The organism is Flavobacterium pectinovorum, from assembly GCF_006438875.1.
GTDB lineage: Bacteria > Bacteroidota > Bacteroidia > Flavobacteriales > Flavobacteriaceae > Flavobacterium > Flavobacterium pectinovorum_A.
Window position 1 is genome coordinate 1 of sequence record NZ_RCZH01000001.1, and the last position, 57,671, is coordinate 57,671.

General features: G+C 33.3%; 53 protein-coding genes (1 of these 53 running past the window's edge). 35 read left to right on the plus strand and 18 right to left on the minus strand.

Annotated elements, in window-relative coordinates; all coding sequences use genetic code 11:
- The 5 genes from EAH81_RS00005 to EAH81_RS00025 form a co-directional block, all read left to right on the plus strand.
- Positions 1–6,160, plus strand: a 6,160-nt coding sequence (locus tag EAH81_RS00005) for a gliding motility-associated C-terminal domain-containing protein (RefSeq protein WP_140502179.1), incomplete at its 5' end; no start/stop codon positions are given.
- 45 nt (positions 6,161–6,205) lie between these two features.
- Complete coding sequence (locus tag EAH81_RS00010; RefSeq protein ID WP_140502180.1) at positions 6,206–7,138, plus strand: type IX secretion system membrane protein PorP/SprF; 933 nt, start codon at positions 6,206–6,208, stop codon at positions 7,136–7,138.
- A gap of 11 nt (positions 7,139–7,149) precedes the next feature.
- On the plus strand, positions 7,150–9,084 hold the full coding sequence (locus EAH81_RS00015; RefSeq protein ID WP_140502181.1) for an OmpA family protein: 1,935 nt from the start codon (positions 7,150–7,152) through the stop codon (positions 9,082–9,084).
- Between the two features lie 246 nt (positions 9,085–9,330).
- A complete protein-coding gene (gene ligA / locus EAH81_RS00020) occupies positions 9,331–11,337 on the plus strand; it encodes an NAD-dependent DNA ligase LigA (RefSeq protein ID WP_140502182.1) in 2,007 nt (668 codons plus the stop codon).
- Positions 11,324–12,019, plus strand: coding sequence for a lysoplasmalogenase family protein (locus EAH81_RS00025; RefSeq protein WP_140502183.1), 696 nt, complete (start codon positions 11,324–11,326; stop codon positions 12,017–12,019). Before ligA ends, EAH81_RS00025 begins: the two co-directional genes overlap by 14 nt.
- Here the strand turns inward: EAH81_RS00025 and EAH81_RS00030 are convergent.
- Positions 12,005–12,916, minus strand: a complete 912-nt coding sequence (locus tag EAH81_RS00030; protein WP_140502184.1) for a bifunctional metallophosphatase/5'-nucleotidase — start codon at positions 12,914–12,916, stop codon at positions 12,005–12,007. The genes EAH81_RS00025 and EAH81_RS00030 overlap by 15 nt on opposite strands.
- A gap of 110 nt (positions 12,917–13,026) precedes the next feature.
- Complete coding sequence (locus tag EAH81_RS00035) at positions 13,027–13,806, minus strand: 5'-nucleotidase C-terminal domain-containing protein (protein WP_140502185.1); 780 nt, start codon at positions 13,804–13,806, stop codon at positions 13,027–13,029.
- A 47-nt stretch (positions 13,807–13,853) separates the two neighbouring features.
- Here EAH81_RS00035 and EAH81_RS00040 point away from each other — a divergent pair, with 47 nt between their 5' ends.
- The 16 genes from EAH81_RS00040 (at position 13,854) to EAH81_RS00115 (ending at position 29,867) form a co-directional block, all read left to right on the plus strand.
- Positions 13,854–14,366 carry a DUF6913 domain-containing protein gene (locus tag EAH81_RS00040; RefSeq protein WP_140502186.1) on the plus strand — a complete coding sequence of 171 codons (513 nt, stop codon included), beginning with the start codon at positions 13,854–13,856 and terminating at the stop codon, positions 14,364–14,366.
- Positions 14,367–14,381: 15 nt separating this feature from the next.
- The gene (gene dapA / locus EAH81_RS00045) at positions 14,382–15,269 is read left to right on the plus strand and encodes a 4-hydroxy-tetrahydrodipicolinate synthase (protein WP_140502187.1); all 888 of its coding nucleotides are present in this window, start codon (positions 14,382–14,384) and stop codon (positions 15,267–15,269) included.
- A gap of 130 nt (positions 15,270–15,399) precedes the next feature.
- Positions 15,400–16,200: an outer membrane protein assembly factor BamD gene (locus EAH81_RS00050; RefSeq protein ID WP_140502188.1), complete on the plus strand. Its 801-nt coding sequence runs from the start codon at positions 15,400–15,402 to the stop codon at positions 16,198–16,200.
- 4 nt (positions 16,201–16,204) lie between these two features.
- On the plus strand, positions 16,205–16,522 hold the full coding sequence (locus tag EAH81_RS00055; RefSeq protein WP_008463064.1) for a DNA-directed RNA polymerase subunit omega: 318 nt from the start codon (positions 16,205–16,207) through the stop codon (positions 16,520–16,522).
- Positions 16,523–16,539: 17 nt separating this feature from the next.
- A complete protein-coding gene (gene coaBC, locus EAH81_RS00060) occupies positions 16,540–17,754 on the plus strand; it encodes a bifunctional phosphopantothenoylcysteine decarboxylase/phosphopantothenate--cysteine ligase CoaBC (RefSeq protein ID WP_140502189.1) in 1,215 nt (404 codons plus the stop codon).
- 65 nt (positions 17,755–17,819) lie between these two features.
- Positions 17,820–18,704, plus strand: a complete 885-nt coding sequence (locus EAH81_RS00065; protein WP_140502190.1) for a DUF4835 family protein — start codon at positions 17,820–17,822, stop codon at positions 18,702–18,704.
- A 49-nt stretch (positions 18,705–18,753) separates the two neighbouring features.
- Complete coding sequence (recN, locus tag EAH81_RS00070) at positions 18,754–20,406, plus strand: DNA repair protein RecN (RefSeq protein WP_140502191.1); 1,653 nt, start codon at positions 18,754–18,756, stop codon at positions 20,404–20,406.
- Positions 20,407–20,512: 106 nt separating this feature from the next.
- Positions 20,513–21,703 (plus strand): enoyl-ACP reductase FabV, encoded by a 1,191-nt coding sequence (gene fabV, locus EAH81_RS00075; RefSeq protein ID WP_140502192.1) that lies wholly within the window; start codon positions 20,513–20,515, stop codon positions 21,701–21,703.
- Positions 21,704–21,830: 127 nt separating this feature from the next.
- The gene (locus tag EAH81_RS00080; RefSeq protein WP_140502193.1) at positions 21,831–22,829 is read left to right on the plus strand and encodes a glycosyltransferase; all 999 of its coding nucleotides are present in this window, start codon (positions 21,831–21,833) and stop codon (positions 22,827–22,829) included.
- Position 22,830: 1 nt separating this feature from the next.
- Positions 22,831–23,427, plus strand: coding sequence for a dephospho-CoA kinase (gene coaE / locus EAH81_RS00085; RefSeq protein ID WP_140502194.1), 597 nt, complete (start codon positions 22,831–22,833; stop codon positions 23,425–23,427).
- Positions 23,428–23,486: 59 nt separating this feature from the next.
- Entirely contained in the window at positions 23,487–25,073 is a 1,587-nt protein-coding gene (locus tag EAH81_RS00090; protein WP_140502195.1) for a sensor histidine kinase, read from the plus strand.
- Positions 25,074–25,076: 3 nt separating this feature from the next.
- Positions 25,077–25,793 carry a response regulator transcription factor gene (locus tag EAH81_RS00095; protein WP_026985497.1) on the plus strand — a complete coding sequence of 239 codons (717 nt, stop codon included), beginning with the start codon at positions 25,077–25,079 and terminating at the stop codon, positions 25,791–25,793.
- Between the two features lie 708 nt (positions 25,794–26,501).
- Positions 26,502–27,248 carry a hypothetical protein gene (locus tag EAH81_RS00100; RefSeq protein WP_140502196.1) on the plus strand — a complete coding sequence of 249 codons (747 nt, stop codon included), beginning with the start codon at positions 26,502–26,504 and terminating at the stop codon, positions 27,246–27,248.
- Positions 27,249–27,251: 3 nt separating this feature from the next.
- Positions 27,252–28,643 carry an RtcB family protein gene (locus EAH81_RS00105; RefSeq protein ID WP_140502197.1) on the plus strand — a complete coding sequence of 464 codons (1,392 nt, stop codon included), beginning with the start codon at positions 27,252–27,254 and terminating at the stop codon, positions 28,641–28,643.
- Positions 28,644–28,654: 11 nt separating this feature from the next.
- Positions 28,655–29,344 carry a peptide chain release factor H gene (prfH, locus tag EAH81_RS00110; RefSeq protein WP_140502198.1) on the plus strand — a complete coding sequence of 230 codons (690 nt, stop codon included), beginning with the start codon at positions 28,655–28,657 and terminating at the stop codon, positions 29,342–29,344.
- The gene (locus tag EAH81_RS00115) at positions 29,331–29,867 is read left to right on the plus strand and encodes a hypothetical protein (protein ID WP_140502199.1); all 537 of its coding nucleotides are present in this window, start codon (positions 29,331–29,333) and stop codon (positions 29,865–29,867) included. The genes prfH and EAH81_RS00115 overlap by 14 nt, the downstream gene beginning before the upstream one ends.
- A gap of 133 nt (positions 29,868–30,000) precedes the next feature.
- On the opposite strand, the gene EAH81_RS00120 is transcribed toward EAH81_RS00115, so the two are convergent.
- The 10 genes from EAH81_RS00120 to EAH81_RS00165 form a co-directional block, all read right to left on the minus strand.
- The gene (locus EAH81_RS00120; protein ID WP_140502200.1) at positions 30,001–30,747 is read right to left on the minus strand and encodes an acyl-[acyl-carrier-protein] thioesterase; all 747 of its coding nucleotides are present in this window, start codon (positions 30,745–30,747) and stop codon (positions 30,001–30,003) included.
- A gap of 29 nt (positions 30,748–30,776) precedes the next feature.
- The gene (gene miaA, locus EAH81_RS00125; protein ID WP_140502201.1) at positions 30,777–31,694 is read right to left on the minus strand and encodes a tRNA (adenosine(37)-N6)-dimethylallyltransferase MiaA; all 918 of its coding nucleotides are present in this window, start codon (positions 31,692–31,694) and stop codon (positions 30,777–30,779) included.
- A 155-nt stretch (positions 31,695–31,849) separates the two neighbouring features.
- Positions 31,850–32,686, minus strand: a complete 837-nt coding sequence (locus EAH81_RS00130; RefSeq protein WP_140502202.1) for an ion transporter — start codon at positions 32,684–32,686, stop codon at positions 31,850–31,852.
- 30 nt (positions 32,687–32,716) lie between these two features.
- Entirely contained in the window at positions 32,717–34,078 is a 1,362-nt protein-coding gene (locus tag EAH81_RS00135) for an exonuclease domain-containing protein (RefSeq protein WP_140502203.1), read from the minus strand.
- Between the two features lie 101 nt (positions 34,079–34,179).
- Positions 34,180–34,527, minus strand: a complete 348-nt coding sequence (locus EAH81_RS00140; protein ID WP_140502204.1) for a four helix bundle protein — start codon at positions 34,525–34,527, stop codon at positions 34,180–34,182.
- A gap of 66 nt (positions 34,528–34,593) precedes the next feature.
- The gene (locus EAH81_RS00145) at positions 34,594–35,271 is read right to left on the minus strand and encodes a YggS family pyridoxal phosphate-dependent enzyme (RefSeq protein ID WP_140502205.1); all 678 of its coding nucleotides are present in this window, start codon (positions 35,269–35,271) and stop codon (positions 34,594–34,596) included.
- Complete coding sequence (locus EAH81_RS00150; RefSeq protein WP_161595765.1) at positions 35,262–35,723, minus strand: hypothetical protein; 462 nt, start codon at positions 35,721–35,723, stop codon at positions 35,262–35,264. The genes EAH81_RS00145 and EAH81_RS00150 overlap by 10 nt, the downstream gene beginning before the upstream one ends.
- 72 nt (positions 35,724–35,795) lie before the next feature.
- Entirely contained in the window at positions 35,796–36,683 is an 888-nt protein-coding gene (locus EAH81_RS00155) for a 3-hydroxyacyl-CoA dehydrogenase family protein (protein ID WP_140502207.1), read from the minus strand.
- A 92-nt stretch (positions 36,684–36,775) separates the two neighbouring features.
- The gene (locus EAH81_RS00160) at positions 36,776–37,741 is read right to left on the minus strand and encodes a Gfo/Idh/MocA family protein (RefSeq protein WP_140502208.1); all 966 of its coding nucleotides are present in this window, start codon (positions 37,739–37,741) and stop codon (positions 36,776–36,778) included.
- A gap of 79 nt (positions 37,742–37,820) precedes the next feature.
- Positions 37,821–38,834 (minus strand): RDD family protein, encoded by a 1,014-nt coding sequence (locus tag EAH81_RS00165; protein ID WP_140502209.1) that lies wholly within the window; start codon positions 38,832–38,834, stop codon positions 37,821–37,823.
- Positions 38,835–38,953: 119 nt separating this feature from the next.
- On the opposite strand from EAH81_RS00165, the gene EAH81_RS00170 reads away from it, so the two are divergent.
- The gene (locus tag EAH81_RS00170; RefSeq protein WP_041518722.1) at positions 38,954–39,595 is read left to right on the plus strand and encodes a protein-L-isoaspartate(D-aspartate) O-methyltransferase; all 642 of its coding nucleotides are present in this window, start codon (positions 38,954–38,956) and stop codon (positions 39,593–39,595) included.
- Between the two features lie 36 nt (positions 39,596–39,631).
- Here the strand turns inward: EAH81_RS00170 and EAH81_RS00175 are convergent, their stop codons facing one another.
- The 3 genes from EAH81_RS00175 to smpB form a co-directional block, all read right to left on the minus strand.
- Positions 39,632–40,681 (minus strand): Fic family protein, encoded by a 1,050-nt coding sequence (locus EAH81_RS00175; protein WP_140502210.1) that lies wholly within the window; start codon positions 40,679–40,681, stop codon positions 39,632–39,634.
- Positions 40,682–40,771: 90 nt separating this feature from the next.
- Positions 40,772–41,413, minus strand: coding sequence for a DUF4136 domain-containing protein (locus EAH81_RS00180; RefSeq protein WP_140502211.1), 642 nt, complete (start codon positions 41,411–41,413; stop codon positions 40,772–40,774).
- Between the two features lie 73 nt (positions 41,414–41,486).
- On the minus strand, positions 41,487–41,942 hold the full coding sequence (smpB, locus tag EAH81_RS00185; RefSeq protein ID WP_140502212.1) for an SsrA-binding protein SmpB: 456 nt from the start codon (positions 41,940–41,942) through the stop codon (positions 41,487–41,489).
- Positions 41,943–42,082: 140 nt separating this feature from the next.
- Between smpB and EAH81_RS00190 the strand changes: the two genes are divergently transcribed.
- Together EAH81_RS00190 and EAH81_RS00195 are read left to right on the plus strand one after the other, a co-directional pair.
- On the plus strand, positions 42,083–42,712 hold the full coding sequence (locus EAH81_RS00190) for an outer membrane beta-barrel protein (RefSeq protein ID WP_140502213.1): 630 nt from the start codon (positions 42,083–42,085) through the stop codon (positions 42,710–42,712).
- Positions 42,713–42,816: 104 nt separating this feature from the next.
- The gene (locus tag EAH81_RS00195; RefSeq protein WP_140502214.1) at positions 42,817–43,044 is read left to right on the plus strand and encodes a VF530 family DNA-binding protein; all 228 of its coding nucleotides are present in this window, start codon (positions 42,817–42,819) and stop codon (positions 43,042–43,044) included.
- Here the strand turns inward: EAH81_RS00195 and EAH81_RS00200 are convergent, their stop codons facing one another.
- The 3 genes from EAH81_RS00200 to EAH81_RS00210 form a co-directional block, all read right to left on the minus strand.
- Positions 43,045–43,599 carry a DUF3575 domain-containing protein gene (locus tag EAH81_RS00200; RefSeq protein ID WP_140502215.1) on the minus strand — a complete coding sequence of 185 codons (555 nt, stop codon included), beginning with the start codon at positions 43,597–43,599 and terminating at the stop codon, positions 43,045–43,047.
- A gap of 128 nt (positions 43,600–43,727) precedes the next feature.
- A complete protein-coding gene (locus EAH81_RS00205; RefSeq protein ID WP_140502216.1) occupies positions 43,728–44,276 on the minus strand; it encodes a GNAT family N-acetyltransferase in 549 nt (182 codons plus the stop codon).
- Positions 44,277–44,287: 11 nt separating this feature from the next.
- Positions 44,288–45,139, minus strand: coding sequence for an aldose 1-epimerase family protein (locus EAH81_RS00210; RefSeq protein WP_140502217.1), 852 nt, complete (start codon positions 45,137–45,139; stop codon positions 44,288–44,290).
- A gap of 185 nt (positions 45,140–45,324) precedes the next feature.
- On the opposite strand from EAH81_RS00210, the gene EAH81_RS00215 reads away from it, so the two are divergent.
- The 11 genes from EAH81_RS00215 to EAH81_RS00265 form a co-directional block, all read left to right on the plus strand.
- The gene (locus tag EAH81_RS00215) at positions 45,325–47,595 is read left to right on the plus strand and encodes a M1 family metallopeptidase (protein WP_140502218.1); all 2,271 of its coding nucleotides are present in this window, start codon (positions 45,325–45,327) and stop codon (positions 47,593–47,595) included.
- Between the two features lie 533 nt (positions 47,596–48,128).
- Positions 48,129–48,770 (plus strand): GNAT family N-acetyltransferase, encoded by a 642-nt coding sequence (locus tag EAH81_RS00220; RefSeq protein ID WP_089350989.1) that lies wholly within the window; start codon positions 48,129–48,131, stop codon positions 48,768–48,770.
- A gap of 64 nt (positions 48,771–48,834) precedes the next feature.
- Complete coding sequence (locus EAH81_RS00225; RefSeq protein WP_140502219.1) at positions 48,835–50,028, plus strand: argininosuccinate synthase; 1,194 nt, start codon at positions 48,835–48,837, stop codon at positions 50,026–50,028.
- Positions 50,021–50,998, plus strand: a complete 978-nt coding sequence (gene argC / locus EAH81_RS00230; RefSeq protein WP_140502220.1) for an N-acetyl-gamma-glutamyl-phosphate reductase — start codon at positions 50,021–50,023, stop codon at positions 50,996–50,998. Before EAH81_RS00225 ends, argC begins: the two co-directional genes overlap by 8 nt.
- Before the next feature lie 85 nt (positions 50,999–51,083).
- Entirely contained in the window at positions 51,084–52,223 is a 1,140-nt protein-coding gene (locus EAH81_RS00235; protein ID WP_140502221.1) for an aspartate aminotransferase family protein, read from the plus strand.
- A gap of 133 nt (positions 52,224–52,356) precedes the next feature.
- Complete coding sequence (locus EAH81_RS00240; RefSeq protein WP_140502222.1) at positions 52,357–53,550, plus strand: glutamate-5-semialdehyde dehydrogenase; 1,194 nt, start codon at positions 52,357–52,359, stop codon at positions 53,548–53,550.
- Between the two features lie 217 nt (positions 53,551–53,767).
- Positions 53,768–54,529 carry a glutamate 5-kinase gene (proB, locus tag EAH81_RS00245; RefSeq protein ID WP_140502223.1) on the plus strand — a complete coding sequence of 254 codons (762 nt, stop codon included), beginning with the start codon at positions 53,768–53,770 and terminating at the stop codon, positions 54,527–54,529.
- A 104-nt stretch (positions 54,530–54,633) separates the two neighbouring features.
- Positions 54,634–55,023: a GxxExxY protein gene (locus EAH81_RS00250; protein ID WP_140502224.1), complete on the plus strand. Its 390-nt coding sequence runs from the start codon at positions 54,634–54,636 to the stop codon at positions 55,021–55,023.
- A gap of 81 nt (positions 55,024–55,104) precedes the next feature.
- Complete coding sequence (locus EAH81_RS00255) at positions 55,105–56,052, plus strand: N-acetylornithine carbamoyltransferase (RefSeq protein ID WP_140502225.1); 948 nt, start codon at positions 55,105–55,107, stop codon at positions 56,050–56,052.
- Positions 56,053–56,151: 99 nt separating this feature from the next.
- Entirely contained in the window at positions 56,152–56,922 is a 771-nt protein-coding gene (argB, locus tag EAH81_RS00260) for an acetylglutamate kinase (RefSeq protein ID WP_140502226.1), read from the plus strand.
- Between the two features lie 201 nt (positions 56,923–57,123).
- Positions 57,124–57,671 carry the 5' portion of a M20 family metallo-hydrolase gene (locus tag EAH81_RS00265; protein WP_140502227.1) on the plus strand. 523 nt of this gene lie beyond the right edge of the window, so 548 of the gene's 1,071 nt are visible here — the first part of the coding sequence; the start codon lies at positions 57,124–57,126; its stop codon lies off the right edge, out of view.

Here is a 57,671-nt window from a genome sequence, read left to right on the forward strand (position 1 = left end):
AGTTGCAGCAAACATTGTTTGGTACGATGCTTTAACCGGAGGAAACTTAATTCCAAAAACAACAGCATTAACAACAGGCACTTATTATGCCGCGATTAAAGATCCGACAACAACTTGTGAGAGTAAAGTTAGATTGGCGATTACCATTAATGTGACTGATCCTGGAACACCGGTAATCACTAAAACAACTCAGGCTTTCTGTCTGATTGATGCACCAACATTTGCAACAATCGACGTAAGTCCAGCCGTTGCCGCAAATATTGTTTGGTATGATGCTTTAACCGGAGGAAACTTAATTCCGAAAACAACAGCGTTAACAACAGGAACTTATTATGCAGCGATTAAAGATCCAGCAACAACTTGCGAAAGCAAAGTTAGATTGGCAATCAATATCAGCGTAACGGATCCTGGAACACCGGTAATAACTAAAACAACTCAGGCTTTCTGTTTGATTAATGCGCCAACATTTGCATCAATCGACGTAGCTCCAGCCGTTGCCGCAAACATTGTTTGGTACGATGCTTTAACCGGAGGAAACTTAATTCCAAAAACAACAGCATTGACAACAGGCACTTATTATGCAGCGATTAAAGATCCAACAACAACTTGCGAAAGCAAAGTTAGATTGGCGATCAATATCAGCGTAACAGATCCTGGAACACCGGTAATAACCAAAACAACTCAGGCTTTCTGTTTGATTAATGCTCCAACATTTGCAACAATCGACGTAAGTCCAGCAGTTGCAGCAAATATTGTTTGGTACGATGCTTTAACCGGAGGAAATTTAATTCCAAAAACAACAGCATTAACAACAGGCACTTATTATGCCGCGATTAAAGATCCGACAACAACCTGCGAAAGTAAAGTTAGATTGGCGATTACCATTAATGTGACTGATCCTGGAACACCGGTAATAACCAAAACAACTCAGGCTTTCTGTTTGATTAATGCACCAACATTTGCAACAATCGACGTAAGTCCAGCAGTTGCCGCAAATATTGTTTGGTACGATGCTTTAACCGGAGGAAACTTAATTCCAAAAACAACAGCATTAACAACAGGAACTTATTACGTAGCGATTAAAGATCCAACAACAACTTGCGAAAGCAAAGTTAGATTGGCAATCAATATCAGCGTAACCGATCCTGGAACACCGGTAATTACCAAAACAGCTCAGACTTTCTGTTTGATTAATGCTCCAACATTTGCAACAATCGACGTAAGTCCGGCAGTTGCCGCAAACATTGTTTGGTACGATGCTTTAACCGGAGGAAACTTAATTCCAAAAACAACAGCATTAACAACAGGCACTTATTATGCCGCGATTAAAGATCCGACAACAACTTGTGAAAGCAAAGTTAGATTGGCGATCAATATCAGCGTAACAGATCCTGGAACACCAGTAATTACCAAAACAACTCAGACTTTCTGTTTGATTAATGCGCCAACATTTGCAACAATCGACGTAAGTCCAGCAGTTGCTGCAAACATTGTTTGGTACGATGCTTTAATTGGAGGGAATTTAATTCCAAAAACAACAGCGTTAACAACAGGAACTTATTATGCAGCGATTAAAGATCCAACAACAACTTGCGAAAGCAAAGTTAGATTGGCGATTACCATTAATGTGACTGATCCTGGAACACCGGTAATAACCAAAACAACTCAGGCTTTCTGTTTGGTTGATGCACCAACATTTGCAACAATCGACGTAAGTCCGGCAACAAACATTGTTTGGTACGATGCTTTAATTGGAGGGAATTTAATTCCAAAAACAACAGCGTTAACAACAGGAACTTATTATGCAGCGATTAAAGATCCAACAACAACTTGCGAAAGCAAAGTTAGATTGGCAATCAATATCAGTGTAACGGATCCTGGAACACCGGTAATAACTAAAACAACTCAGGCTTTCTGTTTGGTTGATGCACCAACATTTGCAACAATCGACGTAAGTCCGGCAACAAACATTGTTTGGTACGATGCTTTAACCGGAGGGAATTTAATTCCAAAAACAACAGCATTAACAACAGGCACTTATTACGCAGCGATTAAAGATCCGACAACAACTTGCGAAAGCAAAGTTAGATTGGCGATCAACATCAGCGTAACAGATCCTGGAACACCGGTAATAACTAAAACAACACAGGCTTTCTGTTTGATTAATGCGCCAACATTTGCAACAATCGACGTAAGTCCAGCAGTTGCCGCAAATATTGTTTGGTACGATGCTTTAACCGGAGGAAACTTAATTCCAAAAACAACAGCATTGACAACAGGCACTTATTATGCAGCAATCAAAAACCCAGCAACTACTTGTGAGAGTAAAGTTAGATTGGCGATTACCATTAATGTGACTGATCCTGGAACACCAGTAATTACCAAAACAGCTCAGGCTTTCTGTTTGATTAATAGTCCAACATTTGCAACAATAGATGTAGCTCCAGCAGTTGCCGCAAATATTGTTTGGTATGATGCTTTAACCGGAGGAAACTTAATTCCATCCACAACAGCGTTAACAACCGGCACTTATTACGCCGCGATTAAAGATCCAACAACTACTTGTGAGAGTAAAGTTAGATTAGCGATTAATATCAGTGTAACAGATCCTGGAACACCGGTAATAACTAAAACAACTCAGGCTTTCTGTTTGGTTGATGCACCAACATTTGCAACAATAGATGTAGCTCCAGCCGTTGCCGCAAATATTGTTTGGTACGATGCTTTAACCGGAGGAAACTTAATTCCGAAAACAACAGCATTAACAACAGGCACTTATTATGCAGCGATTAAAGATCCAACAACAACTTGCGAGAGTAAAGTTAGATTGGCAATCAATATCAGTGTGACTGATCCTGGAACACCGGTAATAACTAAAACAACTCAGGCTTTCTGTCTGATTGATGCACCGACATTTGCAACAATCGACGTAAGTCCAGCAGTTGCCGCAAATATTGTTTGGTATGATGCTTTAACCGGAGGAAATTTAATTCCAAAAACAACAGCGTTAACAACAGGCACTTATTATGCCGCGATAAAAGATCCAGCAACAACTTGCGAAAGCAAAGTTAGATTGGCGATCAATATCAGCGTAACAGATCCTGGAACACCGGTAATAACTAAAACAACTCAGGCTTTCTGTTTGATTAATGCGCCAACATTTGCAACAATCGACGTAAGTCCGGCAGTTGCTGCAAACATTGTTTGGTACGATGCTTTAACCGGAGGAAATTTAATTCCAAAAACAACAGCATTAACAACAGGCACTTATTATGCCGCGATTAAAGATCCAACAACTACTTGTGAGAGTAAAGTTAGATTAGCGATTAATATCAGCGTAACGGATCCTGGAACACCAATAATTACCAAAACAACACAGGCTTTCTGTTTGGTTGATGCGCCAACATTTGCAACAATCGACGTAAGTCCGGCAACAAACATTGTTTGGTATGATGCTTTAACCGGAGGAAATTTAATTCCATCCACAACAGCATTAACAACAGGCACTTATTACGCAGCGATTAAAGATCCGACAACAACTTGTGAAAGCAAAGTTAGATTGGCGATCAATATCAGCGTAACAGATCCTGGAACACCGGTAATTACCAAAACAGCTCAGGCTTTCTGTTTGATTAATGTACCAACATTTGCAACAATCGACGTAAGTCCAGCAGTTGCAGCAAACATTGTTTGGTACGATGCTTTAACCGGAGGGAATTTAATTCCAAAAACAACAGCATTAACATCAGGTACTTATTATGCAGCAATCAAAAATCCAGCAACTACTTGTGAGAGTAAAGTTAGATTGGCGATTACCATTAATGTGACTGATCCTGGAACGCCAATTACAACAGATGCTACACAAGATTTCTGTTTAGTAAACGCTCCAACTGTAGCCAATATCCAAGTTAATGCACCAACAACAGGAAGTATAGTTTGGTATGCAACAGCAACAGGAGGAACAGCAATTGCACCAACAACGGCTTTAGTAACAGGAGATTATTTCGCATCGATTTTAAATCCATCAACTACCTGTCAAAGTGCAATAAGATTGAAAGTTGCAGTAAGTGTGACAAATCCTGCTACACCAACAACAACAGATACTACACAAGATTTCTGTTTAGTAAATGCGCCAACAGTAGCAAATATTCAGGTAAACCAAAGTAATGTCATTTGGTACAATGCAGCAACAGGCGGAACAGCAATTGCTCCAACAACAGCATTGGCAAATGGTAATTATTACGCCACATTGAAAGATGCAACTACAGGCTGTGAAAGCTCAGTTCGTTTACTGGTAACAATTAGTATAAAAGATCCGGGAACACCTACAACAACAGCAACAACTCAGGTTTTCTGTTCAGGTGATTTACCTAAGGTTTCTAATATTAAGGTAAATGAAACTAATGTAGTTTGGTATGCCACAGCAACAGGCGGTACAGCAATTGCTCCAACAACAGCATTAGTAAGTGGGGATTACTTTGGAGCCATAAAAGATCCAGCAACGGGTTGTGAAAGTAAAACAAGATTGAAAGTTACAATCACTATTGGAAACACAGTTAATCCAACAACAACAGATACAACACAAGATTTCTGTTCAGTAAGTGCACCAACAATTGCGAGCATTCAGGTAAACGAAAGTAATGTAAGCTGGTATAGTGTTTTAACAGGAGGAACTGCTCTTGCATCAACAACAGCATTAACTTCAGGTGTTTATTACGGAAACATAACAGATCCGGTAACAGGATGTCAAAGTTCAACACGTTTGAAAGTTACTGTTACAGTTTCAAGTCCTAGTCCGACGCCAACAACGACGGATGCTTCACAAGACTTTTGTTCAACAAATGCACCAAAAGTTTCTAACATTCAGGTAAATGAAGCAAACGTAATTTGGTATAGTACCGCAACTGGCGGAACAGCAATTCCTGCAACAACAGCTTTAGCTTCGGGAACATACTACGGAGTTGTTTCAAGCACTTTGGGTTGTGAAAATCCAATTAGATTAGCAGTTGTCGTAAAAGTAAATACACCAGGTATTGTTACTACACCAAGAACAACACAAACATTCTGTTTATCAGCATTGCCAACATTAGCAAATATACTGGTAAATGAACCTGATGTTGTTTGGTACACATCTGCAACAGGCGGAACACCATTACCAGTAAACACACCATTAATTGCAGCGACATACTATGCAAGTGCTTTAAATAATACAACAAATGGTTGTGAGAGCGCTACGAGATTAGGTGTAACAGTTAATTTTGAAAACGATGCTTTAGTACAATTAACAACAACTGATGATACACCATGTGTTTTCAAAGGAGTTACTTATTCTATAGCAAATGGAAAATCAAATTATGTATGGTCAATTACTAACGGAACAATAGTTTCAGGCGGAGGAACCGCAGATGGATCTGTAACAGTTTCATGGTCAGATATTGGACCGGGTAAAGTGGAGGTAACTTATACAAATAACTGCGGTGATACAACAACAAAATCATTAAACGTTACAGTTGCCACATGTTCAGATTTAACTATTACCAACACAGTTAGCAATCCAACACCAAATTTTGGTGATGAGGTAACATTTACCATCACGGTAAACAATGTTGGAGAAGGTAGTTTTATCAATACTATAGTTAGTGATTTATTACCAAGCGGATATAATTTAGTAAGTTCTAGTGCGACAGTAGGCACATATGATCCGAAAACGCAACTTTGGACAATTCCAACGTTGAACTCCGGACAAAGTGTTGTACTAACAGTTACTGCCGAAGTATTATCAAGCGGTAATTATACAAATGTTGCCAGTATCGAAATTTCAACTCCATTGGATGTTGATGCATCAAATAATTCGGCTTCCGCTACGGTAGTGCCAATTTGTTTGACAGTTTATAACGAGTTCACGCCAAATAATGATGGAACAAATGACCTCTTTAGAATTGATTGTATCGAAACATATCCAAATAACGAGTTGAAAGTATTTAACAGATACGGTTCATTAGTATTTAGTAGACAGCATTATGAAAATGATTGGGACGGAACTGCCAATGTATCAGGAGTTGTTAATAGAGGAGATATGTTGCCAACAGGTACTTATTTTTATGTGATAACCATTGGAGATGGAACGGTTAAAAAAGGATGGTTATCTATAATGAGATAAGCATGCTGTTAATCATCTAATTAATTAAACTAAATAAGTATCGTTATGAAACTATATATAAAATCATTAGAAACATATGTTATTTTAATATGTTCTTTTATTACAGTTTGTGCCAGTGCACAACAGGATCCGGAATATACACAGTATATGTATAACACTATGGCGGTAAATCCAGCGTATGCTGGGTCTACCGGTAGTTTAGAAGCAACACTTTTGCATCGTTCACAATGGGTTGGAATTTCTGGAGCACCAGAAACACAATCATTTTCTATTCAGGCACCGCTTCGCAATGAGAAAATTGGTTTAGGACTAAGCGTTGTTAACGATAAAATTGGTCCATCAAACGAATTGTATCTGGACGGAAACTTCTCTTATTCAATACCACTTGGTTACGAAAAAAGATTAGCATTCGGGTTAAAAGCAGGTATGAGAATGTTAGATATAGATTGGTCAAAAGGGAGATATTATGATAATAATGATGTTTTGCTAAATCAGAATATTAATAATCAGGCAAAACTAGCCATTGGAGCAGGAATTTATTACTATACCGATAAATGGTATTTAGGATTTTCAATTCCCAGCTTTATTCAAAGTAACTACTACAATGACGTTCAGGAATCTGTAGATTACGATCGGTTACATTATTATTTAATGGGAGGTTATGTTTTTGATTTGAATCCGAATTTGAAATTTAAACCGGCATTTTTAGTAAAAGCAGTGAGTGGAGCGCCACTTACTGCTGATGTATCGGCGAATTTTATGATTGCAGAAAAATTTGTAATTGGAGCTTCTTACAGAACAGATGATTCTGTAAGTATCCTGGCAGGTTTTCAAATATCCAAAAGTTTTTATCTAGGATATGCTTTTGATTATACTGTAAGTCAATTGAACAAATACAATGATGGAACACATGAGTTCATCTTGAAATATCAGTTCAATAAGGGTGAAAGCAAAATTAAATCTCCTCGATTCTTCTAAAAAAACAACCTATGAAAAAATTATATATCCTAAGTTTAGTATTGAGTTTTACATTAGGTTTTGCTCAGACGAATTTAAAAAAAGCGGATGCCTTGTTTAGAGATTATTCCTATGCAGATGCTTCAAAAGCATACGAGGAAATTTTACAAAACATAAAAAATCCAACCGCTCAAACGTTAAAGAATGCCGCCGATTCGTATTATTTTATTTCCGATGCCAGAAATGCATTAAAGTGGTATCAAAAACTATATGAAGTACAAGGCAACAATTTAACAGACATTTACTATTTGCGTTACATCCAGACCATGAAAGCAGTTATGGACTACGATGATGCCGATAAAATAACAAAAGAGTATCTAAACAAAAAAGGAGATAAAAATGAGATCAATCACTATGTTGCTCAAAAAGCACAAATGGATAGTCTCGCCAAAGCAAAATCTCTTTACGCCATAAAAAATTTAGATATTAATACCAGTAAATCTGATTTTGGAACCGCTTTTTTTCAGGACAAAATAGTCTTTGCATCTGCCAGAGATACGACGAAATTCAGCGAAAAGCTATACACCTGGAACAATCAGCCTTTTCTAAGTTTGTATGTTGCCGAAAGAAATCCTGCAGATGGAAGCTTGTTTAATGAAACCGTATTTCTTCCAAATGTAATGACCAAGTATCACGAAGCAACGGCGAGTTTTGATGCAAGCGGAAAAACAATGTATTATTCGACCAATATTGTAAAGAAGAATAAATTGGTTATTGATCAGGAAAAAGTCAATAATTTTCAAATCATTAAAGGAGATGTGACCGATGGGAAACTAGAAAATCCGCAAAAGGTATTTTTTGATAGTAATGATTATTCCGTAGGTCATCCTTCTTTGAGTGACGATGGACAATATCTTTTCTTTGCGTCAGACATGCCCGGAGGTTTTGGTGAAAGCGATCTGTATTATGTGAAAATTGCCAATGATGGCACGATGGGTTCTCCAATAAATCTGGGACCAAAGATTAATACCATCGGAAATGACGTTTTTCCTTTTTATCGAAACGGAGTACTCTATTTTTCTTCAGACGGACATTATGGCTGGGGAGATTTAGATGTCTATGAAAGCAACTTTTTAGCAGATGGAACTTTTACAACCCCAAAAAATTTGGGAGCTCCAATAAATAGCAACAAAGACGATTTTGCTTTTATAATTGATAAAGCAGACAGTTATGGTTATGTTTCTTCAAACAGAGCCGAAGGTAAGGGAGATGATGATATTTACTCTTTTATAAAAGGAAAACCTGTTTGTAATCAAAGCATTTCGGGAATCGCGACAGACAGAAAAACAAAATTACCGCTTACAGATGTTTCTGTTATGGCATACAATTCGTATAGCGAGATTCTGGGAGAAACAAAAACAAATTTTGACGGTAAATATGCAATCGTCGTTCCCTGCGGAAAAGTAGTTAAGATGATTGCGGCTAAGCCAAATTACAGCAGCGACGAAAAAACCGTCGAAACTACTATGGAAAACGAAGGCGAAATTAAAGATGTTAACTTCGAGCTTAGTAATTACGATGATCTGGTAGTTAAGAAAAAAGGAGTTGAAAAAGTGGACGTTAACCCAATTTACTTTGATTATGATAAGTTTGATATAACGCCGTTGGCAATTGAAGAATTGTCTAAAGTAGTTTTTATTATGAGAAAATTTCCAAATATCAGAATCAAAATAGAATCACATACAGATTCTCGCGGGAAAGACGCTTACAACATGAAACTTTCTGATAACAGAGCCAAGTCAACACGTGATTATATCGTTTCGCAGGATATAGATCCTTCAAGAATAGAAAGCGCGATTGGTTACGGAGAAAGCCGAATAATTAATAAATGTAAAAACGGTGTAAAATGTACCGAAGCCGAACATTTAGTTAACAGACGCTCAGACTTCATTATTATCCAGAAATAGTTTTATATTTACACTCTAATAATTTGATTATCAGTGGTAAAGTATAAAACGAAGAAACCATTTGGAAGTTGGTTTTTCTTAATTCTTTTTTAAGAATGATGGACAAGAAGAAAATCAGGCTGCATTATTTTGCAGCTTGATTTTTGATTTTATAAAACTTTTGGTTTTTACTGTTTTTGAACAAAAAAATCCTAATTTTGATATTCAATTATTCCAAAATTAGAACCAGTATCATTTTATTATCATATGAATATTCAAGAAACAATCCAGGCATTACGCAACGAACTTAACCAACACAATTACAACTATTACGTACTAGATAATGCCACAATTTCTGATTATGATTTTGATATAAAATTAAAAGAGCTACAAGATTTAGAAGATAAAAATCCTGAATTTTTTGATGAGCATTCGCCAACACAACGAGTAGGAGGGACAGTTACCAAGAATTTTAAAACCATCGCACATCAATCAAGAATGTATTCGCTGGACAATTCTTATTCTAAAGAAGATTTATTAGACTGGGAAATCCGAATTCAAAAAGTATTAGGAAACGTCAATTTGCAATATACATGTGAGTTAAAATACGATGGAGCCTCAATAAGCATTACCTACGAAAACGGAAAACTAACGCAAGCCCTAACACGCGGAGATGGTTTTCAGGGAGATGAAGTAACTAATAATATCAAAACCATAAAATCAATTCCTTTGCAATTAAAAGGAAATTATCCGGAGAAATTTGATATCCGTGGAGAAATTATTCTGCCCTTTGCAGGTTTCGAAAAAATGAACCAGGATTTAATTGAAATAGGAGAAACGCCTTATTCAAATCCTAGAAATACCGCATCAGGAAGTCTAAAATTACAAGATAGTGCTGAGGTTGCAAAACGACCATTAGAATGTTTGCTGTATTTTGTAACCGGAAATAATTTGCCGTTTTCTTCTCAATTTGAAGGATTAGAATCAGCCAGAAAATGGGGATTTAAAGTGCCAAACGAAGCAAAATTGGTCAATAATATGCAAGAAGTTTTCGACTTCATTGATTATTGGGATGTACACCGTCATAATTTGCCTTATGAAACAGATGGAGTTGTTGTAAAAGTAAATAGTATTCAACATCAGGAAGAATTAGGTTATACAGCAAAATCTCCACGTTGGGCAATTGCGTATAAATTCAAATCAGAGCAAGTTTCTACAAAGTTAAAATCAATATCTTATCAAGTTGGTCGTACCGGAGCAATAACTCCAGTAGCAAATTTAGAACCGGTACAATTGGCAGGAACTATTGTAAAAAGAGCTTCTTTGCACAATGCAGATCAAATTGAGAAATTAGATATAAGAATAAATGATACCGTTTTTGTAGAAAAAGGAGGAGAAATTATTCCTAAGATTATTGCAGTAGATTTATCACAACGTCCGGAAAATTCAGAAGTAACACAATATATCACACATTGTCCGGTGTGCGAAACAAAGTTGGAAAGAAATGAAGGAGAAGCAAACCATTATTGCCCTAATTTTTATGGTTGTCCTCCGCAGATTATCGGAAGAATTCAGCATTATATTTCAAGAAAAGCAATGGATATTGAAGGACTTGGTGGCGAAACGGTGGCTTTACTTTTCAAAAATGGTTTAGTTCACAATTATGCCGATTTGTATGAACTGAAAGTTGAAGATATTTTGCACTTAGAAAGAATGGCGCAAAAATCAGCTGAAAATCTGGTAAAAGGCGTTGAAAAATCAAAAGAAATTCCTTTCGAAAGTGTTTTGTTCGCGCTCGGAATCCGTTTTGTTGGAGAAACCGTAGCTAAAAAATTAGCCAAACATTACAAAAATATAGAGGCATTAAGCAAAGCTTCTTTAATGGATTTGATCCTTGTGGATGAAATTGGTGAACGAATTGCTAAAAGCGTAATTGAGTTTTTTGAAAATGAAGAAAACAAAATAATAATTGAACGTCTGAAAAATCATGGTGTTCAATTTGAAATAGTTGAAAAAATTAATCCAAATGCTACCGAGAAATTCATCGGAAAGACATTTGTAGTTTCTGGAGTCTTTGCTCAATTCTCAAGAGATGAATTAAAGAAAACCATCGAAGATAATGGTGGGAAAGTAGGAAGTTCAATTTCTGCTAAAACTGATTTTGTAGTCGCAGGTGATAATATGGGACCGGCAAAATTAGAAAAAGCCAGCAAATTGAATATACCTATATTGTCAGAGCAAGACTTTATAACCAAATTAAATGAAAGCGAATAAACCATCGTTGATTTTATTCTTTCTAGCATTACTGTTTACAATCATTTTTGATTGGACAGGAGAAGAATTCTTGGGGGTTTATGCCAAAGCCATTGTACTTCCGTCAATCTTTATTTATTTCTTAATTAGCAGCGAATTTAAAATAGGAAAAACAGAAGGTTTAATCTTTCTGTTTTGCTTTGTCGGTCAGGTATTTAATTTAATGGATATCGAGGTCTCAGAAATTGGCGGAGTATTAAGTTTCTTAGCAGTTTATCTACTAATAGTAAAACTTTTTATGGGCGAACACGAACGGATAAAATTGGCAAAAAAGGATATTTTGCCAATATCTATCGTCGTTATTTTTATTGTTTATTTGCTTGTTTCAGTATTGAGTCTGCAATTAGACAGCATGAAAAAATTCAATATAATTTATACTTTTTACGGAATAGTTCTCAGTGTTTTAAGCTGTTTCTCCTTTATAAGTTATATAACTAAAGGCACACATCTCGCATTATTAATGTCGTTAATGGCCATTAGTTATATATTTTCAGACATCTTCTATATCTTCAATGAATACTTTTCTTATTCCGTAGTTTTGGTTTTAATTCGGGATATAACCCAAATTTTAGGATACTTTTTTATGGTCGAATATTTCCTTGAAAAAGCTAAAATTCAGAAGAAAATATTATACAATAATTGATCTTCCCTGATTGGTGTGCGCTTTATCTTTATCGAAATAAAAATCTATTCTTCCTAAGTTAATTCCGTAACATCCCACTTGATTAACCAAAACCTCTTGTCCGGCTTTATTTTTTACAACAGTTGGTTTGTCTAAGAAAGTATGCGTATGCCCACCAATAATCAAGTCAATATCCTGAGTTTGTGCGGCAAATTTTAAATCAGAAATTTTAGATTCGTCGTCTTTGTATTTATAACCTAAATGCGAAAGGCAAATAACTAAATCACATTTCTCCTCTTTTTTCAATAGTTTTGTCATATCCTGAGCAGCTTCTACAGGATCATTATAAACAGTTTCTTTATACATTTGTTTATCAACCAAACCTGCAAGTTCGATTCCTACACCAAAAACGCCAACCTTAATTCCGTTTTTATTAAAGATCTTATAAGGTTTTACAAGTCCGTTCATGACCGTATTTTTAAAGTCATAATTAGAGTTGATAAATTCAAAAGTGGCGTGTGGCATTTGAGCATACAAACCATCAAGACCATTATCAAAATCATGATTTCCTATCGTTGAGGCATCATATTTCATCATGCTCATCAACTTAAATTCAAGTTCACCGCCATAATAATTAAAGTATGGAGTTCCCTGAAAAATATCTCCGGCATCCAATAAAAGTACATTTGGATTTTCCTGACGAATCGTTTCAATAAGTGTTGCACGTCGAGATACACCGCCTTTGTTGGGGTTACGAGGATCATCAGCCGGAAAAGGATCAATGTGGCTGTGAACATCATTAGTATGAAGAATCGTTAAGTGTTTTATATCGTTAGTTTCAAAACTGCTTAATGACAAACCTAAACTTAATAAGGCAGTACTTGCGGCTGTTTTTTCGATAAATTCTCTTCTTTTCATTTTGTATATTTTTTACGGAAAGCGATATGTAATTTGTTAGCGATTTTTTTACCACGATTTAATTTCAAGAAAGAATTTGTGTAATTCGTGAAATTCGTGGCGAACTTTTTTTATTCTTCAGTAATTCGGATATTTTTAGGTACCGGAATTGTGTCAACTTCTTTAAAATAATCAATCAATACATCTCGAAGTTTATAATTCAAGTCAAATTTCTGAACACCTTTAGCAAAGAAAACCATGCTGTCACCTCCATTTGCCAAATAATCATTTGTAGCTACATAATAGACCTTATTAATATCAAGAGGTTTTCCCTGAACCAAAATGTTTTTAGCCGTATTGTCTTTTGCTATAGTAAAAGTCATTCCGGATAAAGGCTGAGGTTTTTTCTCCTTAATAATATAAGCCGCGATTTCCAGAATTTGTTCTCCTTTTAAGGCCACAACAACCAGATTGTTTTCAAAAGGCATAATTTCAAAAGCAGTTCTTGTTGTTACATTACCTTTAGGTAAAATAGCACGAATTCCACCATGATTTAATAAACATAAATCAATCTCTTTTTTCTCACGAGCCTTAAAAACCAGATTTCCTCTTTCTACACAAACATCTGCCAATAAACTTCCAATAGGAGTTTGCCATTTTCCGGTACTTTTATCAAGAGTTTCAGGACAATAAGCAAGAACGCTGTCCAGGTCTTTGTTGATATGATCGCGATATGGCTTTATAAATTTTTCAATTTCTGGAGTTTCTGCATCCTTTTCTGTAATAGGAAGCTGTTTTCCTTCTATCTTCGTTAAATTATAATTTTTCTGACTACAGGAAAATATAAAAAAAAGTGTTAAGAATATAACAAAAAGTTTCAAAAATCCGTTATACTTTTTTAGTTTTACCATCTTAAATGCGACTTAAATAATTAATTTTGTAATCTTGTAAAAGTAGTATGTTTTTAAATTATATAAAGGAATTTTTTGTAAAAAAATCATTAAAAAATAACCTGCGTAATGTCAAAAACGAAGTCTTTACAAGCAATATACAAACAATTGGTTTATTGATAGATGAAAGTAATTTTCAGCATTCAAAAGAGTTAATAAAAGAATTAACACTACAGGGGATAGCACCTGAGAACATAAAAGTTGTTGCGTATAGAGATAAATTTAAGCAGAAAGAAACGTATTCATTGCCTACTTTTGGTAAAAAACAGATCAATTGGAATGCAGCGATTAAAGAAGATTTTCTGAATGAATTTACAGATACAGAATTGGATCTTTTGATTAGTTATTATGATATCGAGAAAGTGATTTTGATGATGATAACCAGTAAATCAAAAGCTAAATTTAAAGTAGGATTTTCGTCAATTGATAAAAGCTTAAACCGCTGGATGATGAATACTGCTATAGAGGATTATAAACTTTTTGTCACAGAATTGTTTAAGTATTTAAAGAGTATAAAATAAAATATAAATTAGAATATGCAATCATTAATAGGAACTGGTGTTGCGCTTGTAACCCCATTTAAAAAAGACTTTTCAATAGACATCGAAGCTTTACAGCGCATCGTTAATTTTTCGATCGATGGAGGAGTTGAATATCTTGTAGTTATGGGAACAACAGCAGAAAATGCTACCTTAACACAAGCCGAAAAAGAATTGGTTATAAAAACAGTAATCGATGTCAATAAAGGAAGATTGCCTTTAGTTCTTGGAGTTGGAGGAAATAATACAATGCAAATTGTTGAGGAATTAAAAACAGGAGATTTTTCGGCTTTTGAAGCCATTCTTTCTGTTTCACCTTATTATAATAAGCCAACACAAGAAGGAATTTATCAGCATTTTAAAGCAATTGCAGAAGCATCGCCAATTCCGGTGATTCTATATAATGTTCCCGGAAGAACATCAAGCAATATGTTGCCGGCAACAGTAGTACGTTTGGCAAATGATTTTGCTAATATTGTAGCCATAAAAGAAGCAGCAGGTGATTTGGTGCAAGCCATGCAATTAATTAAAAATGCACCAAAAGATTTTCTTGTAATTTCTGGAGATGATATGATTGCTTTACCAATTGTTTTGGCAGGCGGAGCAGGGGTAATTTCTGTAATTGGGCAAGGTTTTCCGAAAGAATTTTCAGAAATGATCCGTTTAGGATTGAATAAAAAAGTAAATGAAGCGTTTAAGACGCAATACTTTTTATCAGATTGTATTGATATGATTTTTGAGCAGGGAAATCCTGCCGGAATCAAACAAGTCTTTCAAGCCCTTAGTATTGCTGAGAATGTTGTGCGTTTACCATTAGTAGCCGTTGACGAATCTCTGGCAAACAGATTGAATGAATTTGTTAAAAACAGCATTAAAGAACAGTAAGATTGCCGGTATTTTAATATACCAAAAAATATTTTGTAGTAGCTAAATTAATAACTAAATTTGCCACCGGAACTTCGGTGTGATTTTGCTTTGGCATAATTGTCTAAGAAATCATAATAAAAGTAAGAAAATGAAAAAAATAGTATCTCTATTAATTGTTGTTGTCCTTTTTTGTTCTTGTAGTGATTACCAAAAAGCATTGAAAAATGAAGATGTTGCGGCAAAATTTGATGTAGCAACAAAGATGTATGATGCAGGAAAATATAATAAGGCGATTCGTCTTTTTGAACAATTAGCGTCTACATATAGAGGTAAGCCTCAGGCAGAAAAATTATTTTATATGTTTTCTCAGTCTTATTATAAGACAAAACAATATTATTTAGCCGGTTACCAGTTTGAAAGCTTTGTTTCAGGATATCCGCGAAGTGAGAAAGTTCAGGAAGCAGCTTTTCTTGGTGCTTTTAGTTATTCAAAATTGGCTCCTGTTTACAGTTTAGATCAAGCAGATACAGTTAAAGCTCTAGAGAAATTGCAAGCTTTTATTGATAACTATCCAAACTCTGAATACATTGCTCAGGCAAATGAAGCAGTGAAAATCCTGAATGGTAAACTAGAGAAAAAAGCATATGAAAATGCTAAAGGATATAATACGATTTCAGATTATAAATCAGCATTAATTGCATTTGATAATTTTATCGCTGATTTTCCCGGAACACCATTCAAAGAAGATGCGTTGTTCTATAAATATGATTCGGCATACAAATTGGCAGTAAACAGTGTTCCTGCAAAAATGGAAGAACGTTTAAATGTTGCAAAAGCAGCTTATAGTAACTTAATTAAGTTCAACAGCGCTACAAAATACAAAGAGAAAGCAGACGAAATGAATGCTAAGGTTGAAACTGATTTACAAAAATTTACTAAAATAAAATAAAGTCATGGATTTAAAAAAGACGAATGCTCCTGTAAATACAATAACTTACAATAAAACAGTTATTGAAGAGCCAACAGGAAATGTGTATGAAGCAATTACCATTATGGCTAAAAGAGCAAATCAAATTAATTCTGAAATTAAAAAAGAATTAACTGAAAAATTAGAAGAGTTTGCTACTTACAATGACAGTCTTGAAGAAGTTTTTGAAAATAAAGAGCAAATTGAAGTTTCTAAATTTTACGAAAAATTGCCTAAACCACACGCTTTAGCAGTTCAGGAATGGTTAGATGGTAAAACTTACCACAGAAGTTCAAACAAATAATAAATAATATAGTATAAATGTCAGTTTTAAAAGGGAAAAAGATTTTACTGGGAGTTTCTGGTGGAATTGCAGCCTATAAAACAGCTTCATTAGTACGACTTTTTATAAAAGCAGGTGCACATGTCCAAGTGATAATGACACCTGCTTCTAAGGATTTTGTTACTCCACTTACGTTATCTACGTTATCAAAAAATCCTGTACATTCCAGTTTCTTTAATCAGGACGATGAAGATGCCGTTTGGAACAATCACGTTGAATTGGCACTTTGGGCTGATTTAATGTTAATTGCTCCGGCAACAGCCAATACGTTGTCGAAAATGGCAACCGGAAACTGTGATAATCTTTTAATTGCAACTTATTTATCAGCAAAATGTCCAGTTTATTTCGCTCCGGCAATGGATTTGGATATGTATAAGCATCCATCAACATTATCTAGTTTTGCTGCTTTAAAGCAATTTGGAAATGTAATGATTCCTGCAGAAAATGGCGAATTAGCAAGTGGCTTATCAGGTGAAGGCCGAATGGCGGAACCTGAAAATATTATTGCTTTTCTAGAAGCTGATTTAGAGAGTAAATTACCTCTTAAAGGAAAAAAAATACTAATTACTGCAGGACCAACATACGAAGCAATAGATCCTGTACGTTTTATAGGAAATCATTCTTCAGGAAAAATGGGGTTTGATATTGCAAATGAGGCTGCTAATTTAGGTGCACGGGTGATCTTAGTGGCTGGACCAACACATTATAAAGCTAAAAATAGTTCAGTCGAAGTTATCAATGTAGTTTCGGCGCAAGAGATGTACGATGCTTGTCATTTACATTATAAGGATGTAGATGTAGCGATTGCAGCAGCAGCCGTAGCAGATTACAAGCCTAAAGTTGTGGCTTTGCAAAAGATTAAAAAAGCTGCAGATGATTTTACAATAGAACTAGAAAAGACAAAAGATATTTTAGCATCATTGGGCGCAATCAAAAAGAATCAATTCTTAATAGGATTTGCTTTAGAAACTGAAAATGAAATTGAGAATGCTAAGTTGAAAATTCAGAAAAAAAACTTAGATTTGATTGTTTTAAATTCCTTACAAGATGAAGGAGCAGGTTTTAAAAAAGAAACCAATAAAGTTACTTTTATTGATAAAGACTTTAAAATTGAACCAATGGAATTGAAATCAAAAGAATTTGTAGCTGTTGATATTTTAAACAAAGTAATTTCGCATTTTGTGAAAGCATAAGTTAAAATACGAATTAAAAGCAAGAATAGTATTACTTTTGTAATAAAACCCAAATTATCTTTCGTATGAATAAAATAGTTACACTTTTAATTTTTTTTATTTTTGGTTCTACACAAGCGCAACAGCTAAATTGTACTGTAACTATTAATACAGAGAGATTACCAAATCCCAATCAACAGGTTTTTAAAACGCTTCAGACTTCATTGTCTGAGTTTGTGAATAAAACAGATTGGACAGGATCAGTTTTAAAGCAAAACGAACGTATCAACTGTTCGATGTATATTACCTTGTCTTCTAATAGTTCAGATCAATTTACAGGTACAATTCAGGTACAATCATCTCGTTTGATTTTTAATTCGACTTATTCATCTCCCGTTTTTAATTATAACGATAAAGATTTTAATTTCAGATATACAGAATATGAACCATTGTTGTTCAATCCTACCACATTTGATTCAAATTTAGTTTCTGTAGTTTCTTTTTACAGTTATTTAATTCTTGGTATGGATGCTGACACGTTTCAAATGGGAGCAGGAAACCAATATCTTGAAACCGCTCAGAATATTGCAAATGTTGCGCAGCAAGGTGGCTCTAAAGGATGGAGTCAGGCTGATGGAGTACAGAATCGTTATTATTTAATAAATGATATGATTTCGCCAATGTATAGTGATTTGCGTCAGGTAATGTATGCTTATCATACAGGATTGGACGGAATGAGTCAGGATTTGAAAGCATCAAAAGAAAAAATAAAAGAATCACTTCTAATTATTGGCCGATTTGCCACAGTTAAACCAAATGCATTTTTGACGAGAGTATTTTTTGATGCAAAATCAGATGAAATCGTTTCTATATTTTCAGGAGGACCAAGTATTCCCGTCACAGATTTAACAGATGTTCTGACTAAAGTCTCGCCATTGAATTCTACCAAATGGTCGCAAATTAAATTTTAATTATTTAATTTCACACCTATCATTAACTTTTATATTTACAAATTTCCCTATGATTACTTCGCTGTCAATTAAAAATTATGCTCTAATTGAAAAACTTACGATAGATTTTTCTAAAGGTTTTTCTATAATTACAGGTGAAACAGGTGCAGGTAAATCAATTATATTAGGTGCAATTGGACTTGTTTTAGGAAAAAGAGCCGATCTTACTTCATTAAAAAATAAAGAAGAAAAATGTGTAATTGAAGCCCAATTTGAGATATCTAAATACAATCTAAAAGAATTTTTCGAAACCAACGATCTTGATTACGAAGACGAAACAATAATTAGACGTGAAATTTTGCCTTCCGGAAAATCTCGTGCCTTTATAAATGATAGTCCTGTAAACCTTCAGGAACTTCAGGATTTAAGCTTGTTTTTGATTGATATACATTCGCAGCAGCAAACACAGGAATTATCAGATGAAAGCGTTCAGTTTAAAATTATTGATGCAATTGCAAATAATGGTGAAACAATATTATCGTACCAAAAATTGCTAAAAGAGTATAAAACGGATAAATCAAAACTGAATGCTTTATTGAAAAAACAAAGCGATTCAGGGAAAGAACAAGAATACAATACTTTTTTATTGAATGAATTGGTTGTTGCAAAATTAAAATCAGGCGAGCAGGAAGAGTTAGAAGTTGATTATGAGAAACTCAATAATGTTGAGATTATCAAAGAATCAATTGATAAATCGCTTGTAATTGCAAATGAAGAGCAGTTTGGTGTTTTTCATAATCTAAATGAGATTAAAACTTCATTGCAAAAAATAACAGCTTTTTCACCAGAATACCAAAACTTATTCGAAAGAATAACAAGTGTAGCAATTGAATTTGATGATGTTTCGAGAGAATTGCAAAATGCTTCAGAAAAATTATTAAATGATCCTGTGCAACTGGAATTAGTGAGTCAAAAGCTGCAGCTAATTTATAATTTACAGAAAAAACATCAGGTTAATACTGTAGACGAATTATTACAAATTCAGGCAGACTTAGAAAATAAAGTTCTTGAATTAGATAATATCGAAGAAGAAATTGCGATTTTAGCCAAATCAATAGAACAAAAAACAACAGAATTAGATGCTTTCTCAGCAGCAATTCATCAAAACAGATTAAACGCAATTCCGGTTTTATCAAATCAATTAGTTTCAATATTAGAAACTTTAGGAATGCCAAATGTTCGTTTCAATATGGAATTATTGCCATCAGAAACCTATTTCCAAAACGGAAAAGATGAGTTGCAATTTTTGTTCTCTGCTAATAAAGGAACAGACTTTGGTTTGTTGAAAAAAGTAGCGTCTGGAGGAGAAATGTCTCGTATTATGTTGGCAGTCAAAGCAATTTTGGCGCAATATTCAAAATTACCAACCTTAATTTTTGATGAAATCGATACAGGAGTTTCCGGAGAAATTGCGATTAGAATGGGAGAGATAATGAAAGAGATGAGCGCAAAAATGCAAATCTTTGCGATTACACATTTACCACAAATAGCAGCAAAAGGAGATTCGCATTTCAAAGTTTCGAAATCTACGGTTAATGATGATACACAATCAGAGTTGAAGCTTTTGTCTCAGGAAGAAAGAATTGTCGAAATTGCTCAGATGTTATCCGGAGCAGTCGTTTCAGATTCGGCTTTAAATCATGCTAAAGCCTTGTTGAACTAAAGAAATAATTTATATTTGTCATCTTAAAGCTAATTAAACAAACGTAACAAGTTATTGCTTTTTAAAAAGAAAGAGAATAGCCCAATTACGAATAAACAGTAAAAAAATGATTATAGAACCTAGAATGAGAGGATTTATTTGCTTGACATCTCACCCAAAAGGAGCCGAGCAAAATGTTAAAAATCAAATAGAATATATAAAATCAAAAGGTCCAATTGCCGGAGCAAAGAAAGTATTAGTTATCGGAGCTTCTACAGGATTTGGTTTAGCTTCAAGAATTACAAGCGCTTTTGGATCTGATGCTGCAACAATTGGAGTATTCTTTGAAAAACCGCCAGTTGAAGGAAAAACAGCTTCACCGGGATGGTATAATTCTGCGGCTTTTGAAACTGAAGCTCATAAAGCAGGTCTATATGCAAAAAGTATCAACGGAGATGCTTTTTCAAATGAAATAAAAAGACAAACTCTTGATTTAATTAAAGCTGATTTAGGACAAGTTGACCTTATCATTTATAGTTTAGCTTCGCCAGTGCGTCAACATCCGGTAACAGGAGTTTTGCACCGTTCAGTTTTAAAACCAATTGGACAAACTTTTACAAATAAAACAGTAGATTTTCATACAGGAAAAGTTTCTGACGTTTCTATTGCTCCGGCAAACGATGAAGATATTACAAATACTGTTGCTGTAATGGGTGGTGAAGACTGGGCAATGTGGATCGACGCTTTAAAAGCAGAAAATTTATTAGCAGACGGAGCTACAACAGTTGCTTATTCTTATATCGGACCATCATTGACAGAAGCAGTTTACCGTAAAGGTACAATTGGTCGTGCAAAAGACGATTTAGAAGCTACAGCTTTTTCTATCACAGATAGTTTAAAATCTATTGGAGGTCAGGCTTATGTATCAGTAAACAAAGCTTTGGTTACACAAGCAAGTTCTGCAATTCCGGTTATTCCATTATATATTTCTCTTTTATATAAAATCATGAAAGAAGAAGGAATTCATGAGGGTTGTATCGAGCAAATCCAACGTTTGTTTCAAGACAGATTATATTCAGGATCAGCTGTTCCAACAGATGAAAAAGGAAGAATCAGAATTGACGACTGGGAAATGCGTGACGATGTTCAGGAAAAAGTAGCTAAACTTTGGTTAGAAGCAACAACTGAAACATTGCCGGCTATTGGAGATTTAGCAGGATATAGAAACGATTTCTTAAATCTTTTCGGATTTGAATTTGCAGGAGTAGATTATGCAGCTGAAGCAAATGAAGTTGTAAATATCGAAAGCATCAAATAAATAGAAAAAAAATACCATTATATATTAAAACCATTCGTCACAGCGAATGGTTTTTTTATTAATATAACATATCTTTGTTAAAATTTTGAATTTTATAATATTCCCACTTTAATACGCACATCCCATTATGATTTTTTCTTTAATTATACCAGTGTATAATCGCCCAGATGAAGTAGATGAACTTTTAGAAAGTCTCTCGAAATCTGATTATAATGAAGCTTTTGAAATTGTCCTGGTCGAAGATGGATCGTCAATTCCATGTAAAGACGTGGTAATGAATTATCAGGGAAAGTTGAATATTTCGTATTATTTTAAAGAGAATTCAGGACCTGGAGATTCCAGAAACTTCGGGATGCAAAAGGCGAGAGGTGATTATTTTATAATATTTGATTCAGATTGTATCATTCCGCCTAACTATTTAACTGAAGTTAGAAAAGCTTTAGAGCACGAATATGTAGATTGTTTTGGAGGACCGGATAAAGCATTAGACAGTTTTTCGAATGTTCAGAAAGCAATTAATTTTGCGATGACATCCTTTTTGACAACCGGAGGAATTCGTGGAGGTTCAGAAAAAATTAATAAGTTTCAGCCCAGAAGTTTCAATATGGGAATTTCAAAAAAAGCATTCGAAGCTTCAAATGGATTCGGAAATATTCATCCGGGAGAAGATCCGGATTTATCTATTCGATTATGGAATTTAGGATTTGAAACCAGATTGTTTTCAGAAGCTTATGTGTATCATAAACGAAGAATTGATTGGGAAAAGTTTTCAATTCAGGTACATAAATTTGGAATAGCAAGACCAATTCTAAATAGTTGGTATCCAGAGCATAACAAATTAACTTTTTTCTTTCCGACGTTTTTTATTTTGGGATTATTATTAGCTTTTTTACTATTAATTTTCAATTTTGATATTTTATTACAATTATATTTTGTATATTTCGGTATAGTTTTTCTTACAGCCAGTATTCAGAATAAAAGTATTAAAATTGGATATCTTTCTGTTGTTGCTGTTTGGAAACAATTTTACGGTTATGGAACGGGATTTTTAGAATCATTCATAAAAATTATCCTTTTAAAGAAAAAACCACAAGAAGCGTTTCCTCGTATGTTTTTTAAGATATAGTATGACAAAAGTTATTGGCTTAACGGGCGGAATAGGAAGTGGAAAGACAACTATTGCTAACTTTTTTAAGGAAATGGGAGTACCGGTTTATATCGCTGATGATGAAGCCAAAAAAGTAATGCAGTCAGAAAGTATTGTCAAGGAAATAAAGACAGCTTTTGGCGGAGAACTTTTTGAAAATTATATTTTGAACAGAGCAAAATTGGCTGAAATCGTTTTTAATAATGCAGCTGAATTAGCAAAATTAAATGCTATTGTACATCCGGCCGTAAAAAAAGATTTTGAAATTTGGTTACTGAAGCAAAAAAAATATCAATATGTGGTTTATGAAGCCGCAATTTTGTTTGAAAGTGGTCGTTATAAAGATTGCGACGTTATTGTGACTGTTACTGCCCCGGAGGAAATAAGAATAGAAAGAGTTCTAAAGCGAGATAATACCACACGTGAACAGGTTTTAAGCAGAATGAAAATGCAGTGGAATGACGAAAAACGAATTTCCTTAAGTAATTTTGTAATTAATAACAGTAATCTTAAAATTGCTAAAGAAGAAGTTGTTAAAATTCTTAAAATTTTAAATATAAAACAAAATCAGTCTTAAATGTTAATATTTGGTTAATGTATTATTTAGTATATTGTTAAAATATTAATTTTGTTTCGATGAATAAATTATTTTTTAGAATACTTGTTTTACTGATGAGTTTGTCCTTAATAGGGATTATTCTGGTTCAAGTATATTGGTTCAATTCTTCGTTTAAAAATAATGACGAGCAATTTAAATACCACGTTACCCAAGTAATCGGGAATGTTGCTGATAAACTTGAACAGCAAGAAGAGTATAGTTTTTATGATAAATGGAATCGTTTAAAAGACAGTACCGGTAAAATTCCAAAAAAAGAAGATTTACTTGAAGTACTATATGTACAGAGAAATACSAAAACTAATAAAACGATCGTTTATTCTAATACACTTACATCTGAAGATTACGATATAAGTGGTTCGCTTTTTAATAAAAAGTTTAGTAGCGAAAGATTTAAAAATTTTAGTTCGAAAAGAGTAACTGAAGTTTATAACAATAACAATAATATTGATAATTCAACTTTAGGACAAAGTTTAATTCCTGATTTAAGAGTCGAAAAGTCAGGTAGTTTAGATCTTTTGAATAAAGTTCAAATGGAAATTTCAATAAAGGATTTTGCTGATGCATTACCAATTGACGAAAGAATTTCTAAAATAAAATTACAAAACCTCCTAAAAAAGGAATTAGAAGAATATGGTGTAAAAACCAAATTTGAGTTTGGAGTTCTTAATAGTGGTTTATCGACAAAAATAAAATCTGACGGATTTCATTATGATAAAGATGCAAGTTATCATGTGCCAATATTCACAGATAATGAAGGAAGCAGTAGATATGAATTGTATATAACCTTTCCTCATAAAAAGAAATTTTTACTTTCGGAGTTGTTGAGTATCACTATATTATCGATAATATTTACATTGATTATCATAGTAGCTTATACAAGTGCATTAAATCAATTGTTGCGTCAAAAACATATTTCTGAAATCAAAACCGATTTTATTAATAATATGACGCATGAGTTTAAAACTCCAATTGCAACAATAAATTTAGCACTCGACGCAATTAGAAATCCAAAGATTATTGAAGATAAAGAGAAAGTTTTTCGCTATCTTCAAATGATCAGAGATGAAAATAAAAGAATGCATGCTCAGGTTGAAAATGTCCTGCGTATCTCTAAATTAGAAAAAAGAGAACTCGATATAACAAAAGAACCAACTGTAATTCATGATATTATTGATGATGCAATTGAGCACGTAAATTTAATTTTAGAAGACAGACAAGGTACAGTTGTAAAACACTTTAATGCAGCAAGAACAACGTGTTTGATAAACGAAGTGCATTTTACAAACGTATTGGTTAATATTTTAGAAAATGCCATAAAATATTCACCTGATGCACCTGAAATTGAAATTTTTACAGAAAATGTCAAAGATATGATTCTGATAAAAATAAAAGATAATGGTCTTGGTATGAGTAAGATAGCTCAGAAGCGAGTTTTTGAAAAGTTTTACAGAGAACATACAGGAGATTTACATAACGTAAAAGGACACGGTTTAGGTCTTGCTTATGTAAAAAGAATAGTAGAAGATCATAATGGCCAAGTATATGTTGAAAGCGAAAAAGGAAAAGGTAGCACCTTTATAATAAAAATACCATTAATAAATTAAAATATGGAAAATAATAACAAAAGAATACTTTTAGTAGAAGATGACCTTAATTTTGGGGCAGTTCTTAAAGATTATCTAATGTTAAATGACTTTGAAGTTACTTTAGCTAAAAACGGTATGGAAGGTTTCGAAAAGTTCAAGAAAGATGTATATGATTTATGTATTCTTGACGTAATGATGCCTTATAAAGATGGTTATACATTAGCCAAGGAAATTAGAGAGAAAAATAGCGAAGTGCCAATTATCTTTTTAACTGCAAAATCGATGAAAGAGGATGTGCTGAAAGGATACAAAGCGGGAGCTGATGATTATTTGAATAAACCTTTTGATTCAGAAGTTTTATTGATGAAAATCAAAGCAATTATTCAAAGAAAATCTGCTGATACAAAAGCAGAACAAGTTCAATTTGAGTTTAATATCGGTAAATTTCACCTAAATTCTAAACTTAGATTCTTAACATTCGAAAATGATGAACCAATAAAATTATCTCCAAAAGAGAACGAATTATTGAAAATGTTAATTCTTCACGAAAATGATTTAATGCCAAGAGAATTAGCCTTGACAAAAATCTGGAGAGATGATAACTACTTTACTTCAAGAAGTATGGACGTTTACATCGCTAAACTTAGAAAATACCTAAAAGCAGATGAAGATGTTGAAATCCTGAACATTCACGGAGAAGGATTTAGATTAGTTGTTAAAAGCAAAGTAACAGAATAACAAAAAATTCACCAAACTAAAAAATATTAAGCTCTGAGAAATCAGAGCTTTTTTTTGTGCTTATTTTTTTTAGGGTAATTATACAGGATCTTGTCATTTCGACCGAAGGGAGAAATCACACTAGTAATTCGACAAAGATTGGCGACCTTCTTTGTCAAAGTTTTAAACTTTGACAAAGATTTCGCAGTGAAAAAATTGGAAATTGGAATTTAAAATATTAGAATTTTAAAGTTTTGGAGCTATTTCCTGCTGTCCGCTATATCTTTTTCTTGCTAAAAAAGCAAGAAAAAGGATACCGCTTCGATCAGGGCTAGGGCTTTAGTTTTCAGATAGATAATGTTAGATCATGAGACTTCTTAGAATTAATAAAATTTTTTTACATGAATTTTCTCTATAATAATTTGGAAAATCGAAAAACAATTCACAATATTTGCAGACGAAAAAATTAATAACCCTTTAATAACGAAGAAAAATGTTTGTACTTACATCATCATCTCAAAGCTTCACACCAAACGATTTTGGTGCAGCGCTTCTTCGTGGCTTATTTCAATCTTAGAAATTCATTTTTAGATATATAAAAAAGCCCGAAGACATTTAGTTTCGGGCTTTTTTTATTCTAGACACTTCAAATTTTCCCGAATAATCGATTTATTATTTATCCCAAAAGGATAAAAGATTTAGCAATTTAATTTTAGTATACTTTTTCGAATGGAAAATTACACTAAGAACGATTATGTATTATGCAGTCGTTTTAAAAGTGAAAGAAAAAAGAAAAGGTTAGTAAAAGAAGATTTCGAAAAAAAATTACGCCAAACTTTTAATCAAAGAAAGCAATTGTTTAATGCAGTTCGAGATTTACCTCTTGTGGCATTAGATATACCTTATCAAAAGGGCTGGTTTAGGTTTTTTGTTTTAAGACCTGATGTATTAATTGGTCCAAATGCAGGTTTCTTCATAAATCTGTTGGAAAAAATTAATACTTATCAATATTCAAGTGAAAAATCCTTTACCAAGCGTAAAAGGAAATTTGGTAAGAAAATTTCTGTTCCATCAGAACAGTTTTTGAAACCGATTTCGGTAAGTGATTGGAATTGCAAAAAATTAGGATTGACTGAAAATGAGAAATCTTATTTTACATTAACCAAAAAGTGGTCAAATACCTTTGGGAGATATATAATTTATTATCGATTTGATGAACCCTGGAGGTTTGTTTTACGAATAAAACCATACATAGTTACACATAAAAAAGCTGTTGATTCAGATTTAGAAAGTGAACTTCGGGTTTTAGAAAATTATATTACCAACTGTAATTTGAACTATAAAATAAACAGATTAGTTAAGGGATATGCTCGTTGTCCGGATTGGATAGGTTACCAGAATCCGAAAGAGTTAAACCCAATTAAAAATAAAAATCGGCATTTATTGTATCAACAGTATGTCGATGAAATGATATAAATCATGGGAAATAAATTATCCGGAAAGGACCTGATTAAGCTAGGCTTTCCAAAAAATAATTCAATAAATATTGCCCTTGGGCAAATAAACAGATATAGAAAAAGAGAAAAAAAAGAATCTATTCTAACAGAAGCCAAAGAAGTTTTGCTTCATCCTGAAAAGTTTGAAGGACATGGAACTTGGGGAAAAGTGGCAGAAGGTTTAATAAATCCGGTTCATGTAAGAATGCATCAGCTCAAAACAAACCGAGTTCCATTTACCATTTTTGGAGAAAATGAAATCGACGAACAAGCTAAATTTCAGTTGTATGATTCATTGAAATTGCCAATTTCAGTTGCAGGAGCTTTAATGCCCGATGCGCATTCAGGTTATGGATTACCAATTGGAGGTGTTTTAGCAACAGATAATGCAGTCATTCCATATGGAGTTGGAGTTGATATTGGCTGCCGAATGAGTTTGTCAATTTTTGATTTACCAGCATCACATTTCAAAGGAAAAGAACATCAATTGCAGGCAGTTCTAAAAGACAATACCAAATTTGGAATGAATGAAACACACGCCACAAAAGCGGATCATGAAGTTTTTTATAAAAGTGAATTTCAGGATATTCCATTATTGAAAAATCTTTTGCCTAAAGCCTATAAACAGTTAGGAAGTTCAGGTGGAGGAAACCATTTTGTAGAATTCGGGATTGCAAAGATTGATAATCCGGAGAACGAATGGAAGCTTGGAGTTGGCGAGTATTTTGCTGTTTTGTCACATAGTGGTTCCCGCGGTTTGGGTGCAAATATTGCGAAACATTACACATATTTGGCAACTAAACAATGCCCTTTACCAAAAAATGTTCAGCATTTGGCCTGGCTTGATTTGAACACACATGACGGTCAGGAATATTGGCTGGCAATGAATTTGGCTGGTGAATATGCAAAAGCATGTCATGATGATATTCATAGAAGACTTGCCAAAGCGATAGGGAAAAGAGTAGTGGTTACAATTGAAAATCATCACAATTTTGCCTGGAAAGAAATGGTAAATGGTCAGGAATGTATCGTTCATAGAAAAGGTGCAACACCTGCCGCTGCAGGTCAATTGGGAATTATTCCCGGATCGATGACAGCTCCGGGTTATATTGTGAAAGGCAAAGGAAATGCAGAAAGTTTAAATTCGGCTTCGCATGGAGCTGGACGTTTATTTTCGAGGGCTAAATGCAAAGCTACTTTTACGCAAAGTGAGATCAAAAAAGTATTGCAAGCCAATGATGTAACCTTAATTGGAGGAAATATCGATGAAGCGCCAATGGCTTATAAAGACATTACAAAAGTGATGGGAAATCAAACAGATTTGGTGGAAGTTCTGGGAACTTTCACTCCAAAAATCGTTAGAATGGACCGATAAAAGAAATTAAAATGGAAAAAATAATACAGATAACTGCAGGTCGCGGACCTGCGGAATGCACTTCGGTAGTTGCCCAAGTGCTTAAAAAAGTTTTGGACGAAGCAGAAGAACAGGATTTGGATGCGATTTTACTTCAAAGAGAAGTAGGTGAGGAAAACGGTACGATTGAAACGGCAACAATCTCTGTAAAAGGAGAAAATGCAATTGCATTTGCAAATTCCTGGATTGGAACGATTCAATGGATTGGACAAAGTCAGTTTAGGAAAATGCATAAACGTAAAAATTGGTTTATTGGCATTTTTGAGATTGAACCACAAAAGAATACATCAATTTCTGAGAACGATATTCAGTATCAGGCGATGAGAAGTTCCGGAGCCGGCGGACAACATGTGAATAAAGTAAGTTCGGCAATTAGAGCAACTCATATTCCAACGGGAATTGCGGTTGTGTCGATGGATAGCCGTTCGCAACACCAAAACAAAAAACTGGCAACAGAAAGATTATTAAAAAAACTAGAAGACGAAACTTTGCAGCAACTTAAAAATCATGTTGGAAAACAATGGGAAAATCAGCTGAATATTCAGAGAGGGAATCCTGTTAGAGTTTTTTCCGGAACTGATTTCAAGAAGAATAAAATTGAGAAAAGTTACAAAGGAATTCGTCAGAAACTAAAAACAGATTTACGAAATGAAAACAATTGATAAATACCTTTTTCAGGCTTTGGATAATTACCCGTATTCACTTGAAGAAACGATTGAATCTTTAGATTACGCTTTTTCTTATGATGCCAAAAATACAATGGTTTTGTGTTTGTATGGAAGAATTCAGGCAGAGCAATTATGGAATTACGAAGAAGCGAAGCATTATTTTCAAGAAGCTTTAGCTATTAATATTCACGCACTTGAAGTTTATCCCTATTATTTACAGACTTTAATTTTGAACGAAGACTATGAAGAGGCACAAAAACTGATTGATTTTGCTTTAACGATAAAAGGAATAAACAAGTCAGAAATTTTTGTAAAGAAAGCAATTCTTCTTGAAGCGCAACAACAGTTTAAAGAAGCATTGGCAGCGATTAAAAATGCTAAACTTTCTACTTTGCAATTTGCCTTTGAATCCGATATTCTTGAAATAGAAAAACGAATTAAAGACAAAATAGATTTGATGAAGAATAAAAAGAAGCCCAGGAAATCAAAAAAAGATTCAAAAAAGAAATCAAATTGATTTTGATGTGAAGCAAAAACGATGCAAAATTGCATCGTTTTTTGTTTTTTTTCGCCATGAATGGCACGAATTAGCACGAATGAAATATGAAAATCTGTGTTAATCAGTTTAATCCGTTAAATCTGTGGGCTATTTACTTCCAGTGTAATTCTAATGCAAAGCAAGTTTTTTCACCTTTTGTAATACTGAATGTCGCACTCGTATGATCATCATCTTCACTTTCGTGAATTACGACATTATCTTTTAATGAAAGCTCTTTCATGAAATTCATTTCGAAGCTTTTTACTTCTTGTTTTAGGATTCGTTTTTCATCGACATGATCAAGACACCATTCTAAATATTTGACATTATTGACATGATTTACAATGTCTAAATCAGACAAATAAACTATTTTTTCAAAAATAGCTCCTTTATCATGATTGATGTTTATTTTAGAAAAACCTTCGTTTGTGGCGCGATTCTCAGGAAATAATTCAAAATGTTCGTAAGGCAAAGCTAAAGCTTCCGGACGACGTACTTGTGTATTAAAAACGGCCCAATAGGTTTCACAACCTACTATTTTCTTACCGTTTACATACATTTCAAGGGCACGAACAGAACGTGAATTTTCTAAACTGTTGATCCATGTTTTTACAGTTACAACATCTTGCCATTTTGGTAAAGCGGTGATTTCAACGCGCATTCTGCTTAAAACCCAAGCCTGATGAAATTCTTGCATATCAAAGAAACTGATACCTCCAACTTCTGAATGTGCTGCGGCGGTAAGTTGTAAAATATTACATAAGTCGGTATATTTTAGGAAGCCATTAGGCGTGCATTGCGTAAAATTGATTTCCCAGTCTTTGCTTAAAACCGATGTGAAATTTGGAGATATTGGCATTGGTAACTTTAGATTTTAGATTGTTGATTTTAGATTTTAGACTCAATAAACGAGATTACTTCGCTTTTTGGTGTTGCATAATCAAACCATTTTGTTGCTTCATTTCTTTTAAACCAGGTAAGTTGTCTTTTTGAGAAACGTCTGGTGTTTTTTTTGATTTCTTCAATTGCAAAAGGCAAAGAAAAATCTTCATCAAAATAACTAAATAATTCTCTATAACCCACGGTTTGAAGCGCATTTAACGCTTTATTAGGATACAATGCTTTTGCTTCTTCGAGTAAACCTTGCTGCATCATAATATCAACTCGTTGATTAATACGGTCGTAAATTATTTGTCTGTCGGCTTCTAAACCTATTAAAATAGGAGTGAAGTTTCTGTTGTTTTTCTTTTGGTTTAAAAAAGAAGAATAAGGTTTCTGTGTTCCGATGCAAACTTCTACAAAACGCATCATTCGTTGTGGGTTTTGAAGTGTTTGAGAATTTTCCAGTGTTATTTTATGAAAGTAATCAGGATCTAAATGCTGTAATTGCTGTTGTAAATAATTGATTCCGAGTTTCTCATAATTCGTGTTTACTTCAGAGCGTATTGCGGGATCGATTTCTGGGAATTCATCAAAACCTTTTAGAATGGCATCTACATATAAACCTGAACCACCGATGAGTATAGCAAAATCATTATTTTGGAATAATTCTTCTATTTTAAGAAGTGCTTCTTTTTCGTAATCGCCAACGGTATAATTTTCGAAAATCGATTTATTTTGAATGAAGTGGTGTGTTGCTGCTTGTAATTCTTCCTGATTTGGAACAGCTGTACCAATTGTCATTTCTTTGAAAAACTGACGGCTGTCACAAGAAATTATTTCGCTTTTAAAATGTTGTGCCAAAGCAATACTCAAGGCTGTTTTGCCTATTGCTGTTGGTCCGACGATGGTTATTAAGTATTTCATATTTTTTAGCCCAGATGGGAATGGAAACCCCGGACTTATATTTGTTAGTTTTTTTGGGATAAAAGAGCGACTTTAGAAGCTCCTTTTATGCCTTAAAAAACAACAAAGATAAGGAGGAGTTGGAATGTACAGCTGGAAATAGCTCCTTAAATTAATTATTTTGGCAATTCGGTTCCGCATTCGTGACAATATTTTGCACTATCAAAATGTATTTGTGATTGGCATTTTTCGCATATTTTTTTGCTGCTTACTGAATTATTTTTGAGACTGCTCCTGGCAAATTCGGCGGTTACAATTCCGGTTGGGACGGCGATAATTCCGTAACCCATAATCATTACTAACGAAGCTAAAAATTGTCCTAAAGGCGTTGCCGGCGAAATATCTCCGTAGCCCACTGTTGTCAGGGTGACAATTGACCAATAAATACCCATAGGAATACTGGTAAAGCCACTTTCTTTTCCTTCGACGACATACATTAGTGAGCCAATAATTACCGCGCTTATAACGACAAAATAGATAAAAACCAGAATTTTTTCTTTGCTGGCTTCCATAGCTTCCCGAAGTTGTTTGGATTGTTGTGAAATTTGCGGGATATGCAAGATTTTGAACAATCGGAAGAAGCGCAGGACTCTGGCAATGGTTAAAACGTTTGTAGGAGGAAAAAAAATCGATATATACATGGGCAATATTGCCATTAAATCTATTATTCCATAAAAGCTAAAAACATATTTAAGCGGTTTTGGTATCGAAATAACACGTAAAATAAATTCTATAGTAAAAAAAACAGTGATAATCCATTCGCAAACGAGAAGTTGTGAGTGGTATTTTTGATTGATACCTTCTACTGTGTCCATCATGACCAAAAGAACACTTAGTAAAATAAGCCCCAAAAGTACCAGATCGAACAGACGCCCTAAAAAAGTATTACTGCCGTAAATAATAATTTGGGTTTTTTGCCTGAAGATATCGTATTTTGATTTTATCTTTTTCATATCTACAAAGATAATGAAAGTTTTTATGTGTTAAAAATAAAGAATTTTTAGTGACTTGGTTTTTCGGATGTGGTTTTGAATAATGTTCCTTACATCCCGATTGTGGGGCATTGGAATTAAGATATTTTTTAGGATCTCAATATTCGTAATTTGATAATTCAGGTCGTAATAGGCATAACCTTTATAAATTCCGTTTTCGATTAATACGGCACTTCTTTCGTTTACGTTTCGACCTCTGTCGAGCAAAATCATACTTTTATTTTCGAAACTGTTTTCAGATATAAATTGCTGAACTCGAGTGTTGTATTCTTCAGGACTTACTTCGCCAATACAAGCGCCATCACATTCTTTTATTTTATATTGAAAACACTCTTTTTTGGTTTGATATATTCCTGTTAGCTTTTGGCACAAATGATATTTTGATGTAAAATTGAAAAGTGCATTTTTACCTTCTTGTAAAGTGCCAAAGGAAGTAATTTCTTTTTTTCGTCCGTCTGCTTTTTCAAGCTTAAGATTCAAATAGCCATTTGCATCTTTTTCAACATATACTGCATATTGGAAAATGGTTTTTCGTTGGGAGCGATTGTGCCTTGGTCGGTGTATTTTTATTTCTTCACTTTCTTTTAAAAGTGCTAGTAATTCACTTCCGGTTTCGTCATATGTTATGGTAAAAACTTCGGCTTGAATTTTTTTGCTTTTTGTGGTGATTCCGGTAAAATGCTGATTAATTCGCTTCTTTATATTTTGGCTTTTGCCAATGTATATCAAATTTCCTCCTTCATTATAGATATAGTAAATACCTGTTTTTGCAGGTATTTGCGCTAAAAGATCCAGTAATTTTGGAGCAATTCCTTTTTCGACTTCGAGTTTTATAAAATCTTTTACGATTGTTTTTTCTAAGTCTTTTTCAAGTAGCATTTTAAACAGCTTGGTGGTTGCCATTGCGTCTCCACTGGCGCGATGTCTGTCTGCCATTGGAATCCCCAATGCACGAACCAATTTCCCTAAACTATAAGAGGGTTGCTCGGGAATTAACTTTTTTGCAAGTTCAACAGTGCAAAGTGTTCTTGCTTCGAAATCATAACCTAAACGTCTGAATTCAGTGCGTAAAATTCGATAATCAAACGAAGCGTTGTGCGCTACAATGATACAATCTGAAGTAATTTCAATAATTCTTTTTGCGACTTCAAAAAACTTTGGAGCTGATTGCAGCATCGCATTATTGATTCCGGTTAATTTAACCACAAAGGGCTGAATCGGAATTTCGGGATTGACGAGGCTAATGAATTGATCGATTACTTCATGACCATCAAATTTGTAAATGGCGATTTCGGTAATTCCTTCCTCATTAAACTGGCCTCCAGTGGTTTCTATGTCTAGTATTGCGTACATTTTTAATGTCAATTTCAAAAATCAATGGCAATATCAATTTTAAAAATCAATTTCAATTTCCGAAAATTGTTATTGTAATTGCCATTGTCATTGTAATTGAATTATTTTTTATTTATTATCATTTTTGATGAAATTGCAACTAGTTGTTCTACTTCAATTAAGAGTTTACTTCTTTTATCGCTATCACCTTCTTTAATATAATCTAGAATTTTTAATGAGTTTCTGGATTCTTTTAACTCTTTTACAACTAATGAAACTTTAAAAATAAAATCTTTATCAGTTATTGTACCTTGTGCTTCTCCAAAATTTAAAGACGCACTTCCGGATGATCTAATTAATTGATTCTTATAATATTCGTTTTCAAATAATCTTTCTAATTGTCGTGTAAAGAAAATACATTCTCCGGCAAAACGAACCAATCGATCTTCAAAATTGAATATTTTTTCCATTTAAATTATTGATTTATACTTTTAAAATTGGACATTGATTTTTGCAATTGCAATTGATATTGAAAATCAACGGCCTCCAAAAATGCTGCTTCCAATTCTTACCATTGTGCTGCCGCATTCAATTGCAAGTTGATAATCTCCTGACATTCCCATGGAAATTGTTGAAAAATTATCTATTGTAGAGGCGCACTGCAGTGCGCTTTTACGTTGATGTAACGAATTAAAAATAGATTTTAAATGTGTAAATTCTTTTTTAATTTGGTTTTGATCTTCTGTGAAAGTTGCCATTCCCATTAACCCTAAGATACGAATGTTTTTCATTTCTTTGAATTCTGAAGAAGATAATAATTCATTTAATTCATTTTCATCCAAACCAAATTTAGTTTCTTCTTCAGCAATATGTATTTGAAGCAGACAATCGATAATTCTATTATTTTTTGAAGCTTGTTTGTTGATTTCCTGTAATAATTTCAAACTGTCAACTCCATGAATCAAACTCACAAATGGTGCCATAAATTTGACTTTATTCGATTGCACATGACCAATCATGTGCCATTGAATGTCTTTTGGCATTTCTTCCCATTTATCAGTCATTTCCTGGATTTTGTTTTCTCCAAAAATGCGTTGACCAGCTTCATAGGCTTGCATTAAGTCTAAAACAGGTTTGGTTTTTGAAACCGCAACAAGAGTTACGTGTTCAGGTAAACTTGCTTTGATTGTATTTAAATTTGACGTTATTGACATTTTTCTTTTTTTTCTTGAATTTGCAATATTACCAGCCTTTCGTCTATGATTATTTTTTCGTCTTTAAATTTCTTAAATGCATTGAAAATCTGCATTATTCCTTCGTCAGAAAATGTTTCGAATGAATTTAGGATGTAATTATCTTTTTTGTTTTTTACTTTTAAATAAAAAGTCGCCCCACATATTCCTCTTCGAGAAGCATTAATTCTTATTTGAATATTGGTTTCTTTAATATTTAGTGATTTTAGCCATTGCTTATTAAACGTTTCACCATGTAAAACAATACTGTTTTCTTCGAAAGTTACTATATCAATATTACTTTTACTTCTTTTGATAATTATAAAACCACAAATAATCAAAAGAAAGATTTCAATTATAATTTTAAAAAAAATTGAAAGGTTAAAAACGAGAATTATCGATGAAAGAAGAATAAATTCAATAAAAAAAGCCAAATTGTTTAAACGAAAAAAACGCTGATTGAAATTTTTATATTCACTCTCAAATGTTATCATAGTTTAAAAATCTTAAACAAACTGCTTAGAGATTTTCTCTGCTTTTTTACTTTCGCTATAATCGTAAAAACCTTCACCAGATTTAACGCCTAATTTTCCGGCTCTTACCATATTTACTAATAATGGGCAAGGAGCATATTTAGGATTTTTGAAACCTTCGTACATCACATTCAAAATAGCAAGACAAACGTCAAGACCAATAAAATCAGCTAATTGAAGCGGTCCCATTGGATGTCCCATTCCTAATTTCATTACAGTGTCAATTTCGTAAACACCTGCAACTTTATTATATAACGTTTCGATTGCTTCGTTTAGCATTGGCATCAAAATTCTGTTTGCCACAAAACCAGGATAATCGTTTACTTCAACAGGAGTTTTACCTAATTTTTCAGATAAATCCATGATAATTTTGGTCACTTCGTCGCTGGTATTGTAACCGCGTATGATTTCGACTAATTTCATAATTGGCACCGGATTCATAAAGTGCATCCCGATAACACGTTCCGGATGTGCTACTACAGCCCCGATTTGCGTAATTGAAATTGAAGAAGTATTGGTGGCTAAAATAGTATTGTGAGAACAAGCTTCGTTTAATTGTTTGAAAATATTCAGTTTTAACTCTATATTTTCAGTTGCAGCTTCGACTACTAGATCTACGCCAACAACTCCGTCTTTAATATCTGTATACGTAATAATATTAGTGATTGTTTTTGCAACATCTTCCTGCGTAATTGTACCTTTAGAAAGCATTCGGTCTAAATTGGCAGCAATAGTTGCCATTCCTTTATCCAATGATTTTTCAGAAACATCAATAAGTTTTACTGTAAAACCACTTTGTGCAAATGTATGAGCAATTCCGTTACCCATTGTTCCTGCACCAATTACTGCTATAGTTTTCATTTATTTTTTGATATAATATTTATGATTTTAGCCACGAATTCACTAAATATGTTGTGCATTCGTGGCTAATTTTATTTTTAAAAATCTTTTAATTATTTGTCGAAGCAATCAATAATCTGATACGCTACTCTAAGCGCATCCGTTGCTTGTTCCAGCGTTACAACTGGTGTAGTATCCGTTTTTATTGCATTTGCAAATGATTCTAATTCATCCAGAATTGCATTATTTTGCTCTACATCAGGATTGGTAAAATAGATCTGTTTTTTTACACCTTCGGCATTTTGCAGAATCATGTCAAAATCTCCGGGAACTTCTGGAGCGTCTTTCATACGAACTACTTCGCATCTTTTCTCTAAAAAGTCAACTGAAATGTAAGCATCTCTTTGAAAGAAACGTGTTTTACGCATGTTTTTCATCGAAATTCTACTTGCGGTTAAATTTGCAACACAGCCATTTTCGAATTCAATTCGGGCATTTGCAATATCAGGAGTGTCACTAATTACTGAAACTCCGCTAGCGTGAATATCTTTTACTTTTGAATGAACAACGCTCAAAATCGCATCAATATCATGAATCATTAAATCGAGAACTACAGGAACGTCCGTACCACGCGGATTAAACTCTGCCAAACGATGTGTTTCTATAAACATTGGATTTTCGATCATGTTTTTTGTAGCAATAAACGCCGGGTTAAAGCGTTCAACATGACCAACCTGACCTTTTACATTGTATTCTTTGGCTAAAGCAATAATTTCTTCAGCTTCATCTATAGTATTGGCAATTGGTTTTTCTATAAAGATATGTTTACCTGATTTGATGGCTACTTTTGCACATTTATAATGCGAAAGTGTTGGTGTAACAATATCGATTACATCCACAGCGTGGATTAATTTTGCAATAGTACTGAAGTTTGTATAGCCAAATTCTTTTGAAATTCTTTCGGCATTTTCTTGATTTTCGTCGTAAAATCCAACTAATTCGTACTTGTCAGATTGTTGTAATAAGCGTAAATGTATTTTACCAAGATGACCAGCACCTAAAACTCCTACTTTTAACATGAGAATGTATTTTAAACAAAAATATAATTTATTTGTCGAACGGGAAAATGAATGTAATAAAGATTTAACGATTTAATGATTAATAAGGCTTTTGAGAAATATTATAAAAATAAAAAAATAAGATTATAATAAAACTCATGCTTAAAAGAAATAGATAACGATTTTCATTTTTCAATTCTCTTTTATTATTTACAACCATAGTACAGGAATAATTATCATGCATATTTATTCCGGGAAAAAAGGAAAAACTTTCGAAAGGAATAAATCTACAGAGAGTACGCTTTAGAATCATTGAAAAAGTTGGTAAATTCCCATCTTCATCGCTTACGTAGCACCCTGTTAAAAATTTTGCAGGTGTTGATTGAAATATCGATTCAAAAGTTATGTAGTAGATAAATTTGATCATACAAAAAAACAGTAAACTACCAAATTTATCTCCAAAAGCTGATTTGAAAGAAACAAAAAGAGTAACTGGATTATCACTTCTATCTGCATAAAGAATAAAACCATAACAGACAATAAATATTAAAGAGGTATCAATAAGCAAATTCAAAAGGCGCTTATAATTTGATACATTTTCTAGATTATCGTCAATTGTTTCGTGTTCATCATTAACAATGTTGGTTTCTCTAGTATTTAAATCTTTAGTTATGAATCGATATGAGATATAAATATAGGATAAGGCAAATAGTATATAGATAGCACTATAGATATCTAGTTTATTGATCTTAAAAAAAAGAATAGCCGAAAAAATCTTTATTGTTGAATCTAAAAATATCAAACTGTAATTAAATATTAATAATCTAGTTTGTTTGTACTTTGAAAAATAATAAATAAAAGTACCAGAAAGGAAAGTAAGAAAAAAAGATAAATTTAAAAGCCCCATAGAAACAGTACTATTTTCTGAATTCCCATGAATTGAATGTCTTGGAATATAGATTTCCATTCCTGCGAAACTATACGGCTGACTACTAAATACTGCAAGATTTAGAAATTCCGTAACATCTTCAAAATTATAAAAAACAAAAAAGAAGGATCTTAAAATTCCCATTAGTGAAAAAAGTAAGGACAAGACAAGTATAGTTTTCTTCATAAATTATTAGTTTTCATTGCAATTAAGGTTTTAACCAAAAATAGATATTAATTGATTAAAAAGTAGTTGATATTTGATAATTTGTTTTCTTATTTTTGCCAAAATAAAACCTACCTATTTTGAAAGACACTGCCAAACATCAAGGACTTCGCAATCAATTAGTAAGCACTTTAGAACAAAAAGGAATTACTGACAGAGCGGTCTTGGATGCGATAAAAAAAATCCCGAGACACCTTTTTTTAAATTCAAGTTTTGAAGATTACGCTTATCAGGATAAGGCTTTTCCTATAGGAGCGGGGCAAACTATTTCGCAACCTTATACTGTTGCTTTTCAATCGCAATTATTAGAAGTTAAAAAAGAACATAAAATTTTGGAGATTGGTACCGGTTCAGGTTATCAAACTGCAGTTTTATGTATGCTTGGAGCTAAAGTTTTTAGTGTTGAAAGACAGAATGAGTTATTTAAAACGACCTCAAATTTGTTTCCTAAATTAAATATTCGCCCTAAACATCTATCTTTTGGCGATGGTTACAAAGGTTTACCAAGTTATGCGCCTTTTGATAGTATAATTGTTACAGCTGGAGCTCCGTTTATTCCGCAACCGTTGATGGCGCAGCTTAAAATAGGAGGAAGATTAGTTATTCCGTTAGGAGAAGATGTTCAGATTATGACATTGTTGATAAGGAAAAATGAAACGCAATTTGAAAAACATGAGTTTGGAGAGTTTAGATTTGTTCCTTTATTAGAAGATAAAAATTAAAACGAAACCCACTAAATTAGTTAGTGGGTTTTATTTTTATTGCGCAATTATACTAATATATCGTTCTAAGTTTTCTTTTTCAATTTGAGCAACAAAAAGCAAAAAGTCTTCTTTATTGTTTTTAGTCTGAGCCGTTTCTAAAGTTTGATAATATTGCATGCGATTATCATAATCTCCTTTAATGTTAGCAATAATATATCCTTTTTGTAATAAAATTAGATTCATGACCAAACGGGAAGTTCTTCCGTTTCCATCAATAAAAGGATGAATTGTCACTAATCTTTCATGCATTTCTGCCGCCAGAATAACAGGATGTAACTTATTTTTGTTGATTTCATACCAAATGAAATAATCTTCCATTTCTTTGGCAACCATAAAAGGTTGTGGAGGCATATGTGTACTGCCTTTGATCATAACTTGTACTTTTCGGTATCGGCCTGCATCTTCTGGAATTATTCCGCGTAAAATTAAATTGTGAATAGATAAAAGATCGCGTTCATTTAATGAAACATTTCTTTGCGTTAAATCTTTAATAAAACCAATTGCTTCATGGTGATTAATAGTTTCTAGATGCTCGCGCATACTTTTGCCTGAGATAGTCAATCCTTCATTAATAACCATATCTGTTTCCCGAAGTGTCATTGTATTGCCTTCAATTCTATTGCTTTCAAAAGTATATTCTAATTCTAATGCCTGAGTAATTCTAAAGCTGTCATATTGACGGTATCTGTCTAATTTTTCTTTTAGAATATCGATCTCTTTTAGAATTTTTTCTAATGAAGTTGAAAGTTTTAATTTTGAAACAGTTTTGTTGTATTTGATTTCCTGTTCAGCAACTTCTAATGCTTTTAATGCAAATTCATCATCACCAATTTCATAAAGGATTTTTTCTTTTAACCACGCAACCATTAAAGTTTCGTAATCAATCTCTAAAAGCTGTGATAATTTTATAATTTGATCTTTGGTTGGTTTGCGTGAACCACTTTCGAATTTACTGATCAAAGCCTGATCAATACCAAGTAATTGGGCCACTTCCCGAGTTTTTAACCCTTTTTTCTCTCTTGCATTTTTAAGAAGTGATTTCATTTTTATTAAACTTTATATTGTCTTGACAAGTTTAGTCATAATTTTTCGATGTAAAAAAGCAATACATGAAAATATTGCTTTTAAATTATTTTATTTTGGAGGAAGTGATCCGTCTTTTTTCATTTCTTGTACAACTGCCTGCATAATTGCGTCAACAGTTTGACCTAAGTCAGTTACGTAATCAGATTTTGTTGTTCCGGTCCAGATTAGTTTGTTTTCTTTTAAGGAAAATATATTTGTTTCTACCATATAAGATGTTGTTTCCTGGTAATATCCCGGATCGTAGAAATTTGGTGAATACATGCCGTACCAGTTTCCAAAACCATAACCATACATACCGGTGTACATTCCATCAAATCCGCCATAATACATTCCCGTATACGTTCCGGGAACATAAGTAGTTTCCTTGTCTTGGCTTACCAATCGCATTGTAATTACTCCATCAAAATTTTCGTCTTGCAAAATTTTTAATTTCTGTTCCTTAGTAAGTTGTGACGTACTTTCGTTTAAGTATTGATAAGAAGTTTTGAAGATAGGGTTACTTGCTGCAATCCTATTTTCAGCAACTCTCCTTGACGCTTCATCTTTTACTAAAACAACAACAAGTACTTTTTTGAAATGCTCCTGAGCTACTGTTATTTTTGGGTCTCTCCAACTATTAACAATAGAAGTATTGCTTCCGCAGCCTGAAAGCACAATGATAGCCATTAATAAAATTAAGTGTTTTTTCATATCTACAATTTTTATGATTGTAGTAAAAATACGTATAAAAATTCAAGAAAGGCTTATTGTATCTAAATAACTTTTAATTGTAAGCTTTTTTTATTCGGTCTAAGTCTCGTTTGGTATCTTGTTCTTTTAGAGATTCACGTTTGTCGTAATTTTTCTTTCCTTTACAAAGACCAATTTGCAACTTTGCTAATCCTTTTTCGTTGGTAAACAATTTTAGCGGAACGATCGTAAGTCCTTTTGCCTGTACATTTTTATGCAGGGTTTTTAATTCTTTTTTATTTAAAAGTAATTTTCTCTCGCTTCTGGCTTTATGGTTAAATTGATTTCCAAAAGTATATTCTTCGATATAAGTATTAATAGCAAAAAGCTCGAGATTACTAAATTCACAAAAACTTTCTGTGATATTAGCTTTACCCAATCGTATAGATTTGATTTCAGTTCCGGATAAAACAATTCCGGCAGTATACGTATCGATTATCTCGTAATCAAAACGTGCTCTTTTATTAAGGATGTTGACTGTTTTTAACATAAGGACAAATGTAAAACAAAAATGAAAAACTTTAATGAGTTCTAAGATAATTAAAAGTTTTTTTTAACCTATGACTTTAATCAGGTTTAAGGAAAAAGCTTACGTATAAGTTTGTTGAATAATTTAAAACAAACTTAAAGATGAAAAAAATTTTAACACTAGTTAGTATTGCATTTATTGGTTTAACTGCAAAAGCTCAGGATTCTAATCAGGGTTTAAAAGGGGCTTGGTTTGCAACTTCTCAATTTGGATACCAACAAACGAAAACTGCCGATCTAAAGCATACAAATTTATCGGTAATACCAATTGTAGGAACCTTTATAACACCAACTGTTGCTGTTGGTGCGGGATTGGGTTATATTAATATGAAATCGGATCCAACCTTAGTTTCAAAAGCTTCAAAAACAGATTTAATTGTAATTCAGCCATTAGCAAGAAAATATTGGAATGTTGCAGGTTCTCTTTATTTCTTTGGACAAGCGGCTTTGCCAATTATTACAGGTAAAGAAAAAGAAAAAGACACAAAAATTAATCAGTTTGGTTTGTCTGTCTCAGGAGGGTTTGATTATTTCGTGACAAAATACTTCTCCGTTGAGTTCTCTTATGATCTGGTGAATTTTACCTCTACAACCATAGATCTACAAGGAGGTCCTAAAACTACTGTTACTAATTTTGGATTGGCACATATGGCAAATGTCGATTCAGCGTATTTAGCGGGAGGTTCAAGTTTAACAACGCCGCTTTCTGTTGGATTTAAATTTATATTCTAAAATATTGTCAATTGATTTAGATTTCAATTTACTAATTTTGTAAAAAAGAAAAGACCGTACTTTTTTAAAGCACGGTCTTTTTAGTATCATTTAAAAAGTATAAAATGCAAAATCAATCTAAAGATCCTTTACACGGAATTACACTTCAAAAAATTTTAGAATCATTAGTTGATTATTATGGCTTTGATACTTTAGGAGAATTGATTCCTATAAAATGTTTCATGTCAAATGCGAGTGTAAAATCAAGTTTAACTTTTTTAAGAAAAACGGATTGGGCTCGCAAAAAAGTAGAAGATTTATATCTTAAATCGCTGCCAAAGTTTACGAAATAGTTACAATTTATAAGAAATCATAACGCCCCCGCGATATGGAAGCCATTCGCCGCTTTTGTTCCAGTTTGGAGCTTTTTCATAACGTCCCGGAGTTCCATCATTGTAGTAACCATGATAAAAACCTTGATGCCAACCACCGCCTGCAAAAATATCAAGCAAAAATTTATCACTTAATTTAAGGTTATATCCCACTGTTACACCTAAGCGATAACCAAAACCATGTTCATATTTGTTCGTGTCCCAATAATTCCATTTTTGTAATTCGTAAATATCGGGACCAGCGTGAGCACCCACATAAAAACCATTGTATTTTTCTTTAAAATGATAACGAACCTCTGGAGTTAAAGTGTAGAATTTCATTGGATTATGACCATTAATAGATTCCCAAAAAGAAGCCATCACATCAACACTAAAAGTCGTTTTTTCTCCAATACTGGTTTCAATTCCAATATTAGGTATTGCAAACAATGCTGTTGCTCCATTAAATTTAATAAAAGTTTGACTTTGTGATTGTATTGAAAAGAAAAGAACAAGTAGAATTAATAATTTTTTCATGTCATATTTATAAAGAAATGCAAATTGCACTAATTATTTTGGGTGCAAATATAACGCATAACAATACGTACTATTGCCTGTAGGTTTCTTTTTTAGTAAAGTTTTTTTATAAGAAACAGTTTGTAAAATTACTTTTCTAATAATGAGTAAATTACTTTATCTACAAAACGTCCTCCATGAAAATCAGATTCTTTAAAATGGGCTTCTTTTACAAAACCGCATTTTTGCAGCACTTTTTCAGAAGCAATGTTCTCAGGATCAATAACGGCTTCTATCGAATGTAATTTTAAATCTTCAAAACCAAATCTAATTAATCGATTTACAGCTTCAGAAACTATTCCTTTTCCATGAAATTCAGGTAACAAAATATATCCAATTTCAGAGCGATAGTTTTCCGGCTGCGTTCTGTAATAACCAATAATACCAAGTAATTTAGGATTGTCTTTTAATGTAATTGCCCAATTTATTCCAGTATTCGCTGTTATTTTGCTATCAATCTCCGCAATAAGTTCAAGCGCTTCATCGGTGTTTTTTAATAAAGGTCTTGGAATGAATTTCATCGTTTCAGGATTCGAACGTATTTCGAAAACTGCATTTGCATCATCATTTGTAACTCTTCTTAATATTAAACGTTCCGTTTCTATAACTGGAAATGGATTAAAATTGAATTCTAACATTTCTTTACTTTTTATAATATTTGTATACTAAATTTTGCTTGGAAAGACTGATCAGCATCCAAAACTAAGACACCTTCTTTTTCAAATAAATCACCGGAGTTTTCAGGAGTGTCCGAATATCCTAACCAAGGCTCAATACATATAAATGGAGCATTTTCCTTGGTCCAGATTCCTAAACTGGGAAAATCGGCAAAGGCAACTTTTATATAAGGTTTTGAGTTTTCAAGGATTGTAAGAGAATTTGATTGTAATGTTTTAAAAATTAAAGCATCGTTTTCAAATAATTTATAGTTTAAAGGAACTAAATTATTTGTCGTTTCTAAAGTTTTTGTTTTGTTTGATATTAAATCATTTTCCAAAAGATTATATTCCAGAATTTCCTTTTTCTCAAAATCAAGTGAATAATTTTCAAAAGCATCAGGCAAAGCAATCGCAGGATGTGCTCCAATAGAGAAAGGCATTTTAGTATTGCCTTCATTAATTACTTTGTATTCGATATCTAATGTTGATTCTTGAAGCGTATAAATAAGTTGCAATTCGAATTGAAAAGGGTATTTTTTTAATGTTTCATCAGTATATTTTAAGGAAAAAACAGCCCTGTTTTCGCTTTTTTCAATCAATTGAAATTCCATATCACGAGCAAAACCATGTCGTGGTAATTGATATTCAACTCCGTTAATCGTATAAGTATTGTTTTTTAAAGTCCCTACAATTGGAAAAAGAACAGGAGAATGCTTTCCCCAGAAATCAGGATTGCCTTCCCAGATAAATTCTTTGTTCTGATTGTTTTTTAATGAAAAAAGTTCTGCACCTGAATGTTTTATGGATGCGCTTATCTTTGAATTTGAAATAGTTGTGTTCAATTTTTTACAGTTGAAATAAATTAATTTTATAGAAACGTAAATGTATTTGATAAATTTTATTTTTCTAAGAAAAAGCTTTAAAATATTTTTTTGATAAAATTTCGCTAAAATTAAATTTATCTTTTATGTTTTCTCTGTAAATAGCTTTTTTTTTCATTAATTTGCTACATAAACAGCTAAAAAATATGAAAAAGCATTCCTTTAAAGGCCTTTTAACCATGGCTTTCTTTGTTGGAATTTCTTCTGTTTGGGCGCAACAAGCACCATCTTCAACAGCAGTAAATCCAGTTAACAATTATAATTATCATGATGCATTTGCACCACATTTTTACACTAAAAATGGTACATCTACCAGATCTGCAAGTGGTCAGCCAGGCGTTGAATATTGGCAAAATAGGGCTGATTATCAATTAACAGCAAAATTAAATGGAACAACAAATGAAATTGTTGGTACTGACGAAATTACGTATACTAATAATAGTCCGGACAAAATGTCTTTTGTTTGGATGTATCTAGATCAGAATTTATTTAAAGAGGATTCAAGAGGAAATGCCGTTGTTCCATTAACAGGAAGCCGTAATGGAGCTCAAGGTCAGGTTTTTGATGGTGGAAATAAAATCAAATCAGTAAAAGTAATTTCTATTGGAAAGAAAAAAACTGAAGTTGAGGCAAAATATGTAATTACAGATACCAGAATGCAAATTTTTCTTCCTGAAGAATTAGCCTCAAAAGGTGCTGCTGTAAAAATTAAAATAGAATTCTCTTTTATCGCTCCTTTTGAAGGTTCTGATAGAATGGGAGTTTTACAAACTAAAAACGGTAAAATTTTCACCATTGCACAATGGTATCCACGTATGTGTGTGTATGATGATGTAAGAGGCTGGAACACTGCTCCTTATTTAGGTGCATCTGAGTTTTATCTAGAGTATGGAGATTTTGATGTAAAAATCACAACTCCTGCAAATCATTATGTTGTAGGTTCGGGAGAACTATTAAATGGAGCAGAAGTATTGCCTGCTGAACAATTTAAACGTTATAAAGAAGCTTCACAAAGTGATAAAACAGTTACGATTCGTTCTGCAGACGAAGTTGCTGCAACTGCAAATACAAACGCTACAGCAGAGAAAACCTGGCATTATCAAATAAAAAATGCTCGTGATTTTTCTTGGGCATCGTCTCCTGCTTTTATTTTAGACGGAGCAAAAATTAACTTGCCAAGCGGTAAAAAAGCATTGGCATTATCTGCTTATCCAGTAGAAAGTGCCGGACAAGATGCGTACAGCCGTTCTACTGAATATGTAAAAGCAGCAATCGAAAATTACTCTAAAAGATGGTTTGAATACCCTTATCCGGTAGCGACAAACGTAGCAGGAAATGAAGGTGGAATGGAATATCCTGGAATTGTTTTTTGCGGATGGGAATCTAAAGGAAAAGATTTATGGGGAGTTACGGATCATGAATTTGGACACATTTGGTTTCCTATGATTGTAGGTTCAAACGAGAGATTGTTTGCATGGATGGACGAAGGTTTTAATACTTTTATCAATTCATTAAGTACCGCAGAATTTAATAAAGGCGAATATAATGATGAGCCAACAGATTTGCATAAAAACGCAGAACCTTTTACAAGACCTGATCTTGAAACCATAATGAGTTCTCCTGATAATATGAAGGAAGCTAATATTGGAATGTTGTGTTATTTTAAACCAAGTTCAGGACTAATAATTTTAAGAGAACAAATATTAGGTAAAGAGCGTTTTGATACTGCTTTCCGCACTTATGTAGAACGTTGGGCTTTTAAACATCCTCAACCTGATGACTTTTTCAGATCTATGGAAAACGTTGCCGGTGAAGACCTAAGCTGGTTTTGGAGAAGTTGGTACGTTAATAACTGGCGTTTTGACCAAGGTGTTAATTCAGTTAAATATGTAAAAAACGATCCGTCAAAAGGAGTTGTAATTACAGTTGAAAATTTCGATAAAATGCCAATGCCAATCGTTGTAGATGTTAAAACAAAAAGTGGTAAAGTTTCCAGAGTTACCGTTCCTGTAGAAATTTGGCAACGTAACAACGTTTGGTCTTTCAAACATAATTCAACCGAAGAAATTGAAAGTATAACACTTGATCCTGATCACGTTTTTCCAGATCATAATGAAGCAAATAATGTTTGGACAGCGGGAAAAGGTACACTGGAGAAAGATGTAATTTTAGATGGCTATTTAGGGACATATTCAACTGCTAAAGCACCGCTTAAAATTGAATTTACCGAAAAAAACAGCACGCTAAATGCTGAGATTACAAATTATCCAAAGTTTCCTGTATCTCCTGTAGAGAATGAAAAAGATACATTTCAATCAACTAGTGCTGGGTTAAAATTCAAGTTTAATGAAGCAAAAACAAGTTTTGATATGATAATTTTAGGTAGCGGACAATCAATTCCGTTTACTAAGAATTAGAAATATAAATTTGTAAAATATTTAAAACCCGATAGTTAAACGATAACTATCGGGTTTTCTTTTTTAACTCCTGAGCCTTAAGAAAAACCTTAGAAGCTTATTAACTTAGCAACTTAGTACCTTTTAAAAAAAAAAATAACATTACATTAAAAAAATGTTAGAATTTTAATTTTTTGTTTTGCGAATAAAAAAATAGTGTACTTTTGCACCGATGAATAAAATAAGTTTACATATAACTTCTTTGTCACGGACAAACTCACCTGTAACATCTCCCGAAGTACGGATACTATCTCTATAGTATTCACAGAGTTTTTCGCCGCGTATTTATTTATATTCATTTTTCATTTTGAAATCACACCATTTGTCCATTGGACAAACATATCCTAAAAGTATATATTATTTTCTAAATTTTCTAAATCAATGTTTTGATTTTGAGAATGTTACTGCATTTTTGTCTATTTTTATTGGATTGATTTCTGGATTTCAAACTAAACAATACGTTTTAATTTTTAACTCTAACTTCAACTTTTGAAATGAAAATCTCTATTGTTGTTACTCAGGAAGAACACTTCAAATTCGCACAGGAAATTTGCGATACAATAGAATCATCTGCCTTATTAAGAGGTACAGGGATTGCTAAAAGAACTCCTGAATACATTCAGAAAAAAATGTCGAGCGGTGATGCGATGATTGCTTTAGCAGATGGAAAATTTGCAGGTTTTTGTTATATCGAAAGTTGGCAGCACGGAAAATTCGTAGCGCATTCAGGTCTAATCGTACATCCGGATTACAGAAGTTTAGGTTTGGCAAAAAAGATCAAATCAAAAGTTTTTGATTATTCCCTAAAAAGATATCCTGATGCTAAAATATTTGGGATTACAACCGGTTTGGCTGTAATGAAAATCAATTCTGATTTGGGATACAAACCTGTGCCATTCTCTGAACTTACAACAGATCCAAGTTTTTGGTCAGGCTGTAAAACCTGTACCAATTACGAAATTCTGAAAAGCAAAGAAAACAAAATGTGTCTTTGTACCGGAATGTTGTACGATCCAAAAGAAAAACAAAAAGATCCGCCAAGACACCCTTTCAACGAAGCTGTTTTGAGCAGATTGAAGAAAATAAAACAAGCCTTATTCTTAAATAAACTATTGTCGTTTATTTTTTTAACCTAAGAATAAATTAAAAAAGAAATCTCAAACTTGCTACATACGAAAGTATTAGCCTAAATTATAGAAAATGAAAAAAGTTGTATTAGCTTATAGTGGAGGATTAGATACCTCGTATTGTTTGAAATATTTAAAAAATGAAAAAGGATACGAAGTTCACACCGTACTTGTAGATACAGGAGGATTTGATGAAGAAGAATTATCAGCAATTGAAAAAAGAGCCTACGAATTAGGAAGCGCACAACATACAAATCTTACAATCGTAGACAAATACTATGATAAAGCTATAAAATATTTGATTTTCGGAAATGTATTAAAAAATAATACTTATCCATTATCAGTAAGTGCAGAACGTGTTTTTCAAGCAATTGAAGCTATTAAATATGCGAAGAAAGTAGGAGCAAGCGCAATTGCACACGGAAGTACAGGTGCAGGAAATGATCAAATTCGTTTTGATTTAATTTTCCAAACTATCGCTCCGGAAATTGAAATTATTACCCCAATTAGAGATTTAAAACTTTCAAGACAAGAAGAGGTTGATTATTTAGCTCAAAACGGAGTTCACTATTCTTGGGAAAAAGCACAATATTCGATCAACAAAGGACTTTGGGGAACAAGCGTTGGAGGAAAAGAAACCTTAACTTCAAGCCAGCCATTGCCAAGTGAAGCATATCCTTCGCAATTGCAAAAAGAAGGCGAAGAAAAAGTGACTTTACATTTTGAGCAAGGAGAATTAGTTGCCTTAAACGGCAAAAAAGATGTTCCGGAAAAGAATATTGTAAAGCTAGAAAAATTGGCAAATGCGTACGCAATTGGTAGAGATATTCACGTAGGTGACACTATTATCGGAATTAAAGGAAGAGTTGGTTTTGAAGCTGCTGCACCGTTAATTATCATCAAAGCGCACCATTTATTAGAGAAACATACACTTGGTAAATGGCAGCAATATTGGAAAGAACAATTAGGAAACTGGTACGGAATGTTATTTCACGAAGGTCAGTTTTTAGATCCTGTAATGCGTAACATCGAAACTTTTTTGCAAGACACACAAAAAACAGTAAATGGTACCGTAACCGTTTCGTTAAAACCATATCATTTTTCGCTTGACGGAATTGAATCTAAAAATGATTTAATGAACACAGGTTTTGGTCAGTATGGCGAAATGAACAACGCATGGACATCTGATGATGCAAAAGGATTTATTAAGATTTTAGGAAATGCCCAAAATATATTTTCATCTGTAAACCATTTAGATCATGATTAATGTCGGAATAATTGGTGGTTCGGGCTACACAGCCGGAGAACTTATCAGAATATTAATGTATCACCCCAATGTAAATATTGATTTTGTTTACAGCACAACAAATTCAGGCAAACCACTTTCTGTGGCGCACCACGATTTGATGGGAGATATTGAAATGAATTTTACTGATATTGTAAATCCGAATGTAAATGTTGTTTTCTTGTGTTTAGGTCACGGAAAATCAATTTCGTTTTTGCAGGAAAATCAATTTGCAAGTCATACAAAAATCATTGATTTAGGAAATGATTTCAGATTGAACAAAGACGCTCATTTTGAAGGAAAAGATTTTATTTACGGTTTACCCGAATTGAATAAAGCAGATATCAAAAAAGCAAATTATATTGCAAATCCGGGTTGTTTTGCTACAGCAATTCAATTGGCTTTGTTGCCTTTGGCGAAACATGATTTGTTGAATAATGATGTTCATATAAATGCTACAACCGGAAGTACCGGAGCAGGAGTAGGACTTTCAGAAACTTCTCATTTTAGCTGGAGAAACAACAATATGTCGCATTATAAAGCTTTTGAACACCAGCATTTAGGAGAAATCGGTGAAAGTCTGGTTCAATTGCAGGAAGATTTCGAAAGTGAATTGCTTTTCATTCCAAATAGAGGAGATTTCCCAAGAGGAATTTTTGCAACTTTATATACGATATCAGACGAAAGCCTGGAACAAACCGTTGCAAAATACGAGGAATTCTATAAGAACGAACCGTTTGTAACCGTTACAACGACAAACATCAATATGAAACAAGTCGTTCAAACCAACAAATGTATTATCAGTTTATTGAAAAAAGGAAACCGGATTTTAATCACGTCAATTATTGATAACTTAACCAAAGGAGCTTCAGGACAAGCGATTCAAAACATGAATTTGATGTTTGGACTGGAAGAAACCATCGGTTTACATTTGAAACCAAGCGGATTTTAGGAAAAAAGTAAAAGGTTAAAAGTTAGATGTTAAACGTCTGTGTGCAACTTCTAACTTTTAACAAATAACATTTAACTTTCAAGAAATGAATTTATTTAACGTATACCCACTTTATGATATAACACCTGTAAAAGCATTAGACTGCACAATTACAGACATTAACGGGGTGGAATATTTAGACTTATATAGCGGACATGGTGTAATTTCGATTGGCCATACGCAACCTGATTATGTGGCGAAATTGAAAAATCAATTGGATCATTTAGGATTTTATTCGAATGCAATTCAGAATCCTTTGCAGGTAGAATTGGCTCAAAAATTAGGCAAGCTTTCAGGATTAGAAGATTACGAATTGTTTTTATGCAGTTCCGGTGCTGAAGCAAACGAAAACGCATTGAAATTAGCTTCTTTCCATAACGGAAAATCAAGAATTGTAGCATTTCATAATTCTTTCCACGGAAGAACTTCTGCAGCCGTTGCCGTTACAGACAATAAGAAAATCGTTGCACCAATAAATGCACAACAAGTAGTAACTTTTTTACCTCTAAACAAAATCGAATTAGTAGAAGCTGAACTTGCAAAAGGAGATGTTTCGGCTGTAATTATTGAAGGAATTCAAGGAGTTGGAGGTTTGGACGAAGGAACAACAGAATTTTTTCAAGCTTTAGAAAAAGCATGTAAAAAGCATGACGTAGTTTTGATTTTGGACGAAGTACAATCAGGATATGGAAGAAGTGGAAAATTCTTCGCTTTTCAACATCACGGAATCAACGCTGATATTATTTCGGTAGCAAAAGGAATGGGGAATGGATTTCCGGTTGGAGCCATTTTGATTTCTCCAAAATTTGAAGCAAGTTTCGGATTACTAGGAACTACTTTCGGCGGAAGCCATTTATCTTGTGCAGCTTCAATTGCGGTTTTGGATGTAATCGAGAAATTGAAATTACAAGATAATGTAAACGAAGTTTCGGCTTATTTCTCAGAACAAATCAAACAAGTTCCGGGAATCAAACAAGTAAAAGGAAAAGGCTTAATGCTGGGAATTGAATTTGATTTTGATGTTGCGGCATTAAGAAAAAAACTAATTATCGAAAAACACATTTTTACTGGAAGTGCCAATAACAAAAATCTATTAAGAATTTTGCCACCATTAACGGTAAAGAAATCAGATATTGATACTTTTATTGTAGCTTTAAAAGAAAGTTTAGAAGAGCTTCAAAATTAAGTTATCTCAACATTAAACCTGTCGGGTTTAGGACACAATCTGAATAAATTATCCTAACAGGTTTTCAAAACCTGTTAGGTATAAATAAAGTTTCAATTAAAAGAAACAACCAAAAAACAACCAACTATAAATTATGAATCCATTATCAATTGAAAAACGAAATCTGGTTTTGCGATCTATGGCAAAGCTGGTCGAGCAGGAGCGGAGTCAAATTATTCTAACCAATCAGGAAGATTTGCTCGCTTACGACGGTTCAGATTTGGCAATGGAAGAACGCCTGAAAGTAGATGATAAAAAAGTCGATGAGATGATTTTATCCTTAAACCAATTAGCTTCTCAGGAAGATCCAGTTGGAGTAGAGCGTTTTCATTTTGTTCATGATAATGGAATCAAAGTAATCAATAAAACGGCAGCATTCGGAACAATTTTAATTATATATGAATCTCGTCCGGACGTTACAATCGAAGCTGGCGGAATTGCTTTTAAATCCGGAAATAAGATTTTATTAAAAGGAGGAAAAGAAGCTTTAAAATCAAACTTAAAAATTGTTGATTTATGGCATCAGGCTTTAGAAGAAAATGAAGTTTCTAAAGATTGGGTAGAATATCTGAATTATAATCGAACAGAAACACAGGGTTTTTTGGAAAAACCAACTCAAAAAGTAGATTTAATTGTTCCAAGAGGCGGAGAAAAATTAATTGAGTTTGTCAAGCAACACGCCACTTGTCCGGTTATCGTAAGTGGACGTGGAAATAATTTTGTTTACGTTCATAAAGATGCAGATACAGATTTGGCTTTAAAAGTAATTTTGAATGCCAAAACTTCTAAAATCTCAGCTTGTAATGCAGTTGATAAAGTTTTAATAGATTCTAAATTGCCAAATTTTGAAGGTTTTACAGCTATTTTAATCGAAGAATTAAAAGAATATAATGTTGAAGTTATTGTTGACGATTCCCTGAAAAGTTTTGAAGATACGGAAACACTTCAAAATGAAGATATTTGGTACGAAGAGTTTTTAGATTATAAAATTGTAATTGGAAGCATTGATTCTGAGGAAAATGCCATTGAAAAAATAAATAAATACTGTGGAGGACATTCTGCCGTAATTATTACCAGAGACGATAAAGCAGCACAGGAATTTATGGATGCCGTTGATACCGCAGCCGTTTATCAAAATGCCTCAACTCGTTTTACTGACGGAGGACAATTTGGTCTTGGCGGAGAATTAGCGATAAGCACAGACAAATTACATCAAAGAGGACCAATTGGTTTACAACATCTTGTGACGAACAAATGGTACGTTTATGGAGATGGACAAATAAGATGATTTTAGAGTTCAGATTGTAGATTGATGATTTTTGATTTCAGATTATTGGAATTTGAAATTTGAAAAATTGGAATTTATATAAAGATTAAGCTTTGTGAACTCTGTGTTTTTCAGCGCTATCAAAAATAAAAAAAACTTAGCGACCTCTGCGGTTAAAAACATCGCAGTTAAAAAGAAACTTAGTGCCTTTGCGCCTTCGTGGCAAAACCAAAACCAAATGAGAAAAAAACGAATTTTATTAAAAATAGGAAGTAATACTTTAACCAAAGAAACCAACCATATTTCGCGGGGAAAGATTGAAGATATTGGTATGCAGATTGCCGCTTTAAACAAAGATTACGAATTTGTAATCGTAAGTTCAGGAGCAATCGCAGCAGCAAAACAATTTGTAAAACTCGAAAGCAAAGGCAAAGAAATCGCCTTAAAACAAGCTTTGGCATCAATTGGGCAACCACATTTAATGCGGATTTTCCATGAGAATTTTAGTGATTTAGGATTATTGACATCACAATGTCTACTTTCATATTCGGATTTCGAAAAAGATCAATCTAAAGTCAATATTGTCAATACAATCAATGTTTTAGTCGAGAATAATTACATTCCGATTATTAATGAAAATGATACTGTTGCCACAGATGAGATTCGGTTTGGGGATAATGATAAATTAGCGGCTTTAACAGCCGTTCTTTTAAATGTTGATATTCTGATTATTGCCACAAATACAAACGGAATTTACACTAAAGATTCCATTCATGATGAAAACCCTGAAACGATTAAATTAGTAAATGATTTAAAAGTATTAGAAAAAGAAATCGGAGAATCAAAATCATCACACGGAACAGGGGGAATGCAGTCAAAAATCGAAGCCGCCGGAATTGCGAAAGCAGCAAATATAGAAACCTGGATCGTCAACGGATTAAATGATAATTTTATTTTAAAGGCATTGCAGAATGAAATTCCCTTTACTAAGATTATGTGATTATGACGCGGATGATACGGATTCGCTTTGCGAAGACGCTGATTTAAACGGATTTTATATTTGTGTTTAATTTTTAAGTAGTATATTTCGTTCAAAATTAGAGAATGAAATTATTACACCAAGAGTTAACCGATGTCATTATTAAAACTTTTTATGAAGTTTACAATGAATTAGGATATGGATTTTTAGAAAAAGTTTATCAAAATTCCTTGTATTTGGAATTAAAAAGCAAAGGCCTTAAAGTTGAAGCACAAAGGAAGATCAATGTTTATTATAAAGGAATCGAAGTTGGTCAATATTACGCCGACTTGATTGTAGAAGATTTAGTCATATTAGAATTAAAGGCAGCAGATTGTATAGTGGCAGCCTTTGAAAATCAAATTTTAAATTATTTAAGAGGAACAAATTGCGAAGTAGGTTTGCTTTTAAATTTTGGAAAGAAACCAGAATTTAAACGGAAAATATTTGAGAACAGTAAAAAAGTAAGAATATAAAAAATCCGTGTAAATCCGCGTCTTCGCGATAGCGAATCAGTTTAATCCGCGTCTAAACCACGCAACAATAAAAAAGAAAAAATGAATTATATTTCAATAAAAGATATCGACTCATTATCAAAATGGGTAAAAAGCGCATTAAAAATCAAAAAGAACCCGCTTAAAAATCAAGATTTAGGGAAAAACAAAACTTTAGGAATGTTATTTTTTAATCCGAGTTTAAGAACGCGTTTGAGTACTCAAAAAGCCGCTATAAATTTAGGGATGAACGTTATGGTGATGAATTTTACCAACGAAGGATGGACATTGGAGTTCGAAGATGGCGCTATTATGGATTCCGGCGCTTCAGAGCATATTAAAGAAGCGGCAGAAGTAGTATCTCAATATTGTGATATTATTGCTATTCGTGCTTTTGCAGGTTTGGCTGACAAAGAAAAAGATTATGCCGAAACAGTGATTTCGGGATTCTTGAAACACGCTACAGTGCCAATCGTGAATATGGAAAGTGCCGTTCGTCACCCAATGCAGTCTTTGGCAGATGCCATTACGATGGAAGAATACAAAACAAAACACAAACCAAAAGTAGTGCTTTCGTGGGCTCCACATCCAAAAGCGTTGCCTCAGGCAGTTGCCAATTCATTTGTAGAAATGATGCAAATGCAAAAAGACATGGATTTTGTAATCACACATCCCGAAGGTTACGAATTAAGCCCGGAAATCACAAAAGACTGTAAAATCGAATACGACCAAAACAAAGCATTTGAAAATGCCGATTTCGTTTACGTAAAAAACTGGAGCAATTTCAACGATTACGGAAAAGTAACCAACATAGATCCAAGCTGGACGGTGACAGCCGAAAAAATGGCTTTAACCAACAATGGAAAATTCATGCATTGTCTCCCAGTGCGTCGTAACGTAATTGTGAGCGATGAAGTAATCGACAGCGAAAATTCAATCGTAATTCAGCAAGCGAATAACAGAACGTATTCGGCACAATTAGTTTTACAAAAGATTTTAAAGAAGTTGTAAATAAAGGTGCAAAGTTGCAAAGGTTCAGAGGGACAGAGGTTTAATAGCCTTGAGAAAACCTTTGAACCTTTGTTCCTCTGAACCTCTGAACCTAAAAATATGATAACCGTAATAAAAATTGGTGGAAATATAATCGATAATCCAACCGAGTTAGAACAATTCTTAACTGATTTTTCTAAAATCGAAGGCTATAAAGTTCTCGTTCATGGAGGCGGAAAATCGGCTACAAAAATGGCTCAAAGTATTGGTTTGGTTCCTCAAATGATTGAAGGCCGCCGAATCACGGATGCTCCAATGCTAGATGTTGTGGTAATGATTTATGCCGGACAAATCAACAAACATATTGTAGCGCAATTACAAGCGAAAGATAATAATGCAATTGGTTTTTCAGGAGCTGACGGGAATTTAATTCAATCGACAAAACGAAATCACCCAACAATAGATTACGGATTTGTAGGCGACGTAAAACAAGTTAATACATCTTTATTAAAAACGCTTTTGGAAGCCGGAATCGTCCCCGTTTTCTGCGCCATCACACACGATAAAAACGGACAATTACTAAACACAAATGCCGATACCATTGCAAGCGAATTGTCAATTGCTTTGTCTGAAGTTTTTGATGTTACGCTAACGTACTGTTTTGAAAAACAAGGTGTTTTGCAGGATTCAGAAGATGATAATTCTGTAATAACAGAAATAAACAAAACATTATACAATAAACTAAAAGCCGAAAAAGTAATTCATTCCGGTATGATTCCGAAACTGGATAATTGTTTCAACAGTTTATCAAGAGGCGTTCAGAAAATCAAAATTGGACATCATAAAATGCTTCAAAACCCAGACGTTTTACATACAACGATTACATTATAAAGATATAGCCACGAATTACACAAATTTTCACGAATTAAAATTTAAAAAAATTAGCGAAAATTTGTGCAATTCGTGGCAAAAAAAATAGATGGCGCAAGGCATTTTAAATATTAATTTAAGAAATTTGCGCAAATTAAAAATGTCACAGATTTAATTAAAAACTTTGTGACTTCGTGCCTTCGCGGCAAAGAAACCATAACTATGAAAAATATTGCAACGCTTACTCGGGAAGCAATTAGTTTATTAAAAAGCCTTATCGAAACACCTTCATTTTCTAGTGAAGAAGATCAAACAGCACTTTTAATAGAAAATTGGTTCAATCAAAACGAAATTCCTTTTAAAAGAGAAAACAATAATGTGTGGGCTTTCAATAAATATTTCGTCGAAAATAAACCAACACTTTTACTGAATTCACACCACGATACGGTAAAACCAAATCAGGCATACACAAACAATCCGTTTAAAGCCATCGAAAAAGACGGAAAATTATTCGGATTAGGAAGCAATGATGCCGGAGGATGTTTAGTTTCGTTATTGGCGACTTTTGTTCATTTTTATGAGAATGAAAACTTGCCTTATAACATTGTAATTGTGGCTTCTGCCGAAGAAGAAAGCAGCGGAAAAAATGGTTTAAATAGCGTTTTAAAACATTTGCCAGAGCTGGATTGCGCCATTGTTGGAGAACCAACATTAATGCAATTAGCTGTGGCTGAGAAAGGTTTATTAGTTCTTGACGTAAAAGTAAAAGG

What these genes read in the sequence shown, in the direction of transcription:
- EAH81_RS00200 (WP_140502215.1), bottom strand. Translation starts at nt 43,599, where the DNA reads ATGAAAAAATTATTAATTCTACTTGTTCTTTTCTTTTCAATACAATCA.
- EAH81_RS00095 (WP_026985497.1), top strand. Translation starts at nt 25,077, where the DNA reads ATGGAAAATAATAACAAAAGAATACTTTTAGTAGAAGATGACCTTAAT.
- EAH81_RS00015 (WP_140502181.1), top strand. Translation starts at nt 7,150, where the DNA reads ATGAAAAAATTATATATCCTAAGTTTAGTATTGAGTTTTACATTAGGT.
- EAH81_RS00255 (WP_140502225.1), top strand. Translation starts at nt 55,105, where the DNA reads ATGAATTATATTTCAATAAAAGATATCGACTCATTATCAAAATGGGTA.
- EAH81_RS00100 (WP_140502196.1), top strand. Translation starts at nt 26,502, where the DNA reads ATGGAAAATTACACTAAGAACGATTATGTATTATGCAGTCGTTTTAAA.
- EAH81_RS00030 (WP_140502184.1), bottom strand. Translation starts at nt 12,916, where the DNA reads ATGAAAAGAAGAGAATTTATCGAAAAAACAGCCGCAAGTACTGCCTTA.
- EAH81_RS00190 (WP_140502213.1), top strand. Translation starts at nt 42,083, where the DNA reads ATGAAAAAAATTTTAACACTAGTTAGTATTGCATTTATTGGTTTAACT.
- EAH81_RS00105 (WP_140502197.1), top strand. Translation starts at nt 27,252, where the DNA reads ATGGGAAATAAATTATCCGGAAAGGACCTGATTAAGCTAGGCTTTCCA.
- EAH81_RS00135 (WP_140502203.1), bottom strand. Translation starts at nt 34,078, where the DNA reads ATGTACGCAATACTAGACATAGAAACCACTGGAGGCCAGTTTAATGAG.
- EAH81_RS00025 (WP_140502183.1), top strand. Translation starts at nt 11,324, where the DNA reads ATGAAAGCGAATAAACCATCGTTGATTTTATTCTTTCTAGCATTACTG.
- smpB (WP_140502212.1), bottom strand. Translation starts at nt 41,942, where the DNA reads ATGTTAAAAACAGTCAACATCCTTAATAAAAGAGCACGTTTTGATTAC.
- EAH81_RS00065 (WP_140502190.1), top strand. Translation starts at nt 17,820, where the DNA reads ATGAATAAAATAGTTACACTTTTAATTTTTTTTATTTTTGGTTCTACA.
- EAH81_RS00215 (WP_140502218.1), top strand. Translation starts at nt 45,325, where the DNA reads ATGAAAAAGCATTCCTTTAAAGGCCTTTTAACCATGGCTTTCTTTGTT.
- miaA (WP_140502201.1), bottom strand. Translation starts at nt 31,694, where the DNA reads ATGAAATACTTAATAACCATCGTCGGACCAACAGCAATAGGCAAAACA.
- EAH81_RS00145 (WP_140502205.1), bottom strand. Translation starts at nt 35,271, where the DNA reads ATGTCAATAACGTCAAATTTAAATACAATCAAAGCAAGTTTACCTGAA.
- EAH81_RS00035 (WP_140502185.1), bottom strand. Translation starts at nt 13,806, where the DNA reads ATGGTAAAACTAAAAAAGTATAACGGATTTTTGAAACTTTTTGTTATA.
- EAH81_RS00050 (WP_140502188.1), top strand. Translation starts at nt 15,400, where the DNA reads ATGAAAAAAATAGTATCTCTATTAATTGTTGTTGTCCTTTTTTGTTCT.
- EAH81_RS00195 (WP_140502214.1), top strand. Translation starts at nt 42,817, where the DNA reads ATGCAAAATCAATCTAAAGATCCTTTACACGGAATTACACTTCAAAAA.
- argB (WP_140502226.1), top strand. Translation starts at nt 56,152, where the DNA reads ATGATAACCGTAATAAAAATTGGTGGAAATATAATCGATAATCCAACC.
- coaE (WP_140502194.1), top strand. Translation starts at nt 22,831, where the DNA reads ATGACAAAAGTTATTGGCTTAACGGGCGGAATAGGAAGTGGAAAGACA.
- EAH81_RS00165 (WP_140502209.1), bottom strand. Translation starts at nt 38,834, where the DNA reads ATGAAGAAAACTATACTTGTCTTGTCCTTACTTTTTTCACTAATGGGA.
- EAH81_RS00180 (WP_140502211.1), bottom strand. Translation starts at nt 41,413, where the DNA reads ATGAAAAAACACTTAATTTTATTAATGGCTATCATTGTGCTTTCAGGC.
- EAH81_RS00155 (WP_140502207.1), bottom strand. Translation starts at nt 36,683, where the DNA reads ATGAAAACTATAGCAGTAATTGGTGCAGGAACAATGGGTAACGGAATT.
- EAH81_RS00140 (WP_140502204.1), bottom strand. Translation starts at nt 34,527, where the DNA reads ATGGAAAAAATATTCAATTTTGAAGATCGATTGGTTCGTTTTGCCGGA.
- EAH81_RS00250 (WP_140502224.1), top strand. Translation starts at nt 54,634, where the DNA reads ATGAAATTATTACACCAAGAGTTAACCGATGTCATTATTAAAACTTTT.
- EAH81_RS00040 (WP_140502186.1), top strand. Translation starts at nt 13,854, where the DNA reads ATGTTTTTAAATTATATAAAGGAATTTTTTGTAAAAAAATCATTAAAA.
- EAH81_RS00160 (WP_140502208.1), bottom strand. Translation starts at nt 37,741, where the DNA reads ATGTTAAAAGTAGGAGTTTTAGGTGCTGGTCATCTTGGTAAAATACAT.
- dapA (WP_140502187.1), top strand. Translation starts at nt 14,382, where the DNA reads ATGCAATCATTAATAGGAACTGGTGTTGCGCTTGTAACCCCATTTAAA.
- fabV (WP_140502192.1), top strand. Translation starts at nt 20,513, where the DNA reads ATGATTATAGAACCTAGAATGAGAGGATTTATTTGCTTGACATCTCAC.
- coaBC (WP_140502189.1), top strand. Translation starts at nt 16,540, where the DNA reads ATGTCAGTTTTAAAAGGGAAAAAGATTTTACTGGGAGTTTCTGGTGGA.
- argC (WP_140502220.1), top strand. Translation starts at nt 50,021, where the DNA reads ATGATTAATGTCGGAATAATTGGTGGTTCGGGCTACACAGCCGGAGAA.
- EAH81_RS00080 (WP_140502193.1), top strand. Translation starts at nt 21,831, where the DNA reads ATGATTTTTTCTTTAATTATACCAGTGTATAATCGCCCAGATGAAGTA.
- EAH81_RS00010 (WP_140502180.1), top strand. Translation starts at nt 6,206, where the DNA reads ATGAAACTATATATAAAATCATTAGAAACATATGTTATTTTAATATGT.
- ligA (WP_140502182.1), top strand. Translation starts at nt 9,331, where the DNA reads ATGAATATTCAAGAAACAATCCAGGCATTACGCAACGAACTTAACCAA.
- EAH81_RS00115 (WP_140502199.1), top strand. Translation starts at nt 29,331, where the DNA reads ATGAAAACAATTGATAAATACCTTTTTCAGGCTTTGGATAATTACCCG.
- EAH81_RS00220 (WP_089350989.1), top strand. Translation starts at nt 48,129, where the DNA reads ATGAAAATCTCTATTGTTGTTACTCAGGAAGAACACTTCAAATTCGCA.
- EAH81_RS00175 (WP_140502210.1), bottom strand. Translation starts at nt 40,681, where the DNA reads ATGAAATCACTTCTTAAAAATGCAAGAGAGAAAAAAGGGTTAAAAACT.
- EAH81_RS00055 (WP_008463064.1), top strand. Translation starts at nt 16,205, where the DNA reads ATGGATTTAAAAAAGACGAATGCTCCTGTAAATACAATAACTTACAAT.
- EAH81_RS00120 (WP_140502200.1), bottom strand. Translation starts at nt 30,747, where the DNA reads ATGCCAATATCTCCAAATTTCACATCGGTTTTAAGCAAAGACTGGGAA.
- proB (WP_140502223.1), top strand. Translation starts at nt 53,768, where the DNA reads ATGAGAAAAAAACGAATTTTATTAAAAATAGGAAGTAATACTTTAACC.
- EAH81_RS00130 (WP_140502202.1), bottom strand. Translation starts at nt 32,686, where the DNA reads ATGAAAAAGATAAAATCAAAATACGATATCTTCAGGCAAAAAACCCAA.
- recN (WP_140502191.1), top strand. Translation starts at nt 18,754, where the DNA reads ATGATTACTTCGCTGTCAATTAAAAATTATGCTCTAATTGAAAAACTT.
- EAH81_RS00240 (WP_140502222.1), top strand. Translation starts at nt 52,357, where the DNA reads ATGAATCCATTATCAATTGAAAAACGAAATCTGGTTTTGCGATCTATG.
- prfH (WP_140502198.1), top strand. Translation starts at nt 28,655, where the DNA reads ATGGAAAAAATAATACAGATAACTGCAGGTCGCGGACCTGCGGAATGC.
- EAH81_RS00205 (WP_140502216.1), bottom strand. Translation starts at nt 44,276, where the DNA reads ATGTTAGAATTCAATTTTAATCCATTTCCAGTTATAGAAACGGAACGT.
- EAH81_RS00235 (WP_140502221.1), top strand. Translation starts at nt 51,084, where the DNA reads ATGAATTTATTTAACGTATACCCACTTTATGATATAACACCTGTAAAA.
- EAH81_RS00225 (WP_140502219.1), top strand. Translation starts at nt 48,835, where the DNA reads ATGAAAAAAGTTGTATTAGCTTATAGTGGAGGATTAGATACCTCGTAT.